The sequence below is a fragment of the Rothia sp. HMSC069C04 genome (assembly GCF_001812895.1).
Classification (GTDB): domain Bacteria; phylum Actinomycetota; class Actinomycetes; order Actinomycetales; family Micrococcaceae; genus Rothia.
On record NZ_KV810742.1, the window covers coordinates 91,339 to 149,009 of the forward strand.

A 57,671-nucleotide genomic window follows, 5' to 3' on the forward strand; every position below is an offset into this window, starting at 1 on the left:
CCCCCCCCCCCCCCCCCCCCCCCCCCCCGGCTGTCTGCGGAACGTAAAACGTTGAGCAGACAGCCGGGGCTCTCACAAGGAACCGCACCTAGCCGCGCTGTGCGGCGAGCTGTCGGCGGCGCATCTCCAATTCGAGGAGCTGACGCTGTACCGCTTCGAATTCTTCGTCGTCGGGGTTGGCGCTGAGCTGTTCCAGGCGCATCATCAGGTCAGATTTTTGGCGGGCAATCTGCTGCTCAAACAGAGCATTGAGCGCACCGGTGACGAAACCGGGCAGACGCTCAGCGCTGCTGACCGGTAGCGGTGAGACGGCGAGCTCCGCGATGGCGGGGTGTACGCCCTCCACAGCGCCGGAGCGCACGCAGTTGATCCATTCGATGCCGGGGGTGGGCGCCATGACGGTTGCCGCGTGAATAATGCCGGCGGCCACCTCACGATGGGTGCGGTAGCGGAACTGCACGGTGGCGAGGTTACGCCACTGTTCCACGCTGATGAGCTCGGGGTGCTGCAGGGCAATCTCGAGCGCCGCCTTTTCGAGGCGGGCAACCGGGTCGCGCGGGTCGGGGGTGAGGAACTCCTCGACGGCGGGGGCGGTCGCCTCCGGCTGGGGTGCGGCGGGCTGAATGCTGCTCGGCGGGTGCGCGGCAGCGTTCTGCCCGGCGTAGGCGCTGGGTGCGGCATGGTCTTCCGGTGGCGGTGCGTCGTAGGCGGGGTCGTAGGGCGCGTCAGCATGAACTGCCCCCTGAACACCCGTATAACCCGGCGTGCCCGCGTAACCCTGAGCGCCCGCGTATCCCGGTGTGCCCGGCACTCCCTGCGGCCCCTCGTTCAGACGCTCGTAACGCGGCGCGGCGGCGGTAGCCTCCGCCTGCTGGGAGCGAGAAAGCTTCGGGTGATTCTGCGCGTACGCCACGGCACGCTGAATCTCGTCCAACTCCAGGCCGAGCTGACCGGACACCTTACGCATGTAGGCGGGGCGCAGGTCGCGGTCCTTAATACCGGCGATAATCGGGGCGATAGCGCGCATCGCCAGCACGCGGCCTTCAAGGGTCGCCAGGTCGTACTTGGCGAGGGTTGAATCAATCGCAAACTCGAAGAGCGGGCGGCGCGAAGCGATTAGCGAGCGCACGGCGGCGTCGCCCTTGTGTAGGCGCAGGTCGCAGGGGTCCATGCCGTTCTCGGCAACCGCCACGAAGGTCTGCGCGATGAAGCGCTGGTCCTCCTGGAAGGCGGCCATGGCGGCTTTCTGGCCTGCGGCGTCGCCGTCGAAGGTGAAGATGATTTCGCCGCCGGAGCCGTCGTCGGTAATCATGCGGCGCACCATCTTGATGTGGCCGGGACCGAATGCGGTGCCGCAGGTGGCAACGGCGGTGGTGATGCCGGCGAGGTGTGCCGCCATGACGTCCGTGTAGCCTTCCACGATGACGACCTGCTTAGTCTTGGTCATATCGCGTTTTGCCAGGTCAATGCCGTAGAGCACCTGGGATTTCTTGTACAGCTGCGTCTCGGGGGTGTTCAGGTATTTGGGGCCCTGGTCGTCGTCGAAGAGGCGGCGAGCACCGAAGCCGATGGTTTCACCGGCGATGGTGCGAATCGGCCAGATGATGCGGCCGCGGAAGCGGTCGTACAGGCCTCGGTTGCCCTCCGAGAACATGCCGGTCGCCTTCAGCTCCTCATCCGTGAAGCCCTGGGAGCGAAGGTGCTTGAGCAAGTGATCCCAGCCACGCGGGGCGTAGCCGACACCGAACTTGCGGGTTGCGGCGGGGTCGAAACCGCGGGCGCCGAGGAAGCGCTGCGCCTCCTGAGCATCAGCGCTGTAGAGGTTGCGCTCGAAGAACTCGGCGGCAATCTTGTGCGCGTCGAGCAGGCGGCGGCGCATACCCGCCTCGTAGCGGTCGCCGGGCTTACCGCCCTCATAGTGCAGGGTGTAACCAATACGGGCGGCTAGACGCTCCACCGTCTCAACGAAGCTGGTGTGTTCCATCGCCATGACGAAGGAGTACACGTCACCGGATTCACCGCAGCCAAAGCAGTGGTACGAACCGACCTGCGGGCGCACATTGAAGGAGGGCGTGCGCTCGTCGTGGAACGGGCACAGCCCCTTGAAGGTGCCTATACCGGCGCTTTTGAGGCTCACATAGCCTTCAATGATTTCGCGGATATCGGTACGGGCGCGGACTTCATCAATGTCTTCTTTGCGGATTAATCCAGCCATAAACTCAATTCTACGGTGAGGGTCAACAGGTAGCCTCTGCAGGCGTTGCAGGCGCGGGAAATAGCACGCGAACAGGCTCGTAAAAAGGATGCGCCGCGACGCGCAAACAGCACGCCGCGGCACACAAGTACAGGGGTTTAGCCGCCGGAAATATCCAGCTCAGCCTCCGCCAGGCCCAGGCGCTCAGCGTCGCCCAGGATGCGCGAATCCAGCCAGCCGTCGGGCAGGTGCGGTTGCTTGGGGCTGCCGGCGCGACCGCGCGAGCCCTCAACGGCGGCACCCGGGTAACCAATCGAGTGGTCCAGCTGAGCAATCAGCTCACGGAACGTCGCCAGGTCGGGCACCTGAGCCATCTTCGCGCGCAGCTCACCGCCAACCGGGTAGCCCTTGAAGTACCACGCCACGTGCTTGCGGATTTCGCGCAGGCCTCGAGTCTCATCGCCGAAGGTTTCCACCAGCAGTTCTGCGTGGCGGTAAATCATGTCCGACACCTCAGTCAGGGTCGGGCGGATACGCTCCGACGAACCCTCAAACGCATTCTGCAGGTCGCCAAACAGCCACGGGCGACCCTGGCAACCGCGACCAATCACGACGCCGTCCACGCCGGTCTGCTCAACCATGCGTACCGCATCCTCGGCGGAGAAAATATCGCCATTACCCAGGATCGGCACATCCGGAATCAGCTCACGCAGCTGCGCAATAGAATCCCAGTCAGCCTTACCCGAATAATGTTGAGCCGCAGTACGACCGTGCAGGGCAATCGCCGCAACACCGGCATCACGCGCAATTTTGGCGGACTCCAAGAACGTAATGTGGTCATCGTCGATGCCCTTACGCATCTTAATGGTCAGCGGAATATCGTTGCGGGACGCCTCCTTCACTGCGGTCTGCACAATCGCAGTGAACAGGTCAGTCTTCCAGGGCAGGGCGGCACCGCCACCGCGGCGAGTCACCTTAGGAGCCGGGCATCCAAAGTTCAAGTCAATGTGGTCGGCACGGTCCTCTTCAACGACCATGCGCACAGCCTTACCGACGTTGACCGCGTCCACACCGTAAATCTGGATGGAGCGGATCTTCTCGTCCGGGTCATGCTCAATAATGCGCATGGACTCGGGCTTACGTTCCACCAGGGCGCGCGCAGTCACCATTTCGGTAACGTACAGGCCGCCGCCATATTCACTGCAGAGGCGGCGGAAAGCCTTATTGGTCACGCCAGCCATCGGGGCGAGAACCACGGGAGTATCAACGGTCAGATTGCCCAGTTTCAGGGGCGGAAGGGTAAGACGGGGTGCTTCAGAATTCACCCCTATATTGTGGCATACGGGGGCAAATCGAGAACCGGACTCAGCTGAGGGGGTACAGGAGCACAGTGTAGTGGCACAGCGGCACGGCGCAGGCTCAGCAACCGCGAGAAGGCGCAAGCACGCACAAGGGGCGAGGAAGCGTTCCGCTCCCCCGCCCCTTCAGCAAGAGTCAGCCCGCAGGCCCGGTACCGAAAACCTGCTCAGGAACCTACTCGGTCACGTAAATATAGGTCGGGTCGCCCTCTACCGAAGCAGTACCGGCGCGCAGCAGTACGTCAGTCACCTGAACCAGCGCCTCCATGGCGTCATCAACCTCAACCAGCACCGGGTACTTAGCACTCAGCAGGGACAGCACCTGCATAATCGCTTCCACGGCACCCTCATTATCGAAGTCGTAGCCCAGCAGCAGTTCGGTGGCGGTGTTCTCATTCACCAGCGCCGCCTCCGGGTCAGTCTCGAAGGGGTGGTAGCTCACCGCAAACGCAACAATCGGGCCCTTCTTACCCTCGGCGGCAGCCTCACGAATGTGGTCACGAAGCACCACGGCGCCAAAGGCACGCACCTCATCCGAGAGGAAGTAGCGGTTCACGGTACCCAGACCCACCTCGGCGGGAACATCCCACTCATGGGCGCGGCGGTAGAACTCCCAGAGCGCGGCGGTCAGCTCAACCGAACCGGTCGCCAAATCCTCAATCGCCTGAGTCTCGTTACCGTCAGCATCCTCACGCAAAGACACCGGAGGAATCGCACCCGGCTCCACACGCACCATGCGGGAACGCTGAATCAGCTTCATACCGGCCGCCTGCGCGAACTCCTCACCATCGCTAAACGGTGCAAGCTTCACGCGCAGAGCAGTGGTCTGACCGTGCGCCGCCGCAATCTCACGCAACGCATCCAGCAGGGCGGTACCAATGCCCTGACGGCGGTGATCAGCAGCCACCTCAATGTAGGACCACAGGCGCGTCGGATGCAACAGCGAAACAACCACAGTACCCGCAGCCACCGGCACACCAGAAATAGTCACCACCAGAGTACGGCTGAACGGCGCATCCGTATCCGGGCCAAACAGGCCACGCTGGCGCTCCTCAACCTCATTGCGGGCAGAGTTCCAAATCTCAAGCAGGGCAAGGTCATCACCCTCCTGCCAAGGACGAATCTCAAATTTTTCGCTGAGGCGTTCAGCCATATCCGTGCACCTTTCCTTCGCTCGCGTCAAACGTGCCAATCAGTCTAACCAGGGTAGCCCAAATACACGACGGCGGGTAGCCTCTTTCGCTCTAAGAGGCTACCCGCCGACCATGTTATAAATTATTTTTAGCCTGCCAGGCGTGCAGCCAGGTAAGACTTCACCTGATCCAGAGCCACACGCTCCTGGTTCATGGTGTCGCGCTCGCGGATGGTCACAGCCTGATCCTCGAGAGTGTCAAAGTCCACGGTGATGCAGAACGGGGTACCAATCTCGTCCTGGCGGCGGTAACGGCGGCCAATAGCGCCCGCCTCGTCGTAGTCCACGTTCCACAGGCCACGCAGCTCATTCGCCAGCTTAGTTGCCGGCTCAGACAGCTCAGCCTTCTTCGACAGCGGCAGAACAGCGGCCTTCACCGGTGCCAGGCGCGGGTCGAGCTTCAGCACGACGCGCTTATCCACGCCACCCTTAGTGTTCGGTGCCTCATCCTCGACGTATGCGTCAACAAGGAACGCCATCATGGAGCGGGTCAGACCGAAGGACGGCTCAATCACGTACGGCACGTAACGCTCACCGGTAGCCTGGTCGAAGTACTCAAGCTTCGCGTTAGAGTGCTCATTGTGCACGCCCAGGTCGTAATCGGTACGGTTCGCAACGCCCATCAGCTCACCCCACTCGGAACCCTGGAAGCCGAAGCGGTACTCAACGTCAATAGTGCCAGCCGAGTAGTGTGCACGCTCCTCCTTAGGAACGTCGAAACGGCGCATGTTATCCGGGTTAATACCCAGGTCAACGAACCAGTTCCAGCAATCCTCAACCCACTCGTTGAAGTACTTATCAGCGTCATCCGGGTGCACGAAGTACTCAATTTCCATCTGCTCGAACTCACGAGTACGGAAAATAAAGTTACCGGGAGTGATCTCGTTACGGAACGACTTACCAATCTGGCCAATACCGAACGGCGGGCGCTTACGAGAAGCAGTGACCACATTGTTGAAGTTCACGAAAATACCCTGAGCGGTCTCGGGGCGCAGGAAGTGCAGACCCTCCTCATTATCAACCGGACCCAGGTAGGTCTTCATCAGACCGGAGAAGTTCTGCGGCTCAGTCCACTCGCCACGAGTACCACAGTTCGGGCAAGCAATTTCATCCATGCCCTCAGCCGGGCGGCCCTTCTTCGCCTCAAAGTTCTCCAGCAGGTGATCCTGACGCAGACGCTTGTGGCAGGACAGGCACTCAACCAGCGGGTCGGTGAAGGTCGCCACGTGACCGGATGCCTCCCACACCGCACGAGGCAGAATAACAGAGGAGTCCAGGCCAACCATGTCCGCACGGGAGCGGACGAAACGCTGCCACCACTGCTGACGGATGTTTTCCTTCAGCTCTGCACCGAGGGGGCCGTAGTCCCATGCGGAGCGGGAACCGCCGTAAATTTCACCGGCCTGGAAAACAAAGCCGCGGCGCTTCGCGAGCGCAATAACGTTATCGAGGGTGGACTTTTCAGCCATAGTTACTCCTTCTGCCCCGCCACCGGCTGTGACGTGCGTGAGTTCGGGTTCATAAGGGACGCGACCCAGAACGGGGCGCCCGTATTCGCGCTCATCGGCGCAATATGCACACTTTTTGATGCAAGACACTAGGGTACCATCACCACCCCACCCCTGGGTATGCCTACCCGACCCACCACTCCCCCATTTTTACCGGACGCCAGGATGCACCCGGCGGGATAAACTAGAGAGCATGGAAGAAATTTTTATTCGCGACGACATGATCCGCCTCGGTCAGTTCCTCAAGCTCGCCAACCTCGTAGAGGACGGCGCGCAGGCACGCGAGGTCATTCAGCACGGCCTGGTAAAGGTCAACGGCGACATTGAAGAAGCACGCGGCAAGCAGCTGCACCCCGGCGACACCGTGACGTTCAACGGCGTGACCGTGAAGGTCGCGCACGAGGACTAACCCGACCTCTTATTCCGTTTGAGATAGGGCGTTAGAGTGAGGGACGGCGTCCGTCCTCGTTCCTCTCCCCCGGCCCAAGGAAGCAGCCGGTGCGCACCTTCCTACGCTCCTACAGGGGAACCCACCCTCTCGGGTGCTCCGCTCTTCCTTGCTTCGCTGCGGAGAGCACCCGAGAGGGTACCCTGATGTCGCTTTCGGAAGGTGCACCGGCACGCTCCGGCAGCGGGGCCGAGAGCGGCTACCCGGAAAACGCGGCCGCACCCGCACAGTACCCCAGCGCGGAAAGGCGGTATCGTCCGAAGTGACATCAGGGTGCCCGAAGCGAAGCGAGGGCGGGTTCCCTGTAGGAACGAGGACGATAACCGCCTTTCCAAGTGGAACTGCACAGAACCGAGCGGAAGCAGAACTACACGTAAGGCCCCCGAGTCATGATGACTCGGGGGCCTTCCCTATAGCCGTTTTAGGCGTCAGAGCCTTCCGCGGCGCCGGTCGCCTCCGCAACCTTCTGCGCACGAATACGCGGCTCCTGACCCTGCACCTTCACCTCCAGGAACTCGCCCACATGGCGAATCTCCATGGCGCTCACGCCGTGACCCGCACCGGCGTACAGCACCTTAATGCCGTCGGTGTACTTGCGGATCCAGTCGTAGGTGTAGTTCACCATCTCCTGCGGGATGACGGGGTCTTCCTGGTCACGGCCGAAGAACACCGGCAGTTCGGTCTTCTTCAGCTCCTCGTCCTTGAAGTACGGCGAATCAGAATCTACCGCATAGCCGGACAGTCCCACCACAGCGGCGAACTCGCCGGGAGCATGACGCACCATCGAAGTTGCAATGCCCATACCCTGCGAGAAGCCCAGCAAGGTCACCGAAGCGTACGGTTCACGGTTCGCGCGCGCCCACTCCAGCACGTAGTCGCTCGCCTGCTCAATGGCGCGCTGGTCAGATTCGAGCTGCTGGTTCAGCGGGTACCACTGGTAGCCGATAGCATCTGCGGCAATGTAGGCGCCGGTCGAGTCCGCGGAGAACTGGCTGCCAACCGGCTGCGGTGCACGCATGGAGGCGTAGGTGAAGCCCTCCTGCGGAAGGTGCGCCGCCAGAGACAGCAGATCGTGTTCCTGGGAGCCGTAGCCGTGCAGCATGAGCACCAGGTGGGTGCCTACACGTTCGTTCTCGGGGCGGGTGTATTCGACGACGTATTTGTTTTCGCTCATGCACCCATCTTAGCGAGGACTCCCCCGCAAACCTGCACCGCAGGTTCCGCCGCTAGCTTGACCCTCACCTAACGTGAGGTTTTAGAGTGAAACCATGGACGCGAACATAACACCACCTGACGGGCAACACGAATACACCGTAGGAGAAGCGGCATCACTACACGGGCTAACAGTCCGCACGCTTCACCACTGGGAGCAGCGAGGCTTGCTCAACCCGGCACATGATGAGTTCAACGGGTACCGGTACTACACCGATACAGACCTTGAACGAATCACCGTCATTATGGGATACCGCGCCACCGGCATGAGTCTTGACGCTATTCACAAAATACTGCAGGACGAAGCGAACAGCACCGAGCATCTGCTCGCTCAGCGGGATATGCTTCAACGCAAAATCGCCGCGTACGGGCGCATGCTTGAAACCATCGAACACCTTTTGGAGGACACCATGGCACCTAAGAATGAGCAGCTCAGCGCTGCCGAAAAAGCAGAGATTATGGGTGAGGGGTTCAGCCTCGCCCACCAGCAGGAAGCGCAGGAACGTTACGTGAAAACTGACGACTGGGCTGAATACCAGCGCCGAACTGCAACGATGAACCGTGCCGACTGGCAGAACGGCAAACAGCAGGTTGACGAGGTAGAGCAGGCCCTCGTCGAGGCATTCAACCGCGGCGTGCAGCCGGGCAGCGAGGAGGCGAACGCGCTCGCCGAGCGGCACCGCGCCTCTCTGTTCTTTTTTGAGGTCACCCCCGCCAAGCACGCTATTCTAGCCCGCGGCTACGTTGAGGATGCCCGCTTCAAGGCTCACTACGAGAAGCTCGCGACCGGGCTTGCAGAATGGTTGCGGGATGTCATCTACGAGAATGCTCGTGCACACGGTGTCGACCCTGATGAAGCCGCCTGGGGTTAAATCTTTGGCTGAAAATACCCAGTAGCTAGGGGTGAGTAGCTGAGTGTGAAAGCTGAGCACAGAAAAACGCCCGGTATTCCCAACGTTGGGAATACCGGGCGTCGGCGTGCATACCTGCATGAAAATTAGACGGCTATCTAGCGGGTGCCATCGAGGTGACGGCGGTGCTCCTGAATACGGCGATCCAGGTGCTCAAGGTTCTGCTGCAACCCCGCAATCTCGTTTTCAATCTTTCGGCGGGCTCGCTCCATCACATCAACGGAGAGTGCATGATCATCCGGATTGTCCAAGATTGTACGAATGTCGGCAAGACTCATGCCGGCCTGACGGCAGGTAGCAATAAACCGTGCTGCGGAGATAGACTCCTCATCAAAAATACGGGTTCCGTGAGCATCACGGGGCACCGCAATGAGCCCCTCTTTTTCGTAATAGCGCAGGGCGTGGGTGCTCACCCCCAACTGCTCCGCTACCTCTTGAATACTTACCACAGCGTTAATGCTATGGGGTTAGAGCGGGTCTAAAGCAAACTGAGAACCCTTACCTTCCAGTGCAACAGGAGGCTGCTTCCGCGGTATCTCGCGGAGCTTTCAAAAAGTGCCAGAAAAACCGGAAAATATTCCCTGACTTGGCACAACACACTTCAAAAAGATAGAAAAAATGCCGGACGCTCGCATCATACGAACGCCCGGCATTCTATTACATAACCCTAAGGGTGAAGGTTAATTCACGGTGGGCGGAAGGACAGTTGAGAATACCCAGTCATTCCCTCACAATCCCACACCCACTGTTTGGATAAAACAACATTCAACAGGATGCGTGAAACGCCTTCGGGTGCCGGTTGAGTTAGCGAGTAACAGCGCCGTACAGACGAGTCATCGAGTCCAGCGCCTCACGCTCACGCTGCGCCTCGCTCGGGGTAGCAGATTCATCTTCAACACCCAGGGCGCGCGCCAGAATCTTCTCCACCTGCTTCGCCTCAATCAGGAAGCCGTCATGGCCGTGGTTCGACTCGATAATATCCACGGCGACCGGGGTGGGCAGCGCCTCCGCCAGACGGTGCGACTCGTGCGGGAAGAACAAGCGATCCGTGTTCACCGCCGCAATCGTCCACTCGCAATCGGTGTGCGCCAGCGCCTGCGCCAGGGTGCCGCGGCCACGCGCCACATCGTGCGAAATCAGTGCCTCGTTCACTGCCAGGTAGCTATTCGCGTCAAAGCGCTCAACCAGCTTGGCGCCGTGGTGGTCCAGGTAGCTTTCGATGGCGTAGCGGCCACGCGGCTCACCCAGCGAGCCGCCCACGGTGCTTTCGCCACGGTTCTCTTCGCGGCCGAAGCGGTGCTCCAGCTCGGCGGGGCTGCGGTAGGTGGTGTGCGCAATACGGCGTGCCAGGGCAAGACCGGTCAGCGGCGCGGGACCGTCATAGTAGTCGCCACCGGCAAAGTTCGCGTCCGAACGAATCGCAATATTCTGGGTGTGTGCCCACGAAATCTGTTCCGCCGTAGCCGAAGGACCGGAGGCAATCACCGCGCATCCGCGCACCAGCTCGGGATTGGTTGCCGCCCACTCCAGGGCGCGAGCGCCACCGAGAGAACCACCAATCACGTAGCGGAAGCTGGTCACGCCCAGGGCACGTGCCAGGTGCGCCTCAGCACGCACAGAATCACGGATGGTTACCTGCGGGAAGCGGGAACCCCAGTGCTCACCGGCACCCGGGTAGCCTTCCGGAATAATGCTTGCCGGTCCGGTGGAGCCGTAGCAACCGCCCAGAATATTGGGGGCAATCACAAAGTAGCGGTTGGTGTCTACGACCGAGTCGGGGCCCACGATGCCTTCCCACCAGCCGTCCGACTCGATAGCGCGAATCAGCGGGGCGGGCATGTCGGGGGTGGGGACGCCGCGGGAGACATGCGTATCGCCAGTGAGCGCATGCAAAATCAGGATGGCATTATCGCCAGCCTCGTTGAGGGTGCCCCAGGTTTCGTAGCCGATGGTCACCTGCGGCAGGGTCACGCCGGACTCAAGTTCCAGGTCGCCGATGTTCAGCTGACGCAGGTAGCCTTGCGCTTCGGGGTGCTCGCGCTGGGTGCCCGCCACGGGGATGGGCGCGGTAACAGGCTGGTTGGTAGTGGTGGTTTGGGTGGAGTTGAGCGGGGTAGTCATAGGGTTCCCTCCACGGGGTTGGCCGGCGGGATAGTGCCGGGTGTGAGCGGGTACGCTCCGGCGGACTCAAGTACTGACGGGGCAGCCAACGCTACCCGCTGCGAAAAGTGCTGTAACGGGGCCGCAGATGAACCGGGAAGCCGTTGCCTTCCGGTCCACCTGCGGGTTGCATCACCGTTTAGGAGAGGGTGTCGAAGCCCAGCTGCAGGTCGGCGAGAATATCGTCGATGTTCTCAATACCGACTGCCAGGCGCACAAAGTTCGGGTACACGCCAATCTTCTCCAGTTCCTCGGCGGAAAGCTGGGAGTGGGTGGTGGAGGCGGGGTGAATCACGAGCGAGCGCACGTCACCGATGTTCGCCACGTTGGAGTGCAGCTTCAGCGCGTCCACGAAGTCGCGGGTCTGCTCCAGGGTTGCACCCTTGAGGGTGAAGCCGAGCACCGCGCCGGGGCCCTTGGGCAGGTACTTCTGTGCACGCTCGTACCAGGGGGAGGATTCCACGCCAGCCCAGATAACCTTGTCAACCTGCGGGTTTGCTTCGAGCCAGTGGGCGACCTTGGTGGCGTTCTCAATGTGGCGTTCGATACGCAGGGAGAGGGTCTCCAGACCGATGCCGATGTTGAAGGCGTTGGTCGGGGAGATTGCGGCGCCGGTGTCACGCAGCAGGGAGACGCGTGCCTTCAGGATGTAGGAGAGGTTCGCACCGAATGCGGAGTCCTTACCCAGGTCGCGTGCGTAGACCAGGCCGTGGTAGCCGGGTGCGGGCTGGTTGAACTTGGGGAACTTCTCGGGGTCTGCACCGTAGTCGAAGTTACCGGAGTCAACAATCACACCGCCGATGGAGGTGCCGTGGCCGCCCAGGTACTTGGTGGCGGAGTGGACGACCACGTCCGCGCCGTGCTCGATGGGGCGCAGCAGGTAGGGGGTGGGCACGGTGTTGTCCACGATCAGGGGTACGCCGTTTTCGTGCGCAATCTTGGCGATGGGCTCGATGTCGAGCACGTCGTTGCGGGGGTTAGGCACGGATTCTCCGTAGAACAGCTTGGTGTTGGGACGAACCGCGGCGCGCCATGCGTCCAGGTCGTCCGGGTTCTCAACGAAGGTGGTTTCGATGCCGAGGTCGGCGAGGGTGTACTTGAGCAGGTTGTAGGTGCCGCCGTATATGGAGGGCGATGCAACCACATGGTCGCCTGCGCCGGCAATGTTCAGGATTGCGTAGGTGATAGCTGCCTGACCGGATGCCAGCAGTAGCGCGCCAACGCCGCCTTCCAGGGAAGCGATGCGGTTTTCGATTACTTCCTGGGTGGGGTTGTTCATGCGGGTGTAAATGGGTCCCAGCTCGGCGAGAGCGAAACGGTTCGCTGCCTGCTCGGCGCTGTCAAAGACATAAGAGGTGGTCTGGTAGATGGGTAGTGCCCGAGCTCCCGTTGCGGCATCCGGCGCCTGACCTGCGTGAATCTGGCGGGTTTCGAACTTCCAACCGGCGGGGTTGGCGGGAGTCGGGACGGTAGTGTTGTTGCTCATGCGTGGCTCCTAATGGGGATTCTTAGGGGGCCGCATGCCGACGGTACAGGAATCGTCGTCGAATAATCCTGTCACGATTGATGTACCGTTATCGGTCACATCGGTCCCGCGCTTGCGTCACGCTTTTGCGTGCCGCCTGGTCTTCACCCAGGGCACCCCACCGCGGAGGAGGGTTGCCGGCCAGCTAGCTGGGGCTTATCGCTGGCGCTCTTGACCTGTATTCAGGGTGTCATAGGGCGTTGGGTGGGGTCAAGGGTTTTGTGGGTGAACGGCACTTTAAGACATTTCATTGCAAAGATGACGTTTTTTAACGTCGATGAAGCTCATGCTGTCGGTGAATATGACACGGGAATCCGCTGCGCAGGTGGTGCCTCATGGATAGTGCTTTCAGAGCGAGTGCCCCACCCTCCAAATAGTAATTCCCATCACTTTTTCGATGCTTTTCGGTACACTGAGACTACACATACACTCACGCAGGGCGCGGCACACTCCGCTGTTTATCCTGCCCAGCATCCCTCCGGTATAGGGGCCAGAGGGTCATACCCGAAGGTTACCTACCATGTCTCTTGTTCTTGACGCCGCGCAGCTCAGCCGAGTCTTTGGCAAAGGTGAAAACGCTTTTACCGCCGTCGACCGGGTGTCGCTTCGCGTTAGCTCCGGCGAGATCCACGCCCTCCTCGGCCCCAACGGCGCGGGCAAAACAACCACCGTGCAGATGTGCTCGACCCTGCTCACCCCCACCAGCGGTAGCCTCACCGTGAACGGTGTTGACGCCATCGCTCACCCGCAGCGGGCACGCCGTCACGTGGGTCTCGCACTCGGCGGGGATAGCGGCTTCTACCCGCGCGCCAGCGCCCGCGACAACCTGCTCTTCTTCGCCGATGTTGCGGGGGTTTCCGGGCGGAGCCGGCGGCGCGAGGTGGACCACGCCCTAGCCCGCGTGGAACTCACCGATGCGGCGGCGCGACCCTTTCAGGAGTTTTCCCGCGGCATGAAGCAGCGCCTGCACATCGCTCGCGCGCTGCTCGGCTCCCCCGCCCTGCTCCTGCTGGACGAGCCGACCAACGGGCTCGACCCCGATATCGCCCTGACCGTGCGAACCCTCATCCGCTCCCTCGCGGAGGACGGCGCCGCCGTTCTGCTGACGAGTCACCTACTGGGCGAAATCGAGGACCTGGCGCATACCATCACCGTTTTGGGCGCCGGTTCCGTTGCGGTGAGCGGCAGTCTCGAGGACGTTGCCGCACACGCCGGTATTGCCGCCACGACTGTGGTTCAGGTGGATCCCACCGCCACCGAGGGTCTTGATACACTACGCGGATTCCTCCACGATAAGGCGGCGGTACTTTTTGCCCCGCGTGGTTCCGGCTGGGAACTGACCCTCTACTGGCACGGCGAGCGCGCCACGTTCGAGGCGGGCGAGGCGCACCGCATCCTGGCGGAGGGGCTCGCCGCCGCGAACATCGGGGCACGAACCGAGCCGTACACGCGCCCGGCAACCCTGGAAGAGGCATACCTGGCGATGGCGGAGGGGCTCAAGCGATGAGTACTCAGACGCGACGCTCGGAAGAGTCCCAAACCCGGGGCCAGCAGTACGACCTGAGGCAGGAGTGCGCCCGCCAGCTGCGGCTCATGGGATTTAGCCTGCGACAGTTCCTGACGGTCCCGTACTTTATTCAGCTGCTCATCAGCACGGTGCTCGGGTCGGTTATCCTTCAAGCGCTCGCCGTGCACGCGGCGGCCCAGAGCTCCGCGGGTCACTCCGTTGACCCGACCCTCGCGTGGACCCGCGCGGGCATCGTGGGCATGTGGTCGGTCTGCATCGTGTCTGCGGGCATTATCAATTTTGAGCGCTTCCGCGGGACCCTCGTGTACCTGTGTTCCGGGTCGATTTCTCCGGTGCGGGTGTTGGCGGCTATCGTTTCGAGCGCCTCCATTGTGGGTCTGGCGGCCCTACCCCTATCGTGGGCGGTTTGGGCTCTTGTGACGCTCAATCCGCAGGTTACGGACTTTTCCGAGCTCTGGCCGCGCTATGTTCTGGGCGTTCCCCTGCTGTGGGTTGCATGCCTGTCGGTTACGTTCATGATTGCGGTGTTCTTCGTGGCAACGCCGAACGCCATCGCCTACGAGGAGCTGCTCCTCGTGCCGGTATTTATTCTCTCCGGGGTTCTCTTCACGACCGTTGAGGCACCCGCCTGGCTGGATGCCGTGGGCGTGCTCATTCCTCTGCAGGCGCCGGTGCACCTGCTGCTAGGGCGTATCCCTATTAACACCCCGGCGGATGCGCTCCTGCCCGTTGCGCAGACGCTCGCCGTGAGCCTCGCTTGGGCGTTGTGCGCCTTCCTCTTTGCACGGAAGGCTCTCGCCTCCGCCCGCCGTCGCGGCACCCTGGGGGCGATGTAGCGTGCGTGTTCTCTCTTCTGCTGCTCTGCCTAGCGTGGCGCGTCGGGCACTGTCGACCGCCTCTATTGGCTGGTCGTCGTCGATTACCTTCGCAACCCTCGGAACGGCTGTCACGACCCTGGTTCTCGTACCCGGTCTTAACGTGCTTTTCACGGTGCTTCTGGGTGCTGATCTTGCCGCGAACGATACGGTGCGCATCGGCTGTGCAACCGCCCTGATTGCCACCCTCAGCTCGGTGGCCGCCGGCATTGTTGCGCGCGTCGCCACAGACCGGTGGATTGGCGTCTTCGAGTACGTGTGCACGGCGCGCCCCGTGGATGCGGGCTACTGGCTGGGCGCGGCGGCGGTACCCGCGCTGCTAGCCTCCGTGACGGGCCTGAGCAATGTGGGCATCGTGTGGTTGCTCTCCCTCACGGCGCCCTCCACCGGGGCGGCTTCGGGGCTTCTGCTCGGCGCCATCGCACTGATGCCGGTTGCGGTGCTGGGCGGGGTCTGCCTGGGTATTTTTGCCGCCGGGCTGGGCCTGTACCTGTCCGATCCGTACACGGGGTCGAATGTCCTGTCGATTATTCTGCCGGTGAGCGCGGGTGTGATTGTTCCGGTGAGCACCTACCCCGCGTGGCTTGCGTGGCTGTGTCCCTGGGTTCCCGGGTCCCGGCTGGTGCAGGTTTTAGACGCCTCTAGCGGTATTGCGAACGGCACCACCCCGGAGCTCTTCGCGTCCCTGGGGGCAGACGCGGCACTGGCGGTACTCTACGCCGCGGTAGGGTTGGGGCTGACCTTCCTTGCCGCCCGCCGCATCCGTGCAGGCGCCCGCGCCTCGCTGCTATAGGGTGTGAAACCCAAAAAGAACGAACCTTTTAAACACCCTCTCCCCCGGCGCGCTATCCGGGCATGAAAACCGACCGGGCGCCGTACCCAGCCGGGCGCCGCAACTAAGAAAGACTATTCCTGTGACCATTGCTCCCGCTTCATACACCTTAGAGACCCTAGGGTTCGACCCCTCCTGGCAGGGTTCAGCAATCCGCGCCGCGTTCACCCTCGGCGGTACCCTCGAAAACTTTACCCTCGCCCGTGTCAGCGCCGTGCACCGCACCCGCTGCGAGCTACTGACCTGCGAGCGGGGTGAGCTCATTAAGCTTTCCGCTCCGCTGCGTCCGGTTGAGAACGACTACGGCGAAGAAGAGTACCCCGTCGTCGGCGACTGGGTACTCACCCAACCCATCCCCGGAACTGGCGGTGCAGCCCATCCGGCGGAGCATAAATTCCTCGCGATACTGCCCCGGCGAAGCTACCTCACCCGCCCCAGCGCCACCCGAGAATCCGCGGATCAGCCTGTCGCCGCCAACGTGGATATGCTCTGCATCGTTGAGCCCTGCTTCCCCGAGCCGTCCATTGGGCGAATTGAACGCTACACCGCCCTGGCGCACGCTTCCGGGGTGCAGGTCGCACTGATTCTCACCAAGGGTGACCTAGTAACGGCTGAACAGCTCACCAACTACAGGGACTCCCTCGCAGGTGGTGTGGATGCGGTACTCGCCGTCTGCACGGACAACGGCTACGACCCTGCCCCGGTCGCGGAGCTTGTCGCCGGACGCACCGCCGCATTCCTGGGCCGTAGCGGCGCAGGCAAATCTACCCTCGTCAACGCTCTGCTCAACCCCGGAGTTGACCCCCGCGAGGATAGCCAAGAATATCAGGTGCAGGTCACCTCCACGGTCCGCGATGCTGACGGCAAGGGGCGCCACACCACCACCAGCCGCCAGATGCTTGTTTTACCCGGTGCGGAAGGCTCAAGCGAAGGAGACTCGACCAACGCAAAATCATCATCTGGCACGGTGCTGATCGACACTCCGGGCGTACGAGCCCTAGCCGCAACGAGCGATAGCGCCGCCATTGATGAGACCTTCGAGGACGTCTCCAGCTACGCCTCCTCCTGCCGGTACAGCGACTGCTCCCACGGCTCCGAACCCGGATGCGCGGTGCAGCAGGCGCTCGCCGACGGCTCCCTCGACCCCGAACGTTTCGAACGCTACCGCAGGATGATGGCGGAATCCGCGCGCCTGCGCCTGCGCTCCCAGGAGCGCGAGTACCGGCAGAGTAACCGCGCCTTCACGAAGGCAAACAAGGCGGGCCGCCGCACCCTCATGTCCATTAAGGGACGCGCCAACTAGCCGCCGGACGCGCACGTTGCGGCGAGGCTTCGGTGAGACTTCAGCGGGGCTTCCACAGGCTGAGCCGGGCAACCCCGCGCAGGCGGCAATATAGTAGCCTGCCTCACTCTTCGATACACTAGAACTAGGCGTGCCCGCAGACCCCCGCGCACCCTCACCGCCATCGCGGCGGCGTAGGAGCGCGGGCGCAGACGGCACACACCATTCACAAACCCATAACTCATTGAAAGAGGTGGCAGCATGGCTGAACAGAACCTCACCCCGCCCGTACCGAAGAAGGTCGAGCACCGCCGCGAACATCACGGCGACGTCTTCATCGACCACTACGAATGGCTCCGCGACAAGGAAAGCGAAGAGGTCCTCAACTACCTCAAAGCAGAAGCCGAATACACCGAAGCTGTCACCGCAGACCAGCAGCCCCTCCGCGAGTCCATCTTCAACGAGATTAAGAACCGCACCCTGCTGTCGGATCTGACCGTCCCGAACCGTATCGGTGACTGGTGGTACTACAGCCGTATGGTACCCGGCGGCCAGTACCCCGTCTTCTACCGCTACCCCGCCCTGCACGAAGGCGACGAGGTGGTGCGCTACACCCCGCCGACCGTCACCCCCGGCGAGGTGCTCGAGGGTGAGGTCGTCATCCTCGACTGCAACGAATACGCCAAGGACATGGAGTTCTTCTCCCTCGGCAGCTTCCAGCCTGCACGTAACGGCAAGCTGCTGAGCATCTCCGTGGACGAGAAGGGCGACGAACGCTACGAGCAGCGCTTCCTCAACATGGAAACCGGCTCCTTCCTCGAAGACACCATCCCCAACATTGCGGCGGGCTCCTTCTTCATCAACCACGCCGAACAGCTCATCTACCTCGTGCCCGACGAGTCGTGGCGCCCCTGGCGTGTCTACGTGCACGACGTCGGGCAGGGCACCGAAGACCACCTGATCTACGAGGAACCGGACAACACCATGTGGCTCGGCGCCGCCATGAGCTCCGACCGTTCCTCCGTAGTCATCACCAGCTCCAACTCCGAGTACACGGAAGTGCGCCTCATCCCCACCCGCGAACCCAAGGGCGAGCCGACCCTGCTCATCCCCAAGAGCGCGGGCATCGAATACTATGCCGAGCCGCTCAACATTGCCGGCGAGCAGCACCTGCTGATTCAGCACGACTACAATGCGCTGAACTCCGAGCTGGTGCTTGCCGACATGCCGCGCGAAGGTGAAAGCCTCGAAGAGTACGCGCAGCGTTGGGTACCCGTCATCCGCCACAGCGAACACGTGCGCTTGGAGGGCTTCACCTTCACCGCAACGCACCTGGTCGTCACCGCCCGCGCGGACACCACCACCCGCATCTTCCTCGCACCGCGTGAGCAGCTGCCCATCCAGTGGCGCCGCCGCCGCCCCGCCGGCGTGACCTTCATGGAACCTGCCGGCTTCGACGAGGAACTGTACACCGCCTCCGTGCTGCGTGCGGAGAACTACTCCCCCGTGCTGCGCATCGCCTACACCTCGTACCTGACGCCGCGCCGCGTCTACGACTACTTCCCCATGTCGCAGACCCTGCTGCTGCGCCGTGAAACCCCGGTACTCGGCGGCTACAACCGTGAGGACTATCGTGCCTACCGCGACTGGGCACCGGCGGAGGACGGCACGCTCATCCCGATCTCGGTGATTCACCGCGCCGACCTGGACATGAGCAAGCCGCACCCGGTCATCCAGTACGGTTACGGCTCGTACGAGTCATCCATGGACCCGATGTTCTCCATCCCGATGCTGTCGATCCTGGACCGCAGCGTCATCTACGTCATTGCGCATATTCGCGGCGGCGGCGAGCTGGGCCGCTCCTGGTACCAGAACGGCAAGAAGCTCGCGAAGAAGAACACCTTCACCGACTTCGTGGACGTCACCAGCTACATTGCGGCTAAGCCGTGGGCTGATGAGGCGCGTATCGGCTGCTACGGCGGTAGCGCCGGCGGCCTGCTCATGGGCGCCGTGCTGAACCTCGCCCCCGAAAAGTACGCCGCCTGCCTGGCTGCCGTACCGTTCGTGGATGCGCTGACCACCATCCTCGACCCGGAGCTGCCGCTGTCGGCGATGGAGTGGGAAGAGTGGGGCAACCCGATTGAGGACCCGGAAGTGTACGCCTACATGAAGTCGTACACCCCGTACGAGAACATCCGCCCGGTCCGCTACCCGGCGATTGCTGCGGTGACGAGCCTGCACGACACCCGTGTGCTCTACGTGGAGCCTGCGAAGTGGGTTGCGGCGCTGCGTGAGCAGATTGACCCGTCGTCGCCGGTACCGCTGCTGAAGATTGACATGTCGGGCGGTCACGGTGGTGGTTCCGGCCGGTATACACGTTGGCGTGAGATCGCGTGGGATTACGCGTTCCTGATGAGCAACCTCGGCGTTACTGAGTAACACCCAGCAATAGAGAATGCTCCTTCTATATCTTGAAGATATGGAAGGAGCATTTCTCGTTATGGTACGTTGCGTTACTGGAGGGGCGGCGCTCATCCTCGTTCCTACAGGGGCACCCGCCCTCGCTTCGCTTCGGGCACCCTGATGTCACTACGGACGACACCGCCCCTCCACGCGACGTGCCAAACCTAGCCGGAGCGGGGTAGCTATACCCTCCGGAAGCGACATCAGGGTACCCTCTCGGGTGCTCTCCGCAGCGAAGCAAGGAAGGGCGGAGCGCCCGAGAGGGTGGGTTCCCCTGCAGGAGCGGAGGAAGGGTATAGCGTACCCACCCGCCCTGTAGGAACGAGGACGATAGCCGCTTTCCGCGCGGAACCGCGCATCTCGTGCAGAACAAGAGAGCACAAAAGAGGCGCCGCCTCCCACCTCGGGAGACAGCGCCTCTTTCGTTAGAGCCGGGTCAGCAGAAAAGCTTAGCCTTCCACGCCGCACTCAGCCAGAATCAGCTCACGCACGCGGGCGGCATCAGCCTGACCGCGGGTAGCCTTCATGACCTGACCGACGATAGCGCCAGCAGCCTGAACCTTACCGGCACGGATCTTGTCTGCAACGTCGGGCATTGCTGCCAGTGCTTCCTGAACGGCTGCGGTGAGCGCGCCGTCGTCGGAGACTACGGCGAGGCCGCGTGCCTCAACGATTTCGGCGGGGGTGCCTTCACCGGCGAGGACAAACTCGAGCACCTGGCGGGCAATCTTGTCGTTGATCTTGCCTTCGGAGATGAGCGCTTCGAGGGCGACCACGGTTGCGGGCTCCACGCCGAGGGCGGTGAGCTCAACTTCAGCCTGCTTTGCGCGGCGGGCAATCTCGCCCATCCACCACTTGCGGGCTGCTGCTGCGGTTGCGCCTGCGGCGACGGTCTCTTCGATGACGTCGAGTGCGCCGGCGTTGACGACGTCGCGGAACTCTTCGTCGGAGTAGCCCCACTCACCCTTGAGGCGGCGGCGGCGCTCTGCCGGGGGTTCGGGCAGTTCGGCGCGCAGACGCTCAATCCACTCGCTGTTGGTGACGACCGGTACGAGGTCCGGTTCGGGGAAGTAGCGGTAGTCGTCAGCGTCGGACTTGGGGCGACCCGAGGAGGTTTCCCGGGTATCTTCGTGCCAGTGGCGGGTCTCCTGGGTGACCTTTTCGCCGCGTTCGAGGATCGCTGCGTGGCGGCGAATCTCGTAGCGGACGGCTCGCTCGACGGAACGGAGGGAGTTCACGTTCTTGGTTTCGGAGCGGGTGCCGAACTTCTCTGCGCCCTTGGGCATGAGGGAGACGTTGGCGTCGCAGCGGACGTTACCGCGTTCCATGCGGGCGTCGGAGATGCCGAGGGAGCGTACGATGTCGCGGATTGCGGCAACGTAGGCGCGTGCCAGTTCGGGTGCGCGTTCGCCAGCACCGACGATGGGTCGGGTGACGATTTCGATCAGGGGCACGCCTGCGCGGTTGTAGTCGACCAGGGAGGAGGTTGCACCCTGGATTCGGCCGTCTGCGCCACCGACGTGGGTGAGCTTGCCTGCGTCTTCTTCCATGTGGGCGCGCTCAATTTCGACGGTGAAGATGGTGCCGTCTTCGAGCTCAACGTCCAGGGAGCCGTTTTCCGCGATGGGGCCGCCAGCCTGGGAGGTCTGGAAGTTCTTCGGGGAGTCCGGGTAGAAGTAGTTCTTGCGGGCGAAGTAGGACTTGTCTGCAATCTCGCAGCCCAGTGCCAGGCCGAGCTTGATGGCGGACTCAACAGCGGTCTTGTTCACCATGGGCAGCGCGCCGGGCAGGCCAAGCGATACGGGGGTGACGTTGGTGTTGGGTTCGTCGCCGAACTCGTTGGGTGCGGAGTCGAACATCTTGGTCTTGGTGTTCAGTTCGACGTGCACCTCGAAGCCGAGGACCGGGTCGTACTTTTCGATGGCTTCTTCGAAGCTGAGGACTTCTTCACTCATTACTTGGTTCCCCCAAAGTCAAAGTCGCGGATCAGAGTTTCGGTGTCGGGCAGGCTCTTGTAGAGCGGTGCGCCCCATTTTGCGGTGAGCAGTTCTTCCAGTGCTGCGCCGACGCGGTAGAGGCGTGCGTCTTCGCGTGCGGGTGCGGTGAACTGGATGCCGACGGGCAGGTTGTTCTCTTCGGAGAGGCCGCCGGGCAGGGAGAGCGCCGGGACGCCTGCCAGGTTGACGGGCACGGTTGCGACGTCGCCCAGGTACATTGCCATGGGGTCGCCTTCGGTCTTCTCGCCGAGCTTGAACGCGGTGGAGGGCGCGGTCGGGGAGATGAGCACGTCGCACTTTTCGAATGCTGCCGCGTAGTCGCGCTGGATGAGGGTGCGTACGCGCAGTGCGGCGCCGTAGTAGGCGTCGAAGTTACCTGCGGACAGTGCGTAGGTGCCGAGGATGATGCGGCGCTTGACCTCGTGGCCGAAACCTGCGGAGCGGGTTGCGGACATGACGCGTTCGATGGTGACGGGGCCGTCTTCGGGTACGACGCGCAGGCCGTAGCGGACGCCGTCGTAGCGTGCCAGGTTGGAGGACACCTCGGAGGACATGATCATGTAGTAGGCGCTGATGGCTTCGGTGACGGAGGGCAGGGAGACCTCGATGATCTCTGCGCCTGCGGCACGCAGCTCTTCGACGGATTCGCGGAAGCGTGCGAGGACGCCTGCTTCGAAGCCTTCGCCGTTGCCGCCACCGAGTTCCTTGATGACGCCGATGCGCAGGCCGGACAGGTCGCCCTTGCGTGCGGCTTCTGCGCCTGCCTTGGCTTCTTCAACGAAGTTGCCGGGCTCATCGGGCAGGGAGGTTGCGTCGAGCGGGTCGTGGCCTGCGATTGCTTCGTGGAGCAGTGCGGTGTCCAGGACGGTGCGGGCGACGGGGCCTACCTGGTCGAGGGAGGACGCCATGGCGATGACGCCGTAACGGGAGACGGAGCCGTAGGTGGGCTTGACGCCGACGCTACCGGTCAGTGCTGCGGGCTGGCGGATGGAGCCACCGGTGTCGGTGCCGAGCGCCAGGGGTGCCTGGAAGGCGGTGACGGCTGCTGCGGAGCCGCCGCCGGAGCCGCCGGGTGCGCGGTCGAGTGCCCAGGGGTTGCGTACTACGCCGAATGCGGAGTGCTCGTTGGAGGAGCCCATTGCGAATTCGTCGAGGTTGGTCTTGCCGAGGATGGGCATGCGTGCTTCGCGGACCTTGCGGGTGACGGTACCGTCGTAGGGGCTCATCCAGCCTTCGAGCATGCGCGATGCTGCGGTGGTGGGCTGGCCCTTGGTGACGATGAGGTCCTTGACGGCGATGGGTACGCCTGCGAGCGGGGGCAGTTCCTTGCCTGCTGCGCGGTCTGCGTCCACTGCTGCTGCGGTGGCGAGTGCTTCTTCGGCGTTGATGTGCAGGAAGGCGTTGAGACCGTTCTTGCCGTCTGCTCGGTTGTCGCTCAGGGGTGCGCCGTCGGTGGCTGCGATGCGGTCCAGGTGTGCCTGGGTGAGCTCGACGGAGGTGATTTCGCCGGATGCGAGCTTTTCTGCTGCTTCTGCGGCGGTGAGCTGGATCAGTTCGTTCACTTGGTTGTTCTCCTCTTAGTCTTCGTCGAGGATTGCCGGCACGCGGAACTTGCCGTCCTGTGCGTCGGGGGCGCCGGAGAGCGCCTCTTCCTGGGTGAGGGTGGTGACGGGTACGTCTTCACGGAAGACGTTCTCGAGGGGGATGGGGTGGCTGGTCGCGGGGATGTCGGCAGTTGCTTTCTGCGACATGGTCTCAACGGATGCGACGATGACGTCCAGCTCAGACGCCATCGCGGTGAGTTCTTCATCGGTCATCTCAATGAGTGCCAGCGATGCCAGGTGCTTTACCTGTTCAAAGGTGATGGCAGACATGGTTCTCCCGTAGTTTGTTTTCTTGTCTCTTCTCTAGTGTAGTGGAGGTTGCGTTTTCCGTCTCATTGGGGGTTGGAGGGTTTACCTGCTGGTTTGCGTGTTCAGGCGGTGTTCTTCTCCCCTGTTTTCGGGTTAAATGCTCAACGCCCCGCTCCTCGTGTGAGGTGCGGGGCGTTGGGCTACAACGTGTCCACGTTACGCTTGAGGGTTAATCCTTAGGCGGGGATGGTCAGAACCTGGCCGGGGAAGATCAGGTCAACGTTGTAGATGATGTCGGTGTTCGCAGCTGCGATTGCCTGGTAGCCGCCTGCAACGCCGAGCTTTGCAGCAATCAGCGAGAGGGAGTCACCGGGAACCACGGTGTAGGTGCCTGCTGCAGCCTTGGGAGCTGCTGCTACGGGAGCCTCAACTGCCGGTGCTGCTGCGGGAGCTGCGGGAGCCTCAACTGCGGGTGCAGCGGGTGCTACCGGTGCAGCGGGAGCTGCTGCGGGTGCCTCAACTGCTGCGGGTGCAGCCTGAGCTGCAGGAGCTGCGGGTGCAACCTGTGCCGCGGGAGCGGTGTAGGTCTGCTGGGTCTGCGACTGTGCAGCCACGGTGGTGGTGGGCTCAGTGTAGGTGGGAGCTGCGCCGGTCTTGCCGTAGAGGCCAAGCTTAGCGGAGCATGCGGGCCATGCGCCCCAGCCCTGGATAGCGAGCAGACGCTCGCCAGCCTCGATCTGCTGTGCACGGGAAGCGGTCGCGGGGGAGCCGGACATGCCGACGCCGTTCCAGGACTGCTGGGTGAACTGCAGACCGCCGTAGAAGCCGTTACCGGTGTTGATGGACCAGTTGCCACCGGACTCGCACTGTGCCAGTGCGTCCCAGGTAGCACCGTCTACTGCGTTTGCAGCGGGCATCGACATGGTAGCTGCTACAGCGCCACCGATGGCGAGAGCTGCTGCGGTACGACGAATGGAAGTGTTCTTCATAATGCTCCTTGGGGCCGTCCCCGCTCGTTCCGTCCCCGGAACTCTAGCGCGCCGCCGCTCACCCTTTGATAACGAAGTAGGTTACTCATATTCTGGCTCTACCATGTGAGCGGCTCTCCACCGATTTCATGTCACCGTGAGCGATTCTGCACTTATGTGCGGAATCCGGGTGGCACTTCCTCGATGGGGACGTGCGGTAGAACCGGGCATCGTTTCAAGCATTCCAAGCTTGAAACCACACAGGTGATTCTCTTGCAAGAATCCATCTGGTCTCAAAGATAGCCGAGGTTTTTTATGATTCCAACCCGATTTCAAGTTCACAGCGAACGTCCCGGGTTCTCCCAGGGTTCTTCCAGGTTAAAAGTGCAGGAAACATTATTTAAGACCTTGAGCCCCGCGCGCCTTAAGGGTTTTTCCCCGGAATTTCGGGGTTTTCTAGGGGTTTAACTCGGATGCGCTCCCCTGCTGAGTTTTCCAATTCGGGGTTGATGGGCGCCACCTTTAAGGGTTTTGAACAGCGTGTAAATATTTTTTAAATATTTCTTCGCTTTGGGAGTGTTTTAAGGCGCTTCCGCCTTAAAAGCTGTGGTAATTATAAATGCCAGAAATTGGCATTCAGACCCTGAAGCACGCACTCCAGAGCCTGAATGCTCTATATATTGCAGGGGTCAGATTCAGGTGCCCCCACTACCGGGTCTACTCGGCGGTAGCCTCAACAGCCTCCGGACCACCCTCGAGCAGGGCGGTGAAGCCCTCCTCATCCAGTACCTTCAGGCCCAGCTGCTGAGCCTTATCCAGCTTCGAGCCGGCGTTCGCGCCAGCAACCACAAAGTGGGTCCTCTTAGATACAGAACCGGATGCCTTACCGCCGCGAGCAATAATGGCTTCCTTCGCACCGTCACGGGTGTAACCGTTCAGCGTGCCGGTCACGACCACGGTCAAGCCCTCCAGGGTGCGCGCCACGGACTCGTCACGAGTATCTTCCATGCGCACACCGGCGGCAGCCCAGGAGTCCACCACCTCGGCGTGCCAGTCCTCAGCGAACCACTCAATAATAGAGTCGGCAATCGTGGTGCCCACACCGTCCACAGCGGCAAGGCGTTCACGGTTAGCCTCGCGGATCGCCTGCATCGAACCGAACTCCGCGGCGAGCGCGCGGGCAGCGGTCGGACCCACGTGGCGAATCGAGAGGGCAACCAGCACGCGCCACAGCGGCTGCTGTTTTGCCTTCTCCAGCTCGGCGAAGAGGTTCAGCGTATTCTTCGTGGGCTTCGGCTCGGGGCGTGCCTTGGTCGGCTTGGTGTAGAAGTAGGGCACGCGCTCCATCTTTCCGGTGCCCACGCCCTTGACCTTCTTCTCACGCTCGATGGTGACCTCGCGCAGGTCCTCAATGTTGAGGCTGAACAGGTGCGCCTCGCTCGTTAGCGGAGGAGTATCTGGGGTTGCGGGGCTGGTGAGTGCCTTTGCTGCTTCGAAGCCGAGCGCCTCAATGTCGAAGGCGCCGCGGCTTGCCGCATAGTACACGCGCTCGGTCAGCTGCGCCGGGCAGGAGCGCGGGTTCGTGCAGCGCAGGTCCACGTCACCTTCCTTGCCGGGGGCAAGGGGCGAGCCGCAGGAGGGGCATTCGCTAGGCATGACGAACTCTCGTTCGGTGCCGTCACGGAGGGCAACCACGGGGGCAACAATCTCGGGGATCACGTCGCCTGCCTTGCGCAGCACCACGGTGTCACCGATGAGCACGCCCTTAGCTTTGACCACGTCCTGGTTGTGCAGGGTGGCGCGTTCGACGGTCGAGCCGGAGACGAACACGGGCTCCATGACGCCGTAGGGGGTCACGCGGCCGGTGCGTCCCACGTCCACGCGGATGTCCAGCAGCTTGGTGTGCACCTCTTCGGGCGGGTACTTGTACGCCACCGCCCAGCGCGGCACACGGGAGGTGTAGCCCAGCTGAGCCTGGGTCGCGAAGTCGTTGACCTTAATGACGATGCCGTCGATTTCGTGCACCAGGGAGTGGCGCTGCTCGCCGTACTTATTAATGAAGTCGAACACCGCCTCGGTGTTATCGGCGATTTCGCTGTAGGGGCTCACGGGCAGACCCCAGGAGGCGAGCAGGTCGTAAGTCTCGTACTGAGTGGCAATGTCCAGGCCGGTGCGCGAACCGATGCCGTGCACGTACATGCTCAGCGGGCGCGAGGCGGTAATCGCCGCATCCTTCTGGCGCAGCGAGCCTGCCGCGGCGTTACGCGGGTTCGCAAAGGGGTTCTTACCTGCGGCAATCATGGACTCGTTGAGCTTCTCAAAATCAGCGGAAGAGATGAACACTTCGCCGCGGATTTCAATCTCCTCGGGGTGGTTCTCGCCGGTCAGCTGCTGCGGGATGCTCGCAATGGTGCGCACGTTGTGGGTGACGTCTTCACCGGTGGTGCCGTCGCCGCGGGTTGCCGCGCGTACGAGGGTACCGTTGCGGTAGAGCAGATTCACCGCCAGGCCGTCAATCTTCAGCTCGGTCAGCCACTGCGGTGCGCTACCGGTGAGGTTCCGGGTGTTCTCTTCGGTCTTGGTCAACCAGGTGCATAGCTCCTCGAAGGAGAAGACGTCCTCGAGGGAGTACATGCGCTGCAGGTGGGTGACGGGCGCGAAAGCTTCGATGGCTTCGCCGCCGACTTCCTGGGTGGGCGAGTCGTTCGCGATTAGGTGCGGGTGCTCCGCCTCGATGATTTCGAGGCGGCGGTAGAGCGCATCGTACTCGGCGTCAGAGAGGAAGGGCGCGTCCTCGTTGTAGTAGGCGCGGCGGGCGGCACGAATCTTATCGGTCAGTTCCGCGTACTCGGCGCGCAGGGCCTCGGTAATCTCCGCAGTGTTTTCTGCGGCGTTTTCTGCGGGGCTCTCTGCTCGAGTCTCGGCGGGGGCAGTCTGCTGGGGGGTGTTGTTCTCAGTCACCCGTCCAGTCTAGCGTTTTTGCTCCGCCTCTCCCCTATCGCTCGTCATATTGCTCGGGTTCCGCCAGCGTAAACACTGGCGTAAGAACACTGTAGCTACTTCCCGGATCGCGCTTCCTTAGTTTCTGTGCGCGGATACAGTTCACCCCCGCCTCCTACAGGCACTCGCACGAGTACCCGAAGAGAGCGGGGGGTGAATCATAAGGTATGAAGTTTAGGCTTCGAGTTTAGGCCTCGACAGCGTCAGCAACAATCACGGTAATGTTGTCGCGGCCGCCCGATCGCAACGCCTCGTGCTGGAGCACGTCAGCGGCGTCCTGCGGGTGGCGGATCGAGGTGAGTACGCGTGCCATGTATTCGTGCGAAAGCTCACCGGAAAGACCATCGGAGCAGAGCATCAGGCGGTCACCGGCGCGGGCGGGCAGAACCCAGAAGTCCGGTTCCCAGTAGTTGCCGGTACCCAGCGCGCGGGTAATCACGTTGCGGCGCGGGTGGGTCAGCGCCTCCAGGGCGGTAATCTGACCCTCGTCAACCAGGTACTGCACCTCGGAGTGGTCAGTGGTGACCTGCTCCAGCGAGGCGGCCCCTTCAGCGCCGGGCAGCTTCTCCATGGCGGAGTGGTGAATACCCTCGTCCTCACGCAGCAGGCGGTAGGTTCGGGAGTCACCCACGTTGAAAATAACCCACAGGTTACGGTCACCGATGCTGGTCAGCCAGGCGCCGGTGACGGTCGTGCCGCCGGCGCGGGAGAGCGCCTGCTTAATTTCTTCGTTGGTTTCGCCAAGGATATCGTGCAGGCGGTTCAGGGTGCCCACGATTTCATTGTTAAGCAGGGTGTTTGCGCGGCGACGGCGCTTGGCGGGGTCGGATTCGTCAATGGCGGCGAGGCGTTCAGCGTAGGCCTGCTGCTCCTCTTCGCTACGGCCACCGGGCATGGTGAAGAAGGGCGAGTAGGCAAGCTGACGCACGCACAGACGCGATGCTACTTCGCCGGCTTCGTGGCCTCCCATGCCGTCCGCGACCACGCAAAGGGAACCGGCGACGACCATCGAATCTTCGTTATTTTCTCGATGTGCGCCGCGGTGCGTTGCACCACCGGTACGTAGTTTCAGTTCAGTCATGAGAGGTCTATCTCCATTGTGTAGTTCGCGCGACGAGTCACCGCCACGGGGTCTACGTTACCAAAGCTTCTAACGTTTCGCGTCCCTTGAGAGGTGAGAGTATAGCGATTTCCCACCTGTCGGAGCGTGTTTGCTGTCTCATTATCGGTCAGCACGGTACCCGGTTCAGCGAGGGAGACCAGGCGCGCAGCCAGGTTCACGCTGGAGCCGTACACGTCGCCGCGGTTAGCCAGAACCTCGCCCCAAATGAAGGCGACGCGGGCTTCCGGTAGCTGCGGGTCGGCGCCGATCTTTTCGGAGAGCTGCAGGCTAATTTCTGCGATAGTGTCCGGGGTTTCGGTGAGGAAGAAGACTTCGTCACCGAGAGTCTTAATAATGCGACCGCCCAGGGGCGCAATAACGTCCAGGCAACTCTGCTCAAAGTGGTTGATGAGCTGAGAAAGAGCCGCCGCGTCTAGGTTACGTACCAGGGAGGTGTACGAGACCAGATCCACGAATCCTACACCACGCACCAAGGGCAGGCGGGAGAGGCCGGAGGTGGTCACGTTGTTTTCGCGCAATCCCAGGCGCAGGATTCCGGCGTACATCTGGCGACGGTATGCGTAGAGCGCCAGACGCTCGAGAACCTCAAGGTAGCGTGGGAAGTCTTTGAGGAGCTTGCGGCGGGCATCATTATCGCTGAGGTTTTCGGTGACCATGATGTTGTGCACGAGCGCCTCAATCTGCCAGGCGACGGTACGGTCGGTCAGTTGACCTTCAGCGCGCACGAGGGATGCCACATATTCCATGCGAATGTCGCCGTCTGCGTCCAACTTCTGCAGGTCGGCGAGCATCTGCACGTCTGTTTCAGTGAAGTAGGGCGAGTGGTTGGCAATTGTCGGGAAGCCTATATTGTGCCAGATACGCTGGGCGGTTTCGAGGGGAAGTCCGGCGCATTCTGCGGCTTCTACGGGGGTGTAGCGGCGCCCCTGTCCCAGGAGCGACTTTTCGAGGGCTCGGATTCCCGCCTTGGATTCCTCGTCGCGGTAGATATTGTTCTGGGCGAGGTTCTGCAGAATTTTGAGGTTCAGCATTTGGGTTTCGGGGCCCATGGTGGCGCCGGTACCCTGCGGAGAGTGCGCAGGTTCATGGTGGTCTGCCGTGCTCATTGCCGCTGCCGCTCCTTTCATATCTGCCGGATCATCTGTTCTGTCGTGCGGATGCGCTGGCGTGTGCCGTGCGTCGATTGTGCACTGCTTCACTGTATAGCGCCTTGTTAATATACCCCCCACTGCGGTGTTTTGGGCGTCAAAGCGCCCGCACCCAAAGATATTTTAGTGGAGTAATTCACATTTAAGAATACTCTAATCCGCATTTTTTCGGCAGATTTAGGCGCCGGGTTAGGCTCTGAGCCAACCGGTCCACCCTCCTTATAGTGGGCGGACGCACCCCAGAGAGGGCTAGATATAGCGGGAACGCAGGGCGTAGTAGTCGCGTCGAGCGGATTTAATTTCTTTTTCAAAACGCTTGGGTTCAGGAACATAGGTCAGACGGTGGTGCGCTCCGCGGCAGACCACATACACGGACCCATAGCCCAACCAGGCACCCGGTCCGCGTTGTTTTACCCAGCGCTCCCCCATGGAATCCAAGTAGAGGGATTCGTCTCCGGTTCGGGTCATCACGCCACGGCGAACCACGAGCCGGTGCGTGGTCAGCAGGTAGGAGGTAGTTGCCCAACGCCATGCGGTACGCACCGCTCCGAGAACGGTACCAACCGCACACATCATGCCGAGAGTCCACAGAATCGGTGAGGACCGTGCCGTGGAGGCAAAGGTTGAGGCGGCGATAGCAACCAGCAGGTAGGCGAGCGCGGGCAGCAGAGCACCGTAGTGCTGTCGGGTGGCGATGATGACATGCTCACCGGGGTTGAGTTTTCCGCGCAGGCGCATGGTGTTCCTTAGCTGTGCTGGTTGTTATATTCCGGCTGGAGGCGCCGGTTGAGGTGGTGTGGGTTGATGCAGTTTCCGTGCTGGGCAGAAATTTTATGGGCTGAAATTTTAGGGGTTGGTTCTAGTGTGCCTGCTGAAAATCTCCGTAGCTACCGTTGGCGGGGCGAAGATGCTCAATATCGCCCACCGCGTAGGGCTCTATGGTTCCGTCCTCGCGGCGAATGAGGATGCGCCCCTGCCCGTCGAGGTCTTCGGCAATGCCATCTACGGTGCTTCCGTCGGGCAGGCTCATGCGCACGCTGGCTCCGAGGGTTGCGGTGGAGGCGCGTGCCTGGTCGAGCAGGCTGATGCTCTGTGGGTTGAGGGGGTCGGGGTTGAGGGGGTCGGGGCGTTCGGGGTCACCGCCGGCGCGCACGAAGGCGCGGTAGCGGCGGGCGAAGATGCTCAAGAGTCGGGTGAGCACCTCGGAGGAGTCAACCACGGCACCGGTGCACAGGCTCAGGCTGGTGGCGGTGGGTACGGGCAGCTGTTCAGCGGACATGTTCGTGTTCTGGCCGATACCCACAATGATGCTGCGCTGCCCCTCGGTGGAGCCGCTTTCGGGAACGAGCTGGGCGAGGATTCCGCAGCCCTTAGCCCCCTGCGCGATGACGTCATTGGGCCATTTGAGGGCGGCATCCACGCCGTAGCTGCGCCAAATATCGACCACGCTGAGCCCGGCGATGAGGGTCAGCCAGTGGTAGCTGTCTTCGGGTAGTTCTCGGGCGAGAGGGTCTGTGGAGGCGTGCGGGCGCACCACGATACTTGCGGCGAGGCAGGCCCCGGGAGGGGCGGTCCAGGCTCGGGCGAGGCGGCCGCGTCCGGCGCTTTGGTAGAGGCTGGCGTAGACGGAGAGCTCGCCGAGCTGTTCGCGTTCGGGGTCGGTGCCGTCCATGAGTAGTTCGCGGGCGCGGGTGGTGGTGGAGTCGACTTCATCGTAGAGGTTGACGCTACAGTACCCGGTTTCCATTGCGATGGTGCGGATGCGCGGCGCATCCAAAACCGAATGATCGCTCTCGATGTGCATGTTCTTCTCCATAGCTTGCGCCTTTCCACTCTGTCCGAAACTACTCTGCAGTATGCCGACCCTCTTTCAGCTCACCGTCGAAACCTGCCAGCTTCTACCGAGTCGCACTGGTTTCTCACCATATCAATTTCTTGCCGCCGGTGATGCCCGCCCGGTGCCCGAGACGGTACATTAGACAGTGAGGGTGCATCAAGCACCGACCGGCTGCGGAGGTTCCTCCGCCCTGCTCGAAAGAAGACCGCTATGGCTTATTACGCAATTACTTATGTTTACGCAGCTCCCGAGGAGCAGGCGAAGTACCGTCCGGCTCACCGCGAGTACCTTGGTTCGCAGATTGAGGCGGGCAACCTGATCGTTTCCGGTCCCCTGCTGGACGGCGAGACCCCCGCTGGCGCTCTGCTGATTGCAAAGGTCGACTCCGTTGAGGCAGCTGAGAAGCTGGTTGCTGGCGACCCTATGAACATTGGTGGCGCGGTTCTGTCTCACACCATCACCGAGTGGAACCCGGTCCTGGGCACCATCTAAATTTCGCAAAGCTAAAGTAGCTTGAACCCCCTTTTCGCTGGTATGGATTGCCGGCGCGAGAGGGGGTTTTCTGCATCGTGTCTCTGCGCTCTAGATGCCTCTTCAGCGCTCTTCGCGCATCATTGCGGGCGGTGCGTGCATAAAAGTGTATCTAGTGTTGATATTCTGGCTTCTCATCTGGCATATGTGCGCTAGTTCGCACTATAGTTGAAAGATATGCACATTGTTCAAGAGTGCTCTTCGGGGCACCTGAGCACCCTATCACCGCAACCACTGGCTCCCGACAATCGGGTGGAGCAGGAACGAGGAATAATGTCCGAGAACCTCCAGCAGGATTTTGACTTGAGCACCACCGCCGGTAAGCTCGCTGATTTTTATGCACGTCGAGAGCGCAGCTTCGCGCCCAGCGGTGAGGCAGCTATTGAGAAGCAGCACGCACGCGGCAAGAACACCGCCCGCGAGCGCATCGACATGCTTCTGGACGAGGGTTCTTTCGTAGAGTTTGACGCCCTCGCCCGCCACCGCACCACCGCATTCGGCATGGAGGCGAAGAAGCCTCTGGGTGACGGTTTGGTCTCCGGTTACGGCACCGTGGACGGTCGCCTGGTTGCCGTGTATTCGCAGGACTTCACCGTTTACGGTGGTTCTCTCTCGCAGGTGAACGGCGAGAAGATTGTGAAGGTGCAGAAGTTCGCTCTGAAGAACGGCTGCCCGGTTATCGGCATTAACGATGGTGGTGGCGCCCGTATTCAGGAGGGCGTGGCTTCCCTGGCGATGTTTGCCGATATTTTCCGCATGAACGTGCGCGCCTCCGGTGTGGTTCCGCAGATTTCTGTCATTATGGGCCCCTGCGCTGGCGGTGCCGCGTACTCCCCCGCTCTGACTGACTACATCATCATGGTGGATAAGACTTCGCACATGTTCATCACCGGCCCGGACGTCATTAAGACCGTGACCGGTGAGGATGTGGACATGGAAACCCTGGGCGGTGCGCGTCAGCACAACTCTGTGACCGGCACCAGCACCTACCTGGCTGAGGATGAGGAAGACGCTTTCGACTTTGTGCGTGAGCTCCTCGAGTTCCTGCCCTCGAACAACCTTGCCGAGCCCCTGCCCCTGGAGCATGACCAGGAGCCCGTGGTAACCGTAGACGATTTGGATTTGGATACTCTCATCCCGGATTCGGCAAACCAGCCTTATGACATGCGCGCGGTCATTGAGTCCGTGGTCGATGACGGCCACTTCCTGGAGATGCAGGCGCTGTACGCCCCGAACGTGATGATTGGTTACGCCCGCGTTGAGGGCCGCACGGTCGGTATTGTGGCGAACCAGCCGATGCAGTTCGCCGGCTGCCTGGACATTTCTGCATCCGAGAAGGCTGCCCGCTTCGTGCGTCATTGCGATGCGTTCAACATTCCGATTCTGACTTTTGTGGATGTTCCCGGCTTCCTGCCCGGCACCGATCAGGAGTTCAACGGCATTATTCGCCGCGGCGCTAAGCTACTCTACGCTTACGCGGAGGCGACCGTTCCGCTGGTTACCGTCATTACCCGTAAGGCGTACGGCGGTGCGTACATTGTGATGGGTTCGAAGAAGCTGGGTGCCGATATTAACCTGGCGTGGCCCACCGCTCAGATTGGTGTGATGGGCGCTCAGGGTGCGGTGAATATTCTGTACCGTCGTGAGCTGGCGGCTCTGGCAGCTGAGGGTGGCGATGTTGAGGCTCGCCGCGCTGAGCTGATCACCAAGTATGAGGAAGAGCTGCTGAACCCGTACCAGGCTGCCGAGTTGGGTTACATTGACGAGGTGATTGCCCCGAGCGAGACTCGCGTGCGCATTATTTCTTCGCTGCGTGCCCTGCACGATAAGCGTGCGGCAACCCCGGCAAAGAAGCACGGCAACATCCCGCTGTAGGCTTCCGCTGTGCCCGCGCCGCTTGTGGCGCGGGCATTCCCAGGATTTTAGGTTTTCTAAGGAGGCGTGCCTTTGGCAGGCTACAACCCGCTGAGTTATTTCTCGTTCGGCAAGAAGAAGGATAGTTCGGAGGCTGCTGAGAGCGCCGAGCAGCTTGAGCGCGGGTCTTCCCGTGCTACCTCTTCCGCCAGTTCTTCTGCGCGCGCGGATACCGCTCCCAGCACCGCGAAGGATTCTGCTCAGCCTTCGGTAGATACTGACGCTGAGCAGGAGCCTCTACTGAAGGTGGTTAAGGGCTCCCCCACTCCGGAGGAGATTGCCGCCCTCACCGCTGTGGTTGCGATGATGCAGGCGAGCGCCGCAAAGCAGGAGCAGAACTTGCTGGTGGGTGCCGCTTCGCGCATCCTGAACCGCGGTCAGCGCCTGGGTGTTTCGTTGCGTCCCGGCCCCGGTTCGTGGAGGCGCGCTCGCCCCATGTAATGCGGGCTGCTAACTATGCTTCTTATATTCCCGTCACGCCAGCCGGTGTGACGGGAATATATTGTTTTGCCTCAAATTCAAGATTTATATTGCGTTATTGAACATCTAATGCGCTGGTTCTTGCGGTTTTGTCATATTAGAAACGATAAAGCGATGATGATACGCCCTGATGCTACGATGTATATACCATCACAATAGTGTTAGTAAATTGGCAGGGACCATGGCAAAGATGCTGAATAAAAACCATAGGCCCCCACCGGATGTCTATATCACGCTTCTGTTGCCGACGCTACGGCGCTTGTCGAAGACTGTGCCCCGCACCGCCGCCTATGTTAGCGAGCAGTTGCGGCAGCAGACTAAGGCATTGGGGTCGAAGAAGAACCTACCGGCTCTTGAATCCACCGATTTTGCGGTGGCTGTGCGTACCACCTTGAAAATCTTGGTGGCACTTCGTTATGCCCAGCTTATGCCTCGTTTGACCCCGTGGGAGAAGAGGAAGTACCTGCTCACTCCCCTGGGCGCCGAGCTGACCTGCACCCCGCATCTGCACGGTTCGGTGCCGCCGCGTGTGGTGAAGCAGGTGCAGGCGTTGTGCTCTCAGAGTTTGACGGCAAAAAGCGTGAAGAAGCTGAAGAAGCAGGCGAACGCGCTACTGGAGAATGCGCAGGAGGAGCATCGCCTCATTTTTGGCACTCCTGATACCGGCGTCCTTCATGCTCTGCCGCATTTCTCAGGCGCTGATCATGCTGATGCCGCCACCGCTGCTTATGAGGCAACCGGCGCGGCGCATCTTGCGCATGCTTTGAATTCTGCGGAGGCTGCGGGGTCCTGGCCCGCCGGTCAGTCACCTCTGGATATTATTTTGCGTGCCAGCGATTCGCCGGTGATTCACGCTCAGGCTGAGTTCGCGGAGCATTTTACGCAGGATTTGATTCAGCATATTCACGCGGTGACGCCAGAATATTTTGAGCAGATTGTTGCCGATATTTTTACGGCTCTTGGTTTTAACACCGAGGTAACCGGCGGTGCTGATGATAAGGGTGTTGACGTTATTGCCCGCTATTCTGATGGCCTGGATTTCGCGCCGATTTATATTCAGGTGAAGCATTATTGCGGAACTATGAAGGTCACCCCCAACGAGATTCAGAAGCTTGCCGGTGCAGTGCTTCTGCACGGCGGCCTGCAGGGTGTTTTGGTGACCTGCGGTGCTTTTGCGCATCCGGTTCCCGAGTATTTGCAGGGTTTGCCCGGCGCTCGCAATATTGCGCTGGTTGATCGACACCAGTTGGTGGAGCTGATGATTCGTCACCGTGTGGGTGTTCTTGATGGTGAGGGCGAGTGCGGTTACCGCATTGACGAGGAGTATTTTGCTCGCGGATTGGAGTAACCGGGGGCTTGGGGTAAGTATTTTCCTCTGAATGTCTCTGGTCTTCGCGCATTTCCCACGTCATTTCACTTAATGTATTTTCACTTTTCCTTGAGGATATTTTTCACATATCGGCTGGTTTTAGAAATCTAGGTTATTTCTCGAACCAGCCGATACAATAATGAAGGTAATGCGTTATATATTCTTCGCATTATTTCACGAAGTGAATATACCCGTGACGGTCTAGACACTTCACCCCAATTTATAGCGTTCTTTTCTGAAGTGTTCGTCGTTGAAGACGGTGCGTAAGCGGGACGGGTTGAGAAAAAACTACCTACCCTGCTTCTCTTCGCTTCTCTTCACTGCGGGATTTCAAAGTGCCGGCCCAAAAATAAAGATGGTGCCGCTCACTTTCGTGATTATTTTCCCGTTCGCATGACTGCACTTTATGAAGAACGCCTGCACGATAAATAACACTAGATAAGGAGCCCGGCGTGGCTTTTGTGAATAAAACAATGCTCCATATCGATCATTCCGAATTGCACTCTTTGCAGCAGGAAACCTCGTGGGAGGCTCTACCCGAGGAAGCACGCACTCTCAGCATTGCGGCGGCTTTCTCTCTGCTCCGCCATTTTGAGCGCGCGCAGGATCGTGGCGAGAAGGTTTTCTTCCCCGATATGTACACCCCGGTTGGCGTGGACCTGGGTTTCAACATGACTCAGCGTTTCATTGCGGTCGGTGACAATGTCCTCTTCCGTGAGGCACTCAATAAGCTGATTGCGGCGCTGGTCAATGCTGATTATCTTGAGGTGTCCCTCAGCCAGTTGCATCCGGGCAACCTGCACTACACCCTCAGCGAGGCTGGCCGTGAGCTTTTGGGTACCCCGAAGGAACAGCAGGCGCAGGCTCTTCTGCCGGTTCTGCCTCTGCAGAGCGGCGTGTACCTGCACTATCTGAAGCAGTTCTACCCGGTTCTGCTCTCGCACATTACGGTGCGTGAGCTTCTGCCCATTGTCCTGAGCGTTACCCCGTCCTACCCTGCGGCGGCGCCCGTGAAGATTCGCGAGCTGGTGCTGCGTGAGTGCGGTTTCGTGCAGGGTTGGTACGGTCTGTCGTATCTGGAGCAGCGCATCGTGGAGCCGGTGATTGCTCAGGCGTTGAGCCTGCTGACCCGTGAGGGCTACCTGCGCACCAAGACCATTCACGAGCACACGGATTCGCCGCTGACGCTGTACTCGCTGTCCCCGTCTGCGAAGGAGCTGGTGGCTCGTCACGAGGAGACCGGCGTGCCCGCAAGCGAGCTGAGCTCCGTACTGGCGCTGGTGAAGGATGAGGGCACCTCGATTACCGCTGAGGATATTGCCGCAACCGATGCTCTGCTGACCCATATGGGCGTTCTTCTGCTCGATACTCTCAACGACCACGGCGCCGATGTGGAGCTGAGCCTTCCGAGCCTGGAGCAGGTCTTTGACCGCGACGAGCGCATTCAGCAGGCGTCCTCGAACCCCTATTTTGTGCAGATTGACGCGCAGGATTACCTCTACGATGTGCTGATCGCCCACCACTACCTGTCCGAGCGTGAGACCGTCTACTCGCTGGGTCCTGCGTTTGCACCGGCTTTGGCGCAGATGGTTGAGCCGAGCGTTCAGAAGCTGGTGGCTTCGGCTCTGCTGGATCCTGCAGCGGTGGATGCTCTGCCGTACCCGCATCAGTTGCTGTACCCGATTCTGAAGCTCGTGGAGGAGAACCCGCGTATCTCCTACTACGACATCTACGATGAGTTGAAGCTCGCCCTGGATATCCCGTACCTGCAGGGTGAGATTGCTCCGCACCGTTATAAGCTGACCCCGCGTCTGCGTAACCGCTATTCGGTGGCGATGCACGTGCTGAAGGGCGAGCGCTACCTGGATGCTCTGCGTGAGGGTACCGGTCGTACTTCCCGCAAGAACCCGGAGCGTTACGAGCTGAGCGAGGCGGGTAAGGAGCTGCTCAAGCGATTCCCGGAGGGTGCTCCGGAGGCGGTGACCGCCCGCATGGCGCCGCTACCGCCGCAGTCGCTCAAGCACAAGCTGCCTCAGGATATTGCCGCTGAACTGCAGGCTCGTGAGGAGGCTCTTCAGGCTGCTAAGGAGGCGCGCGCGACGGAGCGTCAGGCTCGTCTGGCGGCCCGTGAGGGTCGTGAGCCGTTGGCTCCGGTGCCGGGTGCTTCTCCGGCGCTGTTGGCGCGTCCGGCTGGTTCGCCGGTAGCGGCTCCTACCCAGGCGACTACTGCCCAGGCACCCGCTGAGGTTCCGGCGGCACCGGTCGCTGCGGCTACCGCCCAGCCTGCCGTGCCCGCTCCTGCTGTTTCTGCGCCCGCTGTTTCTACACCCGCCGCGGCTCCTGCCCAGCCGGTTGTTTCCGCTCCGGCTGTTTCGGCTGCTGAGTCCTCGACCGCGCTGCAGGTGGCTGCCGCGCAGGTGCGTGAGGCTCTGAAGCGTTACCGTCAGGTCTTCCGCCGCGAGGCGCTGGCTCCGGCGCTGGCTCAGGTGTCTGAGGAGCGTTTCCGCAGCATTGGTTTCGATCTGTTCCTGATGCGCGGCTACACGGTGGAGGCTCTGGAGGCTCAGGGCGTAGATGGTGTGGCAACTCCCGCCACCGGTGAAAAAGAACGCGCATTCTACGTGCGTACTCTGCGCCCGGTAGCGAACGGTGTGCTGTCCGCGAGCGTTCAGCCGCAGGATATTACCGCGTTCTTCCTGGCGATTCACGCCCGCGGCGGTCAGCTCGGCACCTTCATCACGAACGCGGCGTTCAGCGATGAGGCGTACGACGAGTTCATCCGCTGCTCGACCAAGTACCCGAACATTCTGGTGGATTTGGTGTCCGGCGATGAGCTGCAGGACCGCCTCATTGCGCACCGCCTCGGCGTGGTCGAGAGCGCAAACGGTCTGCTGGAGCTGAACGGTGAATACTTCGCCGGCTAAGTCACCAGCTAGCAGCTTTTAGCCCATCTTGGGTATGCCCCGGTTTTCTCTCTCCTGCACGTTCAGGTGGGAGAAAGCCGGGGCATTTTCGCGCCTGCGCCCCGGTGAGTTGTCCACAGGTGAGCCCTTTTCGTCGTGTTCGGTGCCGCTCAGCCCGTAATATTGCCGGTTTAAGCGAGCTAAATCACCGAAAATCGTGGTTGGAGGCACACCCCTGCGTTAGGATATGAACATGAGCACTTACCAGGAACTTCCCAGCATCTACCGATTGAAGCGCTCGCTGACCGACGTCGATCAGATTGCTAACGAATACTTTGAAAAGGTCCTCGACCTGAACCCCGTCCATGCAACCGAGCTTGGTCGTAAGGGCGTAGAGACCCTGTACCCCGATTACTCGCCCGCCGGCGAGAAGGCTTTTGCGCGCCTTGCGAAGAAGACTTTGAAGAAGGTCGATAACGTCCTGCCTATTGATGACGTTGACCTGGTCACCCTGGATGCTCTGCAGGAGCGTCTGAGCCTGTACCGCAAGCAGTACAAGGCTGGTTTTGGCGGCTGGCAGCTGAACAATATTGCGTCCGTCCCGCAGGAAGTGCGCTCGGTCTTCGACCTGATGAAGCGCAACACCCAGCAGGATTGGGAGCATATTGTTGGGCGTATGCACCGCGTCACCGAGGCACTGGAGGGATACATCCAGACTCTTGAGGCGGCTCGTGAAGAGGGTAAGGTTGCCCCGCGCCGCCAGGTGGATATTGTCATTGAGCAGACCGCCGCGTACTACGCTCCCGGTGGTTTCTTTGATGATTTGGCGGCTGAGGTCGCCGAGGCTGTCCCCGCCCTGAAGGATGAGGCTGCCGCCGGTGCCGAGGCTGCGAAGGAAGGCTACCGCCGCCTCAACAGCTACCTGGTGGAGAAGCTGCAGCCGGTCGCTCCCTCCCGCGACGCTGTGGGCCGTAAGGCGTACAGCCTGCACTCCCGTTCGTTCCTGGGCACCACCATTGACCTGGACGAGACCTACGCCTGGGGCGTGAAGGAGCTGGAGAGCATTATTGCTCGTCAGCGTGAGGTTGCCGAGGAGATTGAGCCGGGCGCAAGCATTGAGCGTGCGAAGCAGCTGCTCGATGAGGATCCGGCACGTCAGCTGCACGGCACCGATGAGCTGAAGGCGTGGATGCAGAAGCTCGCCGACGCCGCGGTGGAGAACCTGGCGGATACTCACTTTGAAATTGGCGGCCCCATGCGCCGCATTGAGTGTTGCATTGCGCCCACGAACGAGGGTGGTATTTACTACACCGGCCCCTCCCCCGATTTCTCGCGTCCGGGCCGCATGTGGTGGTCGGTTCCCGAGGGTGAGGACACGTTCACTACCTGGCGTGAAACCTCCACCGTGTACCACGAGGGTGTTCCGGGCCACCACCTGCAGATTGCTATCGCCACGGCTCTGAAGGGCACCATGAACTCCTGGCGCACGAACATGCTGTGGGTTTCCGGTCACGGTGAGGGCTGGGCGCTGTACGCCGAGCGCCTCATGGAGGAACTGGGCTACCTGAAGGATCCGGGTGACCGCATGGGTATGCTGAACGCTCAGCGTATGCGCGCCGCCCGCGTGGTCTTCGATATTGGTGTTCACTGCGAGATGCCGATTCCCGCCGAGTGGGCTGAGCAGCTGGGCGTTGAGCCGGGCACCATCTGGACTTCTGAGCTGGGTTACGAGTTCTTGAAGCTGAACCTGGACGAGTCCGAGGGCCACTTGCGTTTCGAGTTCCTGCGTTACCTGGGTTGGCCGGGTCAGGCTCCGAGCTACAAGATTGGCGAGCGCCTCTGGCTGGAGCTGCGCGATCAGGCTCTGCGCCGCGGCGATGACATGCGTGCATTCCACACGCGTGCGCTTCTGCTCGGTTCGGTGGGTCTGGACACTCTGCGCCGCGCTCTGACCGATGAGATGATGCTCCCTCTGGACACTGAGGATGACGACGATGAGGACGATGACGAGTAGCCTCTAGTCTGCTCGCTCCTCGTCGAGTGGTTTTCTAGAGTCTCTGAACTGGAGTCCCTGAACTAGAGCCTTGAGATTAGGAACTCTATAGATGAAGCCCCCGCTTCAGCTTTGCGGCTGATGCGGGGGCTTCGCTGTATTTTCGTGTCTTCTGCAGGATATATCTTCTGGGGGCTATGTCTTCTGAAGGCTATCCGAAGTTTGCGGCACCGGGGTCCATGGTGCCGAATCCCATGCCGGTGGAGTCGTTCAGATCCACCAGGTGCGGGGCAAAGCGGCACCAGTAGTCGGTGAGCGCGCCATTCGATTCGCGGATGCCCACGCCTACGGTGCGTCCGTCGACCACCCACACGCCGAGAATGGGGTGGCTGACCGGGTTGATAATGCCTTCGTAGCGCGGTGCCGGGATGTACTCCTGGTAGATGAATTCGCTTTCGGGGGCGTTGGCGAAGAAGTCGTCGTCTTCGGGCTTGATGAAGACGTCGTAGTCGGGGGCGTAGATTTCTACGCCGTCGCCTTCGCGTCCGAAGATGGGTTTGCGAACCCAGTTGCGCATGCCGCCGCGGTGACCCGCGTAGGTGGGTACGAGGTTCGGGTGGCCGGGGTACTTATCCCAGAGCGCGGCAAGCAGCAGCTTATTGGAGAGGAACATCTTCCACGCCGGCTCAATCCAGCGCTGCATGGAGTCATGGTAGGCGAAGAGGAGCTTGTCGTAGCCTGCTTCGCTGTCGGTGACCAGGTCTTCCCAGGGGTAGAGCTTGAAGAGGTTGGTGATGGCGCGTCCGTAGGCGTCTTCCCAGCTCTTGGTGTCCTCGTTGAAGATGACTTCGTCGATGGGAATCATGTGGGTTTTGATGCCCGCCTGCTGCGCCGAGTAGGCGATGAGCCAGAGGTTGTTGTAGTCCTCGTTGTTCTCGTCAATCTCGGGGCTCACGTGCGCCAGGTGCAGTACGGGCTGCACGCCAGCGGCAATTTCGGCTGCGAAGATGTGGCGCCAACGGTTGGTGAAGGCTTCGCCGATTTCACCCCAGTGGGCGTAGCCGCGGGTATCGAGGCGTTGGTCTTTCGCCCAGGTTTTCTGGCTGACTGCCGCCTCCACGATGCCGGTGGGGGTGTCTGCATTGTATTCGAGCAGCTTCATCGGGTCGCCGGGCACCCCCGAGTAGGTGAAGTCGAAGCGTCCGTAGAAGTCGGCGTCGCGGCGGTTCCAGGATTCTACGGCGAGGTTGAACGCCGCCTGGGGCAGACCGAGGGTGCCGAACGCGCCGGAGGCAATGTACTCGACGGTTTCCAGGCACATGCGGTGCATTTCTTCCGCCTGGGCGCGCACAGAGTCCATTTCTTGCGGGCTGAAAATGTAGGCGGCGTATTCGTTCCAATAGTGGTCGGTGTCGTGGGGGCCGTCCACGCTGTAGGTGAGGCCTTCCTCAATGATGACGTTCTCCCAGTCGGGTCGGCCGACGGGAAATTCTTCACGGCGCATGAGGGGCTAGGCTCCTTCGAAGTAGTGATTGGAAAATAGTGAGGAAAATGCGGGCGGGACCGTTCAGTCCCTGCCCGCATTCAGTGTGATGGCTTATGGCTTAGCCGCCGGAGGTACCGCCACCGGACTTCGAGCCGCCACCGAAACCGCCCTTGCTACCTGACTTCGAGGAAGAGCCAGACTTGGACGAAGAACCGGACTTCGAGGACGAACCCGACTTGGAGGACGAACCCGATTTGGAGGTGTTCGACTTGCTGTAGGAGCCGGTGCTACCGCTATTGCTGGTGCCCTGCTTACCGCTGGAGACCGAGCCAGTGGTCTTATTACGCACCGAAGAGGTCTTACCGGAGTTATTGGTGCTGGTCACCTTACCCGAGGAGACAGTGGAGGACTTCTTCGCACTACGGTAGGAGTCTTCGAAACTACCGCCCTTGGAGGACACGCCGCTGTAGACGGTGCCGTTGCTGGGGCGGGTGGTGCTGCCTCCGGAGAGCTTAGTGCCCACACCCGGAACCGTGGGGGTGCCGGTGGAGTTTGCGGCACTCTGGCGACCTAGGTAGTACCAGAGGAACGCATTCGAATTATTGTGAGTGGTGGTCGAACCAGAAGTGCCCGAAGACCCAGAAGATCCGGAGGAACTAGAGGAACCCGACGAGTTCGAGGAGCCCGAGGAATCGCTGCTGGATGAGTCGGTCGGCTCCTGAACGCCTGCCTTCTCACATTCGCTATCTTCCACGCGCAGGCCGGTCTTCGCATCCTGGCAGACGCGGGCGTACTCTTCGCCCTGCGACAGGAACGCGTTCTCTTCCTGGTGCATGGAGTTGTAGGCGAAGATGCCACCGCCAACCAGCAGCACGCCAGCGCCCGCTACGGCAATCATCTTGGCGATGCCGGGGCGGGTCGCGCCCAGGTTCAGGGTCTGCTGGGCAGAGGTCTGTGCGGCGCGGGTAGCAAAGTTGGCGACTGCTTCCATGCGGTTGCCGGGCTTCTTCGGGCCGTTGGGGGTGGTGGTTCCGCCGGGGTATTGGGGAGCAGAACTCATGCATCTCTCCTTGAAAGGTGGTGCGTGGCGTATTGCTCAACGCGTATATGAAGCTGAGTGGGTACAGCATCATCCGGCGACTTTCGCCGGACTATCGGTGTGATTCCAGCATATCAAGCTCTAGCTTTCGGCTTATTAGCTGACGGCAAAATCTCAGCAAGCTTCCCCGCATGTTGCGCAGTTGTTTCCTTTCTGTTTGCTTTTGCGATGATTCCCCCTTAAATATCTGCCTCTACCTACCTCAACAAACTGCCGTTACGCTCGCTTGCAGGCGGGCCTACCGGATGGTCACGATTCGTCACATCTGCCCTGCCCTGCGCCTGGTTGAAACACTTCTTCACACAAACTCGCGCCCGAGTGCACAAAAGTTTTAGAGTATGCCACATGTCTACACCGCATGCATCATCTCGTTCACGTCTGCCCAAGTGGGCTACTTCTTTCGGCAACCAAATCATTGCCTCACTCATTCTGGGTATTGTTCTCGGCGCGCTCGCCCTCGCACTGGGTGGGGACGCGAAGAGCAACCCCAACTGGCTCATGGTGACCTTGGATACCATCGGCTCCTCGTACGTCACTCTGCTGAAGGCGGCCGTTGTTCCGCTGATTTTCACCGCCGTGGTCGCCTCCATCTCTAACCTGTCGCAGGTGACGAACGCGGCACGCCTGGCGGTTAACACGCTCATCTGGTTTGCGATTACCGCGTTCTTCGCGGTGCTCATTGGTATTGCGATGGGCCTGATCGTTCAGCCGGGCGTGGGTGCGCAGGTGCAGGGCAAGGCGTACACTGGCTCGACCGGTTCGTGGACCGCGTTCCTGACCGGTCTGATTCCGGTGAACTTCCTGGGTCTGGGTGTCAGCGCTAAGTCCGGTGATTCCGGCATCACCGCCTCGGCGTCCTTCAACGTGCTGCAGATCCTGGTCATTTCCGGCGCGGTCGGCATTGCCGCGCTGAAGGTTGGCGAGGCTGCCAAGCCGTTCATTGACGTGGTCAAGAGCGCCCTGGCGATTATTCAGAAGATTCTGTGGTGGATTATTCGCCTGGCACCGCTGGGCACCGTGGGTCTGATTGCTAAGGCTGTGTTCGCGTACGGTTGGGCGTCGATGGGTTCGCTGGTCGCGTTCGTTATCGCCCTCTACATTGGTCTGCTTCTGGTCTTCCTGGTGGTCTACCCGATTATTGTTCGGGCGAACGGTCTGTCGGTCCGACAGTACTTCTCGGGCGTGTGGCCAGCGCTTCAGCTGGGCTTCGTTTCCCGCTCCTCGATGGGTTCGATGCCGATGACCCAGACCGTTGCCGAACGCAACCTGGGCGTTCCCCGCGCCTACGCATCCTTCGCGGTTCCCCTGGGTGCGACCACCAAGATGGACGGCTGCGCTTCGGTTTACCCGGCTCTTGCCGCAATTTTCGTGGCTCAGTTCTACGGTATTCAGCTGGACTTCACCCAGTACCTGCTGATCGTGATGGTGTCCGTGCTCGGCTCGGCTGCGACCGCTGGCACAACCGGCGCTATCGTAATGCTGACCCTGACCCTTTCCACTCTGGGTCTGCCGCTGGACGGCGTGGGTCTGCTCCTGGCGATTGACCCGATCGTTGACATGGGTCGTACCGCTCTGAACGTTGCCGGTCAGGCTCTGGTTCCCGCGATTGTGGCTCGCCGCGAGGGCATCTTGGATGAGGAGCTCTACAACGCTCCCCGTTCGGAGGGCGGCTTCGTGGCTCAGGAATTCTACGATGAGCGCATCGCCGGCGAGGCCCAGCGACTTCACGAGGTGGAGGACGCGGTACGCCGCTAATCTGGCAAGCTAATCTGGCAAAGGCTCACACACACGGCGCTAGGCGGTACCGCTTAGCGCCGTGCAGCTTCTCTCTCTCCCCCCCCCCATGCCCTCAGCATGGGCAAAATACATTTGTCAAACGTCATAAAAACGTCACGATTGATTCTTCTTTTCTTTAATTCTTGAGAAGAGTTATGATTTTGAACGGCGTGTTCCATCTCCTACGTGGTTGAGGGGGATGGGACACGCTCTTTTTTATGCCCGCCGGTTTTATGCCTTTCGAGCTCGATGCTCCGCCCCCAGGTTACGCCCCCCAGATTAGGCCAAGGACCCGTGTTCAACGCTGACGCACCGGCGGAGGCTTCCACCCAGTGACCCTCAATCTGCACCCCAGAGTAAAACCCGAAAGTAAAACTCTCCGGCAACGCTTAAAATAGAACCCATGACTACCAGCGCTTCACCGACCCGACTAATTCTTGCCTCCGCCTCCCCGGCGCGCCGCAAGCTCCTGGAAGACTCCCGCATCGCATTCACGGTGCGAGTCTCCTCCGTAGATGAGGACGCCGCGCTCGCTACCGCCAACGAACAGGCGCGAGCGCAGGGACGTGCGGGACTCACCCCGGCTGAAACCGCCTCCCTGCTGGCGCAGTTGAAGGCGCAGGCAGTTGCCGCTGAACTTGCCGCCGAGGGTGTGCGCGATGCGCTGGTTCTGGGATGCGATTCGGTCTTCGAGTTTGAGGGAGTCGCCTACGGCAAGCCCCACACGGCGGAGGCGGCACGCGAGCGCATCAGTGCGATGAGCGGCAACTACGGCGTACTGCATACCGGTCACGCGCTCGTGGATTTACGCGGTATTGAGCCGGGCGCCGCACTGCCTGTTGCTTCCGACCTGCCTACCGTTTCCGAACTGCGCAGCGCCACCGTCCACTTTGATGAGCTCAGCCCCGAAGAAATCGAGGCGTACATTGCTACCGGTGAGCCGCTCTGGGTGGCGGGATCCTTCACCCTGGACGGTTACGGTTCGGCGTTTATTCGCGGTATTGAGGGTGAGTTCCACACGGTGGTGGGCCTGTCCATCCACGCACTACGCGATATGCTGCGCCGCCGCGAAGTAACGGTGACCGAGTTGTGGCTACCGCCCGAGGAAGAGAATTAGAACCAACCCACAGTATAAATCTGTCTCAAAGCGCGCCCTGAAATACACATTGTTGAACACCAATCGATAAGATAGAACAGTATGATGCGCGTTATATTCGCCAATCCTGCCGATGTATCCTTGGAGCAGGAGATTAAAGGAGAGCTTTAAGTGACTCAGCACCAGGCAGAAGCCGCCAAGAAATTTACTGCAGTCCCCGGCCGTCACACCGGCCCGGTCAGCAAGATTCTGATCGCTAACCGCGGTGAAATTGCTGTCCGCGTGATTCGCGCAGCCCGCGATGAGGGTCTGCAGACCGTCGCCGTCTACGCTGACCCCGACCGCGACGCCCAGCACGTAAAGCTCGCCGATGAAGCCTACGCTCTCGGCGGTGCCACTGCGGCGCAGTCCTACCTGGTGATGGATAAGCTCATTGAGATTGCTATCCGCTCCGGCGCTGACGCCGTGCACCCCGGCTACGGTTTCCTCTCTGAGAACGCGCAGTTCGCTCAGAAGTGCATCGACGCGGGTCTGACCTGGATTGGCCCCTCCCCCGAGTCCATTACCCAGCTGGGCGATAAGGTGGCGGCACGCCACATCGCGCAGAAGGTGGGCGCTCCCCTGGTGCCCGGCACCAAGGACCCGGTCAAGTCCGCCGATGAGGTTGTTGCCTTCGCGGATGAGCACGGTCTGCCCATTGCGGTGAAGGCCGCATTTGGTGGCGGTGGCCGCGGCATTAAGGTGGCGCGCGACCGCGAGAGCATTGTTGAGATGTACGAGTCCGCTGTTCGTGAGGCTACCGCGGCGTTCGGTCGCGGTGAGTGCTTCATCGAGCGCTTCCTGGATTCGCCCCGCCATGTTGAGACCCAGTGCCTGGCGGATGCGCACGGCAACGTTGTGGTGGTTTCCACCCGTGACTGCTCCCTGCAGCGCCGCAACCAGAAGCTCATTGAGGAGGCACCTGCCCCCTACCTGAGCGATGAGCAGAACGAGCGCCTGTATGAGGCGTCCCGCGCGATTCTGCGCGAGGCTGGCTACCAGGGTGCCGGCACCTGTGAGTTCCTGGTCGGCACCGACGGCACCATTTCCTTCCTTGAGGTCAACACTCGTCTGCAGGTGGAGCACCCCGTCTCCGAGGAGATTTCCGGTCTGGACCTGGTTCGTGAGCAGTTCCGTATTGCCCGCGGCGAGAAGATTGAGGAGAAGGACCCGGTTCTGCGTGGTCACTCCTTCGAGTTCCGTATTAACGGTGAGGATGCGGGCCGTTCCTTCATGCCCGCCCCCGGCACCATCGAGAAGCTGACCGTGCCCACCGGCCCCGGTGTTCGATGGGATTCTGGCTTCGTGGCTGGCGACGTTATCGGCGGCAACTTCGACTCCATGCTGGCTAAGCTCATTGTTACCGGCGCAGATCGTGAGCAGGCTCTGCAGCGTGCCCGCCGTGCCCTGGCTGAGCTGACCATTGAGGGCATGCCCACCGTCGTCCCGTTCCACCGCGTCGTGCTGGATGACCCCGCCTTCGCACCGGCTGAGGGCGGCGAGTTCAAGGTGCACACCCGCTGGATTGAGACCGAGTTCAACAACACCATCCCCATGTACTCCGGTGCGCCCGGCAGCGTGGATTCCGATGAGGACGAGCGCACCACCGTGGTCGTTGAGGTCAACGGCAAGCGCATGGAGGTGTCCCTGCCCGAGCTGGGCGGTGGCGCTAAGCCTGCCGCTAAGCCCGCGTCCAAGACCCGCAAGTCCCGTTCGGCACGTAGCGCGGCAAAGGGTGGCGGCGACGAGCTGACCAGCCCCATGCAGGGCACCATCGTGAAGGTAGCGGCTTCTGACGGCGACACCGTCGCTGAGGGCGACCTGATTCTGGTGCTGGAGGCGATGAAGATGGAGCAGCCCATTACCGCGCACAAGGCGGGTAAGGTTTCGGGACTGTCAGCTAAGGCCGGCGATACCGTCACCTCCGGTGCGGTGCTGGCGACCATTAAGTAACGCTTCGCCTCGATACTGAGGTCTCGATACCGCGGTCTCGCGACTGCGAGCGCTATAGGCTATACGAATCCCCCGGAGGGGTATGAGGTCATGTCTCGTATCTTTCCGGGGGATTTTCTATGTCCGCTCTTGCCTGTTTAGGTGGGATTTACGCCGCTAACCCTTGTGTTCGCGTCCAGATAGTGGCTGTATTTGTTTGGGTTTTTCTGAACAGAGTTATAATGTTGCACTTTAGAGGAGCCTTTCAGATTCCTACGCCCACCGCACCCACCCGGTGCGGTCACGGCACCCGATACGCGCCTACGGCACACCCGCCTCACGCGCTGACCGGTAACGGACGCCCCGGCTCCACCTGTACACACAGTTCACCATTTCGGGAGTTTTCCTTATGAGCACCTCTGCACCCGACACGAAAGTGTCTGCTGCATCGGTGAAGAATACGACTCCTCGCAGTCGAGTTATTCTCGCCTCGCTCGTTGGTACCACCATCGAGTTCTACGATTTCTACATTTACGCCACCGCAGCAGTGGCGGTGTTCCCTGTGCTGTTCTTCCCCGCGAAGGACGCAACCACCGAGCTTCTGGCTTCCTTCGCGACCTTCGGCGTCGCCTTCATTGCCCGCCCCCTCGGTTCCGTAATCTTCGGTCACTTCGGCGACAAGATCGGTCGTAAAGCAACCCTCGTTGGTGCGCTACTGACCATGGGTCTGGCGACCTTCATCATCGGCCTGCTGCCCACCTATCACCAGATTGGTCTGTGGGCACCGGCCATGCTGACCATTATGCGTTTCTGCCAGGGCTTGGGCCTGGGCGGCGAATGGTCCGGTGCGGCACTGCTCGCGAGCGAATATGCTGAGGACGGCAAGCGCGCCCGCGCCGCCATGTGGCCTCAGCTGGGTGCACCCATCGGCTTCGTGCTTGCGAACGGCTTCATGCTGTTGCTGACCAGCTGGATTTCCTTCAACTCCGCAACCGACGGCAAGAACCTTGATCACCCCTTCCTCATTTGGGGTTGGCGTATTCCGTTCCTGCTGTCCATCGTGATGGTTGCTGTCGGCCTGTACGTGCGTTTCAAGCTAGAGGAGACCCCCGTCTTCGCCAAGGCTGCCGCTAACAACGAGAAGGTGAAGACCCCGCTCGTTGAGGCGTTCAAGGTCGCTTGGTGGCCCATGATTCAGGGCACCTTCATCATGGTGGCGTGCTACGTTCTGTTCTACCTGATGACCGCTTGGGTTCTCTCCTACGGTATCGGCAAGGCTGATAAGGGCGGCCTGGCTATCCCCTACCGCGAGTTCCTGATTATTCAGCTGATTTCCATCATCGGCTTCGCAATCTTCATCCCGATCTCGGGTTGGCTAGCTGATAAGTACGGCCGCCGCACCCAGCAGCTGTGGACCACCATCGCGATGGCTGTCTTCGGTCTGTCCTTCGGTCTGTTCATCTCCCCCTCCGTTGTTGGTACCGGCGCGAACGCAAACGCCGCTGTAGTTACCCTCTTCATCTTTATCGGTATGTGTCTGATGGGTCTGTCTTTCGGCTCCATGTCCGCATACCTGCCGGAGCTGTACCCCACCAACGTGCGTTACACCGCCAGCGGTATCGCCTACAACGTGGCGTCCATCCTCGGTGCGGCGCTGACCCCGTTCGTGGCTGTTTGGCTGAACACCTCCTACGGTGTGGGTGCCGTGGGCGGCTACCTGGCGTTCGCCTCGATCCTGAGCGTTGTCTTCATCCTGCTCACTCACGAAACCCGTGACGTGGACATGAACGCCGTCAGCACCACGAAGTAAAGCTTCGAGTAGCTAACGCGTCTCTACGGCAAAGCGGTGGGGGTCGCCTCCTGAATTTCTTAGATTCAGGAGGCGACCCCCACCGCTTTTATACTGTTCCGGGATACTGCACCAGGCGGGGAACGCTCGGCTCAGCACCTAACAGGTTTTGAGCCTTACAGACCGCGAGTGTGCAGCTTGCGTGCCGCCTCAGCAATAGAGCCAGAGAGCGAGGGGTAGACCGTGAAAGTATCCGCCAGGTCATCCACCGCGAGCTTCTTCTCCACCGCCAGGGCAATGGGGTAAATCAGCTCGGAAGCACGCTGACCAACCACCACACCACCAATGACGGTGCCGGAGTGGCGGCGAGCAAAAATCTTCACGAAGCCATCGCGCATCGCCATCATCTTCGCGCGCGGGTTGGTGCTCAACTGCAGGGTCACCGCATCGCCACGGTACGCGCCCTCAGCAAGATCCTTCTCGCTCACACCCACGGTCGCAATTTCCGGGGAGGTGAAGATATTTGCGGCAACCTTATCGGTACGCAGCGGGCGCACCGCATCACCGAGGATGTGCGCCATAGCGATACGGCCCTGCATTGCAGCCACGGAAGCCAGCGGGTACACGCCCGTGCAGTCGCCAGCGGCGTAAATGCTGTTCACGCTCGTGCGGGACACGCCGTCCACCTTAATATGGCCGCTCGGGGTCTGCTCCACACCGGCAGCTTCCAAGCCCAAATCCTCAGTGTTCGGAATCGAACCAATAGCCACCAGGCAGTGAGTGCCAGAGACCTTACGGCCATCGGACAGGGTCACGATGACACCTGAGCCGTCCTCAGTACGCTCAACAGCAGCCGCACGGGAACGCGGCATCACTCGCACGCCGCGACGCTCAAAGACGTCCTCCAGCACGCGAGCTGCGTCCTCGTCCTCACCGGGAAGCACACGGTCACGCGAAGACACCAGCGTAACCTTAGACCCCAGACCGTTATATGCCGAAGCGAACTCCGCACCGGTCACACCCGAACCAATCACAATCAGTTCCTCGGGAACTTCGGAGAGGTTGTACAGCTGAGTCCAGGTCAGGATGCGCTCGCCATCAGGCATACCGGTCGCCATTTCGCGCGGATGCGTACCCACCGACAGCATCACAAAGTCCGCCTGCAGGGGGTAGACCAGACCAGCTTCATCGGTCACCTGAACGGTGTGGCGGTCCAGGAGCTTACCGGTACCGTGAATAATCTTCACTCCTGCAGAAGCCAGGGCGCGCTTAATGTCGGCAGACTGCTGCTGAGCCAGGTCGCGGACTCGGCGGTTCACACGGTCCATATCAACACGAAGCTGCGGAGCCTTACCCTTCGTATTTTCAATGCCCAGGCTACCGGCCTCGGAGAAGCGGGTCATCATATCCGCCGTAGCGATTAGGGTCTTAGAGGGCACAACGTCAGTCAGAACGGCGGAGCCACCAATGGCATTACGCTCAATCAGAGTCACGTCCGCGTTGGATGCGGCAGCCACCATCGCTGCCTCGTAGCCGCCGGGGCCACCACCGATAATTACAATTCGCTGAGATGCGTAGTTCACCTTTGAAGTCATGCCTTAATTGTGAGCTATGCCGCCTGCGCGGGGCAAACGCACTCGCCGTGCAGATGTGCCATATTGTGGCAATCTGCACGGCGAGCATTTTCTGACGTGGCAACCCGGTATGACCGGGCACTCCCCTGCCCCTGTTTCCTCTAGTCCTCGAGAGCCTGCGGCTTCTCCGAATAAATCGAGTTAATGAACTTCTCAGCCCACTGCAGCATCGCGCCGTCCACCAAGTCCTTACCGCCAACCGGCATGGTCTTCGGGCGCGGAACCAGCGTCAGCCAGGTATCCATGCCCTTCGGCTGAGCGTGCGTGGACCCCGGATACACGCGCTTCAGACGCATCTGACGGGACTCCGGCAGCGGCGTAGCGGTCACCACACGCACCTTCGGCCCCAATACCACCAGCTCATGAATACCGGCGGCACGGGCGTGCATACGCACCGTCGCCACGGCAAGCAGGTTCTCTACCGCCTCCGGCAGCTCGCCGTAACGGTCAACCAGTTCCTCGCGTGCCTCCGCAATCTTCTCTTCGGTATCGGCGGCGGCAATCTGACGGTATGCCTGCAGGCGCAGACGCTCCGAGTCAATGTAGGTGTGCGGAATATGCGCGTTGACGGGCAGGTCAATCTTCGTTTCGACCTCGCGTTCTTCCTTCTCGCCGCGGTAGTTCGCCACCGCCTCGCCCACCAGACGCAGGTACAGGTCAAAACCCACACCCGCAATGTGACCGGACTGTTCGCCACCGAGCAGGTTGCCGGCACCGCGAATCTCCAGGTCCTTCATCGCGAGCTGCAGACCCGCACCCAGCTCATTGTGGGTCGCGACGGCCTTCAGACGCTCGTGCGCAATCTCGCCGAGGGTCTTATCCACCGGGTACAGGAAGTACGCGTAGGCGCGCTCGCGGCCACGACCCACACGTCCGCGCAGCTGGTGCAACTGGCTCAGACCGTAGTTCTGGGCGTGGTCCACGATGAGCGTGTTCGCGTTCGAAATATCCAGGCCCGTCTCAACGATGGTGGTGCAGACCAGCACGTCAAAGCGGCGCTCCCAGAAGTCCACAATAATCTGCTCCAGGCGCGATTCGCTCATGCGGCCGTGGGCGGTGGCGATGCGCGCCTCCGGCACGAGCTTGCCGATTTCGGCGGCAACGTCGTCGATGTCAGCCACGCGGTTGTGCACGAAGAACACCTGTCCTTCACGCATGAGCTCGCGGCGGATTGCGGCGGTAATCTGGCTGTCTGTTCGCGGACCGACGAAGGTCAGCACGGGGTGGCGTTCCTCCGGCGCGGTGGCAAGGGTGGAGGTCTCACGAATACCGGTTAGCGACATTTCCAGGGTGCGCGGAATCGGGGTAGCACTCATGGCGAGCACGTCCACGTTGGTGCGCATCTGCTTGAGCTTTTCCTTATGCTCCACGCCAAAGCGCTGTTCCTCGTCAATGATGACCAGGCCCAGGTCCTTGAACACTACGCTGTCCGAGAGGATGCGGTGGGTACCGATCACCACGTCCACCGCGCCGGATGCGATTTCTTCGGTAATCTGGCGGGTTTCCTTCGCCTTCTGGAAGCGGGAGAGCACGCGAATCTTCACGGGGAATCCCGAGAAGCGCTCGCTGAACGTCTCGTAGTGCTGCTGCGCGAGCAGGGTCGTGGGTACGAGTACGGCAACCTGTTTGCCGTCCTGCACCGCCTTGAATGCGGCACGTACGGCGACCTCGGTTTTGCCGAAGCCCACGTCGCCGGAGATGAGGCGGTCCATGGGGATTTCTTTCTCCATGTCTTCCTTCACCTCGTGGATGGCGGTGAGCTGGTCGGGAGTCTCGTTGTAGGGGAAGGATTCTTCCAGCTCTCGTTGCCAGGGGGTGTCTGGGGCGAAGGCGTGACCGCGCGATGCCTGGCGTGCCGAATAGAGTTTCACCAGGTCGGCGGCGATTTCCTTGACTGCTTTGCGAGCGCGGGACTTGGTCTTAGCCCAGTCACTACCGCCCATCTTGGACAGGCTCGGGTTCTCGCCACCCACGTAATTGGAGATGAGGTCCAGCTGGTCGGAGGGCACGAAGAGGCGGTCGGGCGCGCCGCCGCGCTTGGCGGGGGCGTACTCGATGACCAGGTATTCCTTCATGGGCTGCACGCCGTTGACCGGGGATGCACCAGCCACCGGGCGGGAGGTCATCTCGACGAACCTGCCGATGCCGTGGCGTTCGTGTACCACGTAGTCGCCGGGGTTCAGCGCGAGCGGGTCGACCGCGTTGCGGCGGCGGCGTGTCTTGAATTTTTGTCCGGCGGCGCCTCGGGGTGCGTAGGTTCCGCGGCGGCCGAGCAGTTCGGCTTCGGTGAAGACGGCGAGCTTCGCCTCCTCGATGAGGAAGCCTGCGGAAGCGGGCGCCTCGCACACCTCGACGATGCCGTGTTCGAGTTTGCCAGCGGGGTCGGCTTCGAGGCTGGTTCGGCGGGCTGCGGGTACGGCGGGTGCCCCTTCGCCGGAGTGGAAGAGGTCGATGAGGCGGTCGGTGGAGCCGCGGCCGTTGGTGAGGGCGAGGACGGTCCACTGTTGCTGGATGAGGTCGCCGACCTGGCTGAGCATGCGTTCGACGGATCCGTTGAATGCGGTTGCGGGGGTGGCGTTGACGGTGTAAGTGTCGATGCCATCTTCGATGGCGTCAGCGATGCTCTGGTTTTCGAGTGCGCCTGCGGCGGCATCTTCGAGCAGGTCTGCGTCGGTGACGAGTTCGGTGATTTCCCACCAGCTGAGCTTGGCTTCGAGTGCCTGTGCGGTGGTTTGGTCGATGGTGCGGAATCCGCTGTCGCTCATGCGGAGCTGTCCGAGGTCGATGGGTGCTACTGCGTCGGCTTCTGCGGAGGTGCCCCAGGCGGCGGCGAGGAATTCTTCGTTGGTGGCGACGAGGTCTTCGGCGCGGGCGCGCACACGCTCGGGTTCGACGTTAATGATCATGGACCCAGCCGGCAACAGCTCGGTGAGGGTGTTCATGGATTCGATGAGTAGCGGGGTGAGTGATTCCATGCCTTCGACGTAGATTCCGCCGGCAATCTTCTCAAGCATGGCTGCGGCTGCCGGGTAGTCGGCTTTCAGGCGTGCGGCGCGGCTCATCACCTCGGGGGTGATGAGCAGTTCGCGGCAGGGTAGCAGGGTGAGTTCGGTGAGTTCTTCTCCCCCGCTGAGGGTGCGCTGGTCGGCGACGGAGAAGTGGCGCATTTCGTCGAGTTCGTCACCGAAGAATTCGAGGCGGACGGGGGTGGTTGCGGTGGGCGGGAAGACGTCGATAATGCCGCCGCGTACGGCGTATTCACCGCGCTTGGCGACGAGGTCTACACGGGAGTATGCGGCGTCGTTGAGGCCTCGTACTACATCTTTGAAGGGGTATTCTTTGCCGCGGATCAGGTGCACGGGTTCAAGCTTTTCAATGCCGGTGACGATGGGCTGGATGACGGCGCGTACGGGTGCGATGACGACTTGGGGGCGTTTAGCCGCGTCCCCGGTCATGGCGCGCAGTACCTGCAGGCGGCGGCCTACGGTGTCGGAGCGCGGTGAGAGGCGTTCGTGGGGCAGGGTTTCCCAGGCGGGGAAGAGCGCGATGTCTGCGGCGGGCAGGTAGGAGCGCAGGGCTGCGGCGAGGTCTTCTGCTTGACGGTCGGTGGGGGCGATGATGAGGCTGAGCGCTTCGGCGGTGGTATCGCGTACTGCGGTGGAGATGTCTGCAATGAGCGCGGCGTGGGTTCCGGCGACGGCGCCGATGAGGGTGCGTGCGCTACGTTCGGTGGGCTTCGCGGAGGCGGCGGTGCGGATCGCGGCCCAGCTGCTGAGTTGGTTGAGGGTGTTCAGGAGGGGGTGCAGGGGTGCCTCGAGGGGCTGTGCGGTAGCTTTTCGGGTGGTGCTCACGGGTTCTCCTGAATCTGGGGTCTTCGCCTGCGGCGGTTGAGCTGGTGGAGGGCTGCTATGGATGGTCAGTACAGGGCGGTGCCGGTTGGGGTGCCCGAGTGAATTTGCCTTTATTTCATGGTGCTTTTTGTGCGTTTTGGGGTGTTTTTTGCGGCTTTTCCATTGTAGGACTTGTCTGCATTTTCTGGCATTTTTCTCCTGTGTTCTTCTGCGGTGGAATATATTCCTTTTTGCACTCGGTTGTCGCTTTCATGGGTGATATTTGAGTATGGTTTTCTTCCGTGTCTGTTCCTGTGCCACAACGTTCATCGCATGGGGTGCAAATCACACACTCATGGACATCTTTGCACTTTGTGCACCATTATTTTCACAGCTTAATCCTGTACCCTAATCATTAACGCTTACAGAAAAACCAGACAGTATATCCCCTTCCGGATTCTGTTTACCTCTTCCAACCAACCTCAGGTTTTCAGTATTTACTGCGGTTTTTCTAGTGCGCTAAATTCACCGTATCTTTCGATGTTTCTTCCGGAACGTCGCATCAGAAAGACGCATATGACAACCACATACACGAACAAACCCACTGAAAAGCCCCATGTCCGTTCATGGTCTGCTAAAAAGTGGGCCGCTTTCGCACTCGCTTTTGGTACCGCTTTCACTGCGGCACCTCTTACTCCTACTACTCCCGCCTCGGCTGCGACCGGAACCCATGATGGTTCCAGTAGCGATAAGGCGGCTGCCTCTTGCTACGAGGTCAAGCAGGTTAATCCTTCTGCCTCCTCTGGCACTTACTGGCTGTACACCCCGCAGATGAGCGGCCCGGCGCAGTTCTACTGCGATCAGGAAACTGATGGCGGCGGCTGGGTCATGATTGGTCGCGGTCGTGAGGGTTGGACCGAGTCTTACAACGGCACCGGCGACCCGAATCAGCTGCACCAGAACCCCACCGGCCCTTCCGCTTTTACTCCGGTCCAGCTTCCCGCAAACACTGTCGATGCGCTGCTGAACGGCATTAAGCCTCAGGACCTTCCCGATGGCATGCGCCTGCACCGTGCCCACAACGCAAGGGGCACCCAGTGGCAGAACGTTTATGTTCAGCGTCCTCAGACTGAGCAGTGGACCTGGGCGATGAGCTACGGTCAGCGTTGGGGCACCGTGAAGTTCACCGGTGCCGGCATTAACCGCACCGCTCATATGGGCGGTTCCCCCTCGGAAATGGCTCCGGGCATTACCACCAGCTCGGTTCGTTTCTTCGCGAACCCGAACCAGGGCTACCAGATTGGTTTTGCGTACGGTGCACTGGTGAACTTCGGTAATGAGAATTCTGATTCGTATATTTACCACAAGCGCGGTTCCTTCGGTTACTCTATCCCCTTCACTCAGGTGTTCCTGCGCCCGAAGCTGACTCAGCGTGACTTGAACTTCTCGCAGATTGGTTCTGGCTCTGCCGCCAGCAACCGTCGTGCTCTGCCCAATAGCTACACGATGCCCGTTCGTTGGCGCACCAGTGAACAGACTGGCACCGGCAAGAAGAACGAGATGAACACTTACGTTCAGGCTATTACTCAGGTAGGCGACACCGTCTTCACCGGTGGCGACTTCAAGTATGTGGAGTCGGCTGGCGGCGAGCGCGTTGATCAGTCGTACCTGGCTGGTTACAACGTGGATTCGGGTGAGCTGGTTCGTTCCTTCCGCCCGACTTTCAACGGCCAGATTAAGGCTCTGGAGGCTCTGCCGAATAACCGCCTGGCAGTTGGCGGCGAATTTACCGAGGTGAATGGCGAGAAGGTTAACCACTTCGTCATTCTGGACGCGACCACCGGTCAGATTGACCGCACCTGGGACCTTCAGATTCAGCGTCGCAATGGCGATGCCGCACAGGTGAAGACTCTGCTGGTTCAGGACGGTTACCTGTATATTGGCGGTAACTTCACCCATGTAAAGGGCAATACGTCTAAGGCGTACGCTTACTCGCGTGGTGCCGCTCGTATTAAGCTCTCGAACGGTGCGGTGGATTGGAACTGGCGCCCGAACTTTAACGGTACGGTCAACGGTATTACCGCTGCATCCGACAACTCGACTGTTCACGCTGCGGGTTACTTCACTGAGCTGAATAACCAGCGCGCGTTCCGCCTGGCGGCGCTGAATGGTTCTAACGCTTCGAACATTAAGTGGGAGTGGGAGCCGTCGCTGAAGCTGAACATTACTGACCGCATTGTGTACGCGTTCCAGTTCGATGTTCAGGATGCTGGTTCGACCGTGTGGACTGGCGGCGCTGACCACCTGATTGCGAACTACTCGAAGAACGGTTACGGCCGTATTTCTTCGTCTATCTCTAAGTACGGTGGCGACTGGCAGGATCTGC

Annotated in this window: 39 protein-coding genes and 1 riboswitch (1 of these 40 running past the window's edge); of the genes, 18 read left to right on the forward strand and 21 right to left on the reverse strand. The window is 61.0% G+C overall.

Annotated elements, in window-relative coordinates; translation table 11 throughout:
• Positions 1-88: 88 nt before the first annotated feature.
• The 4 genes from dnaG to HMPREF2879_RS05545 all read right to left on the reverse strand — a co-directional run bounded on the left by dnaG (position 89) and on the right by HMPREF2879_RS05545 (position 6,213).
• Positions 89-2,215: a DNA primase gene (gene dnaG, locus HMPREF2879_RS05530; protein WP_070634987.1), complete on the reverse strand. Its 2,127-nt coding sequence runs from the start codon at positions 2,213-2,215 to the stop codon at positions 89-91.
• A 137-nt stretch (positions 2,216-2,352) separates the two neighbouring features.
• Positions 2,353-3,519, reverse strand: a complete 1,167-nt coding sequence (dusB, locus tag HMPREF2879_RS05535) for a tRNA dihydrouridine synthase DusB (RefSeq protein ID WP_049355088.1) — start codon at positions 3,517-3,519, stop codon at positions 2,353-2,355.
• Positions 3,520-3,727: 208 nt separating this feature from the next.
• On the reverse strand, positions 3,728-4,705 hold the full coding sequence (locus tag HMPREF2879_RS05540) for a GNAT family N-acetyltransferase (protein WP_070634988.1): 978 nt from the start codon (positions 4,703-4,705) through the stop codon (positions 3,728-3,730).
• A 128-nt stretch (positions 4,706-4,833) separates the two neighbouring features.
• Entirely contained in the window at positions 4,834-6,213 is a 1,380-nt protein-coding gene (locus HMPREF2879_RS05545; protein WP_049341669.1) for a glycine--tRNA ligase, read from the reverse strand.
• Between the two features lie 232 nt (positions 6,214-6,445).
• On the opposite strand from HMPREF2879_RS05545, the gene HMPREF2879_RS05550 reads away from it, so the two are divergent.
• Positions 6,446-6,661 (forward strand): RNA-binding S4 domain-containing protein, encoded by a 216-nt coding sequence (locus HMPREF2879_RS05550; RefSeq protein ID WP_005508828.1) that lies wholly within the window; start codon positions 6,446-6,448, stop codon positions 6,659-6,661.
• A 460-nt stretch (positions 6,662-7,121) separates the two neighbouring features.
• On the opposite strand, the gene HMPREF2879_RS05555 is transcribed toward HMPREF2879_RS05550, so the two are convergent.
• Positions 7,122-7,874, reverse strand: a complete 753-nt coding sequence (locus tag HMPREF2879_RS05555) for an alpha/beta hydrolase (protein ID WP_070634989.1) — start codon at positions 7,872-7,874, stop codon at positions 7,122-7,124.
• A 94-nt stretch (positions 7,875-7,968) separates the two neighbouring features.
• On the opposite strand from HMPREF2879_RS05555, the gene HMPREF2879_RS05560 reads away from it, so the two are divergent.
• Positions 7,969-8,784, forward strand: coding sequence for a MerR family transcriptional regulator (locus HMPREF2879_RS05560; RefSeq protein ID WP_070634990.1), 816 nt, complete (start codon positions 7,969-7,971; stop codon positions 8,782-8,784).
• A 137-nt stretch (positions 8,785-8,921) separates the two neighbouring features.
• Here HMPREF2879_RS05560 and HMPREF2879_RS05565 read toward each other — a convergent pair whose 3' ends face one another.
• The 3 genes from HMPREF2879_RS05565 to HMPREF2879_RS05575 form a co-directional block, all read right to left on the reverse strand.
• Positions 8,922-9,272: a MerR family transcriptional regulator gene (locus HMPREF2879_RS05565; protein ID WP_070634991.1), complete on the reverse strand. Its 351-nt coding sequence runs from the start codon at positions 9,270-9,272 to the stop codon at positions 8,922-8,924.
• A gap of 355 nt (positions 9,273-9,627) precedes the next feature.
• Positions 9,628-10,944 (reverse strand): homoserine O-acetyltransferase MetX, encoded by a 1,317-nt coding sequence (locus tag HMPREF2879_RS05570; RefSeq protein ID WP_246822914.1) that lies wholly within the window; start codon positions 10,942-10,944, stop codon positions 9,628-9,630.
• A 178-nt stretch (positions 10,945-11,122) separates the two neighbouring features.
• Positions 11,123-12,469, reverse strand: a complete 1,347-nt coding sequence (locus tag HMPREF2879_RS05575; RefSeq protein ID WP_070634992.1) for a bifunctional o-acetylhomoserine/o-acetylserine sulfhydrylase — start codon at positions 12,467-12,469, stop codon at positions 11,123-11,125.
• A gap of 103 nt (positions 12,470-12,572) precedes the next feature.
• Positions 12,573-12,685, reverse strand: a riboswitch (SAM riboswitch).
• Positions 12,686-13,028: 343 nt separating this feature from the next.
• Between HMPREF2879_RS05575 and HMPREF2879_RS05580 the strand changes: the two genes are divergently transcribed.
• The 5 genes from HMPREF2879_RS05580 to HMPREF2879_RS05600 all read left to right on the forward strand — a co-directional run bounded on the left by HMPREF2879_RS05580 (position 13,029) and on the right by HMPREF2879_RS05600 (position 19,464).
• A complete protein-coding gene (locus tag HMPREF2879_RS05580) occupies positions 13,029-14,015 on the forward strand; it encodes an ABC transporter ATP-binding protein (RefSeq protein ID WP_044150678.1) in 987 nt (328 codons plus the stop codon).
• Entirely contained in the window at positions 14,012-14,872 is an 861-nt protein-coding gene (locus tag HMPREF2879_RS05585) for an ABC transporter permease (protein WP_070634993.1), read from the forward strand. Before HMPREF2879_RS05580 ends, HMPREF2879_RS05585 begins: the two co-directional genes overlap by 4 nt.
• A 1-nt stretch (position 14,873) precedes the next feature.
• On the forward strand, positions 14,874-15,704 hold the full coding sequence (locus tag HMPREF2879_RS05590; protein WP_070634994.1) for an ABC transporter: 831 nt from the start codon (positions 14,874-14,876) through the stop codon (positions 15,702-15,704).
• A gap of 121 nt (positions 15,705-15,825) precedes the next feature.
• Positions 15,826-17,046 carry a ribosome small subunit-dependent GTPase A gene (gene rsgA, locus HMPREF2879_RS05595; RefSeq protein WP_070634995.1) on the forward strand — a complete coding sequence of 407 codons (1,221 nt, stop codon included), beginning with the start codon at positions 15,826-15,828 and terminating at the stop codon, positions 17,044-17,046.
• Positions 17,047-17,286: 240 nt separating this feature from the next.
• Positions 17,287-19,464 (forward strand): S9 family peptidase, encoded by a 2,178-nt coding sequence (locus HMPREF2879_RS05600; RefSeq protein ID WP_070634996.1) that lies wholly within the window; start codon positions 17,287-17,289, stop codon positions 19,462-19,464.
• A gap of 473 nt (positions 19,465-19,937) precedes the next feature.
• On the opposite strand, the gene gatB is transcribed toward HMPREF2879_RS05600, so the two are convergent.
• The 9 genes from gatB to HMPREF2879_RS05645 form a co-directional block, all read right to left on the reverse strand.
• Positions 19,938-21,443 (reverse strand): Asp-tRNA(Asn)/Glu-tRNA(Gln) amidotransferase subunit GatB, encoded by a 1,506-nt coding sequence (gene gatB, locus HMPREF2879_RS05605; RefSeq protein WP_049341656.1) that lies wholly within the window; start codon positions 21,441-21,443, stop codon positions 19,938-19,940.
• The gene (gene gatA / locus HMPREF2879_RS05610; protein ID WP_070634997.1) at positions 21,443-23,047 is read right to left on the reverse strand and encodes an Asp-tRNA(Asn)/Glu-tRNA(Gln) amidotransferase subunit GatA; all 1,605 of its coding nucleotides are present in this window, start codon (positions 23,045-23,047) and stop codon (positions 21,443-21,445) included. Before gatA ends, gatB begins: the two co-directional genes overlap by 1 nt.
• A gap of 15 nt (positions 23,048-23,062) precedes the next feature.
• Positions 23,063-23,359 (reverse strand): Asp-tRNA(Asn)/Glu-tRNA(Gln) amidotransferase subunit GatC, encoded by a 297-nt coding sequence (gene gatC, locus HMPREF2879_RS05615; protein WP_005507016.1) that lies wholly within the window; start codon positions 23,357-23,359, stop codon positions 23,063-23,065.
• Between the two features lie 215 nt (positions 23,360-23,574).
• Complete coding sequence (locus tag HMPREF2879_RS05620) at positions 23,575-24,327, reverse strand: transglycosylase family protein (RefSeq protein WP_070634998.1); 753 nt, start codon at positions 24,325-24,327, stop codon at positions 23,575-23,577.
• 696 nt (positions 24,328-25,023) lie between these two features.
• Positions 25,024-27,267, reverse strand: coding sequence for an NAD-dependent DNA ligase LigA (ligA, locus tag HMPREF2879_RS05625; protein ID WP_070634999.1), 2,244 nt, complete (start codon positions 27,265-27,267; stop codon positions 25,024-25,026).
• A gap of 226 nt (positions 27,268-27,493) precedes the next feature.
• Entirely contained in the window at positions 27,494-28,387 is an 894-nt protein-coding gene (locus tag HMPREF2879_RS05630) for a PP2C family protein-serine/threonine phosphatase (protein WP_012903977.1), read from the reverse strand.
• Entirely contained in the window at positions 28,384-29,535 is a 1,152-nt protein-coding gene (locus tag HMPREF2879_RS05635; protein WP_049345199.1) for an adenylate/guanylate cyclase domain-containing protein, read from the reverse strand. Before HMPREF2879_RS05635 ends, HMPREF2879_RS05630 begins: the two co-directional genes overlap by 4 nt.
• A 291-nt stretch (positions 29,536-29,826) precedes the next feature.
• The gene (locus HMPREF2879_RS05640) at positions 29,827-30,315 is read right to left on the reverse strand and encodes a PH domain-containing protein (RefSeq protein WP_070635000.1); all 489 of its coding nucleotides are present in this window, start codon (positions 30,313-30,315) and stop codon (positions 29,827-29,829) included.
• A 121-nt stretch (positions 30,316-30,436) separates the two neighbouring features.
• On the reverse strand, positions 30,437-31,393 hold the full coding sequence (locus HMPREF2879_RS05645; RefSeq protein WP_070635001.1) for a biotin--[acetyl-CoA-carboxylase] ligase: 957 nt from the start codon (positions 31,391-31,393) through the stop codon (positions 30,437-30,439).
• A gap of 231 nt (positions 31,394-31,624) precedes the next feature.
• Here HMPREF2879_RS05645 and HMPREF2879_RS05650 point away from each other — a divergent pair, with 231 nt between their 5' ends.
• From HMPREF2879_RS05650 to HMPREF2879_RS05675, 6 genes are all read left to right on the forward strand, one after another.
• On the forward strand, positions 31,625-31,906 hold the full coding sequence (locus HMPREF2879_RS05650; protein WP_049341641.1) for a YciI family protein: 282 nt from the start codon (positions 31,625-31,627) through the stop codon (positions 31,904-31,906).
• A gap of 312 nt (positions 31,907-32,218) precedes the next feature.
• On the forward strand, positions 32,219-33,820 hold the full coding sequence (locus HMPREF2879_RS05655; RefSeq protein ID WP_070635002.1) for an acyl-CoA carboxylase subunit beta: 1,602 nt from the start codon (positions 32,219-32,221) through the stop codon (positions 33,818-33,820).
• Positions 33,821-33,886: 66 nt separating this feature from the next.
• Positions 33,887-34,300, forward strand: a complete 414-nt coding sequence (locus tag HMPREF2879_RS05660) for an acyl-CoA carboxylase subunit epsilon (RefSeq protein WP_246822915.1) — start codon at positions 33,887-33,889, stop codon at positions 34,298-34,300.
• Positions 34,301-34,598: 298 nt separating this feature from the next.
• On the forward strand, positions 34,599-35,687 hold the full coding sequence (locus tag HMPREF2879_RS05665) for a restriction endonuclease (protein WP_070507799.1): 1,089 nt from the start codon (positions 34,599-34,601) through the stop codon (positions 35,685-35,687).
• A gap of 473 nt (positions 35,688-36,160) precedes the next feature.
• Positions 36,161-38,632, forward strand: coding sequence for a restriction endonuclease (locus tag HMPREF2879_RS05670; RefSeq protein WP_070635004.1), 2,472 nt, complete (start codon positions 36,161-36,163; stop codon positions 38,630-38,632).
• A gap of 232 nt (positions 38,633-38,864) precedes the next feature.
• Positions 38,865-40,625, forward strand: coding sequence for a DUF885 domain-containing protein (locus tag HMPREF2879_RS05675; protein ID WP_049358767.1), 1,761 nt, complete (start codon positions 38,865-38,867; stop codon positions 40,623-40,625).
• Positions 40,626-40,815: 190 nt separating this feature from the next.
• Here HMPREF2879_RS05675 and HMPREF2879_RS05680 read toward each other — a convergent pair whose 3' ends face one another.
• The gene (locus HMPREF2879_RS05680) at positions 40,816-42,108 is read right to left on the reverse strand and encodes a glutathionylspermidine synthase family protein (RefSeq protein WP_070635005.1); all 1,293 of its coding nucleotides are present in this window, start codon (positions 42,106-42,108) and stop codon (positions 40,816-40,818) included.
• Positions 42,109-42,208: 100 nt separating this feature from the next.
• A complete protein-coding gene (locus HMPREF2879_RS05685) occupies positions 42,209-43,150 on the reverse strand; it encodes a hypothetical protein (RefSeq protein WP_044150695.1) in 942 nt (313 codons plus the stop codon).
• 384 nt (positions 43,151-43,534) lie between these two features.
• Between HMPREF2879_RS05685 and HMPREF2879_RS05690 the strand changes: the two genes are divergently transcribed.
• The 4 genes from HMPREF2879_RS05690 to HMPREF2879_RS05705 all read left to right on the forward strand — a co-directional run bounded on the left by HMPREF2879_RS05690 (position 43,535) and on the right by HMPREF2879_RS05705 (position 49,842).
• A complete protein-coding gene (locus HMPREF2879_RS05690; RefSeq protein WP_049327968.1) occupies positions 43,535-44,944 on the forward strand; it encodes a dicarboxylate/amino acid:cation symporter in 1,410 nt (469 codons plus the stop codon).
• A 424-nt stretch (positions 44,945-45,368) separates the two neighbouring features.
• A complete protein-coding gene (locus HMPREF2879_RS05695) occupies positions 45,369-46,082 on the forward strand; it encodes a Maf family protein (protein ID WP_070635006.1) in 714 nt (237 codons plus the stop codon).
• 150 nt (positions 46,083-46,232) lie between these two features.
• Positions 46,233-48,053, forward strand: a complete 1,821-nt coding sequence (locus tag HMPREF2879_RS05700) for an acetyl/propionyl/methylcrotonyl-CoA carboxylase subunit alpha (protein WP_049358701.1) — start codon at positions 46,233-46,235, stop codon at positions 48,051-48,053.
• Between the two features lie 388 nt (positions 48,054-48,441).
• Complete coding sequence (locus HMPREF2879_RS05705; protein WP_070635007.1) at positions 48,442-49,842, forward strand: MFS transporter; 1,401 nt, start codon at positions 48,442-48,444, stop codon at positions 49,840-49,842.
• A gap of 155 nt (positions 49,843-49,997) precedes the next feature.
• On the opposite strand, the gene HMPREF2879_RS05710 is transcribed toward HMPREF2879_RS05705, so the two are convergent.
• Positions 49,998-51,416, reverse strand: coding sequence for an NAD(P)H-quinone dehydrogenase (locus tag HMPREF2879_RS05710; protein ID WP_049358705.1), 1,419 nt, complete (start codon positions 51,414-51,416; stop codon positions 49,998-50,000).
• Between the two features lie 140 nt (positions 51,417-51,556).
• Complete coding sequence (mfd, locus tag HMPREF2879_RS05715) at positions 51,557-55,306, reverse strand: transcription-repair coupling factor (protein WP_070635008.1); 3,750 nt, start codon at positions 55,304-55,306, stop codon at positions 51,557-51,559.
• A 555-nt stretch (positions 55,307-55,861) separates the two neighbouring features.
• On the opposite strand from mfd, the gene HMPREF2879_RS05720 reads away from it, so the two are divergent.
• Positions 55,862-57,671, forward strand: partial view of a fibrinogen-like YCDxxxxGGGW domain-containing protein gene (locus HMPREF2879_RS05720; protein ID WP_049358241.1) — the 5' portion only. It continues 557 nt past the right edge of the window; only the first 1,810 of its 2,367 coding nucleotides appear in the window; it begins with the start codon at positions 55,862-55,864; the stop codon falls past the right edge of the window.

What these genes read in the sequence shown, in the direction of transcription:
- HMPREF2879_RS05540 (WP_070634988.1), bottom strand. Translation starts at nt 4,705, where the DNA reads ATGGCTGAACGCCTCAGCGAAAAATTTGAGATTCGTCCTTGGCAGGAG.
- HMPREF2879_RS05600 (WP_070634996.1), top strand. Translation starts at nt 17,287, where the DNA reads ATGGCTGAACAGAACCTCACCCCGCCCGTACCGAAGAAGGTCGAGCAC.
- dnaG (WP_070634987.1), bottom strand. Translation starts at nt 2,215, where the DNA reads ATGGCTGGATTAATCCGCAAAGAAGACATTGATGAAGTCCGCGCCCGT.
- HMPREF2879_RS05635 (WP_049345199.1), bottom strand. Translation starts at nt 29,535, where the DNA reads ATGAGCACGGCAGACCACCATGAACCTGCGCACTCTCCGCAGGGTACC.
- gatB (WP_049341656.1), bottom strand. Translation starts at nt 21,443, where the DNA reads ATGAGTGAAGAAGTCCTCAGCTTCGAAGAAGCCATCGAAAAGTACGAC.
- gatC (WP_005507016.1), bottom strand. Translation starts at nt 23,359, where the DNA reads ATGTCTGCCATCACCTTTGAACAGGTAAAGCACCTGGCATCGCTGGCA.
- HMPREF2879_RS05680 (WP_070635005.1), bottom strand. Translation starts at nt 42,108, where the DNA reads ATGCGCCGTGAAGAATTTCCCGTCGGCCGACCCGACTGGGAGAACGTC.
- HMPREF2879_RS05550 (WP_005508828.1), top strand. Translation starts at nt 6,446, where the DNA reads ATGGAAGAAATTTTTATTCGCGACGACATGATCCGCCTCGGTCAGTTC.
- HMPREF2879_RS05575 (WP_070634992.1), bottom strand. Translation starts at nt 12,469, where the DNA reads ATGAGCAACAACACTACCGTCCCGACTCCCGCCAACCCCGCCGGTTGG.
- HMPREF2879_RS05545 (WP_049341669.1), bottom strand. Translation starts at nt 6,213, where the DNA reads ATGGCTGAAAAGTCCACCCTCGATAACGTTATTGCGCTCGCGAAGCGC.
- HMPREF2879_RS05580 (WP_044150678.1), top strand. Translation starts at nt 13,029, where the DNA reads ATGTCTCTTGTTCTTGACGCCGCGCAGCTCAGCCGAGTCTTTGGCAAA.
- HMPREF2879_RS05705 (WP_070635007.1), top strand. Translation starts at nt 48,442, where the DNA reads ATGAGCACCTCTGCACCCGACACGAAAGTGTCTGCTGCATCGGTGAAG.
- HMPREF2879_RS05585 (WP_070634993.1), top strand. Translation starts at nt 14,012, where the DNA reads ATGAGTACTCAGACGCGACGCTCGGAAGAGTCCCAAACCCGGGGCCAG.
- HMPREF2879_RS05655 (WP_070635002.1), top strand. Translation starts at nt 32,219, where the DNA reads ATGTCCGAGAACCTCCAGCAGGATTTTGACTTGAGCACCACCGCCGGT.
- HMPREF2879_RS05710 (WP_049358705.1), bottom strand. Translation starts at nt 51,416, where the DNA reads ATGACTTCAAAGGTGAACTACGCATCTCAGCGAATTGTAATTATCGGT.
- HMPREF2879_RS05685 (WP_044150695.1), bottom strand. Translation starts at nt 43,150, where the DNA reads ATGAGTTCTGCTCCCCAATACCCCGGCGGAACCACCACCCCCAACGGC.
- HMPREF2879_RS05645 (WP_070635001.1), bottom strand. Translation starts at nt 31,393, where the DNA reads ATGGAGAAGAACATGCACATCGAGAGCGATCATTCGGTTTTGGATGCG.
- HMPREF2879_RS05555 (WP_070634989.1), bottom strand. Translation starts at nt 7,874, where the DNA reads ATGAGCGAAAACAAATACGTCGTCGAATACACCCGCCCCGAGAACGAA.
- HMPREF2879_RS05630 (WP_012903977.1), bottom strand. Translation starts at nt 28,387, where the DNA reads ATGACTGAACTGAAACTACGTACCGGTGGTGCAACGCACCGCGGCGCA.
- HMPREF2879_RS05640 (WP_070635000.1), bottom strand. Translation starts at nt 30,315, where the DNA reads ATGCGCCTGCGCGGAAAACTCAACCCCGGTGAGCATGTCATCATCGCC.
- HMPREF2879_RS05560 (WP_070634990.1), top strand. Translation starts at nt 7,969, where the DNA reads ATGGACGCGAACATAACACCACCTGACGGGCAACACGAATACACCGTA.
- HMPREF2879_RS05695 (WP_070635006.1), top strand. Translation starts at nt 45,369, where the DNA reads ATGACTACCAGCGCTTCACCGACCCGACTAATTCTTGCCTCCGCCTCC.
- HMPREF2879_RS05675 (WP_049358767.1), top strand. Translation starts at nt 38,865, where the DNA reads ATGAGCACTTACCAGGAACTTCCCAGCATCTACCGATTGAAGCGCTCG.
- HMPREF2879_RS05620 (WP_070634998.1), bottom strand. Translation starts at nt 24,327, where the DNA reads ATGAAGAACACTTCCATTCGTCGTACCGCAGCAGCTCTCGCCATCGGT.
- HMPREF2879_RS05650 (WP_049341641.1), top strand. Translation starts at nt 31,625, where the DNA reads ATGGCTTATTACGCAATTACTTATGTTTACGCAGCTCCCGAGGAGCAG.
- HMPREF2879_RS05570 (WP_246822914.1), bottom strand. Translation starts at nt 10,944, where the DNA reads ATGACTACCCCGCTCAACTCCACCCAAACCACCACTACCAACCAGCCT.
- HMPREF2879_RS05690 (WP_049327968.1), top strand. Translation starts at nt 43,535, where the DNA reads ATGTCTACACCGCATGCATCATCTCGTTCACGTCTGCCCAAGTGGGCT.